Raw genomic sequence first — 51,947 nt, forward strand, 5'->3', positions numbered from 1 at the left:
GGGCCAGGGAGGGCCCATTGCGGCGGCCCCCCAAATCAATGTCGGAGTACGGGCATGCCGAGCCTAAGCGAGGCACCGAGTGGTGGGGAAAGAGCCTTTTGCTTACTTTTGGGCTGTTCAAAAGTGAGCCGCCGTCAGGCGGAACCATAGGACGCCGTTACCGAAGAAATGGATATGTACTCCGCCTAATCCAACACCCCAGAGGCCGCTACAACGTTGTGTAGATACCTATGCCGCGATGAGGCCGGCCCAGTCCCACAGGTGTGGAGGCCATACGCAAAATTTGCCGGCAGCCAGATTCACTGTGGGAGATAGCCCGCTCACGAAAACGGCCCAAAGCCTCGCGCAGTGTTTGATTCAACCAATCCCCAGGCCAAAAAAAGCCCCGCGACCGAATGAGACGCGGGGCTAAAAATTGGTTGGTTGCGGCCAACCAAAGGAGCACGTTTAAGCTTAGTTGCTGGCGACGGTTTGTGGTTGCCAACCGCCACCAAGGGCTTTGTAAATCGCCACGATGCCACGGTACAGGTCGACTTCGGCCTGGGCCTGGGTGTCTTCGGCAGCCAGGCGTTCGCGTTGGGCGTCCAGCAGCACCAGGAAATCGACGGTGCCTTCGCGGTAGCGAATCTCTGCAAGGTCAGCGGCGGCCCGGCTCGATTCGCTCTGGCGAATCAGCGAAATCAGCCGCTGCTGGCGTTTGCCATAGTCAGAGAAGGCGTTTTCCGACTCTTCCAGGGCCAGCAACACTTGCTGCTCGTAGCTGGCCAGGGCGCCGTCGGCATTGGCATCGGCGGCACGCAAACGCGCGCGCACGCTGCCCAGGTCAAAGGCCGCCCAGGTGATGCTGGGGCCCAGCGCCCAGGCATTGGCGGCCGATGAGCCGATCTGCGAGCCGCGTCCGGCGGTAAAGCCCAGGAAGCCACTGAGGCTGACCCGCGGGAACAGGTCGGCCTTGGCCACGCCGATGCGCGCGGTGGCGGCCGCCAGCTTGCGTTCGGCGCTCTGGATGTCCGGCCGGCGTTGCAACAGTTCGCCCGGATCGCCTATCGGCAAGGCCTTGGCAATGGCCGGCAGGCTGGCCGGGCTGAGGTCGACGCTGAGTTTGTCCGGGCGCTCGCCGAGCAAGGTCGCGATGCGGTTGCGCTGACGGATCTGCACTTCCTGCAATTGCGGCACGCTGGCTTCCACGGACGCGAGGCGGGCATCGGCGCGCACCACGTCCAATTGATCACCGACACCGGCATCACGCAGGGTCACGGTGATCTTGCTCGACTCCTGCTGGTTCGCCAGGTTGGCCAGGGCAATTTTCTCGCGCAGTTGCGCACCCCGTAGCTGGCCGTAGGCATCCACCAACTCGGCAATCAGGGTGACTTGCAGTTGGTACAGGTCGGCCGCGGCTACCTGGGTGTCGGCGTCGGCCGCTTCCAGATTGCGCTGGATACGTCCGAACAGGTCGATTTCCCAGGCCATGTCCAGGCCCAGGTCATAACGCTCGCTGCTGACCCGGTCGGTGGTCTGGCCGGGGATCTGCCCCTTGGCCAGGTCACTGCTGACGCGGCTGGTCACGACTGGCATGGCGTCATTGCTGACGTCATCGCGAAACGCCCGGGCGGCCCGCAGGCGGTCGAACGCCACCCGCAGATCGCGGTTGCCCTGCAGCGAGGTGTTGACCAACTGGTTGAGGATCGGGTCCTCGAACTGCTGCCACCAGATGCCTTCGAAGCGGGCCCGGTCGAAGTTCTTCTGACCCTTTGCGCCATCGGTGGCGGCCGTGATGTTGGCCGCCTCCGTCGCCGGGGTCTTATAGTCCGGGCCGACGGCGCAGGCACTCAGGGCCAGCACCAGCAAGCTCGGCAGGAAGACTTTCAGGCTCATGGTTGTGCCTCCAGTGGCAGGGCCTTGGCCGCTTTGCGAGCTTCGCCGCGCTCGACATAGCGGCGGATCAATACGTAGAACACCGGCGTCAGCAACAGGCCGAAGAAGGTCACCCCGAGCATCCCGGAGAACACCGCGACGCCCATGGCGTGACGCATTTCGGCACCGGCACCGCTGGAGAAGACCAGGGGCACCACGCCCATGATGAAGGCGAAGGAGGTCATGAGGATCGGCCGCAGACGCAGGCGGCAGGCTTCGAGCACCGCGCTGAGTGCGTCCATGCCTTCCTCTTGCTTGTCCTTGGCGAACTCGACGATCAGGATCGCGTTCTTACATGCCAGGCCCACCAGTACGATCAAACCGATCTGGGTGAAGATGTTGTTGTCGCCACCGGACAGGATCACCCCGGTAATGGCCGACAGCAGGGTCATCGGCACGATCAGGATCACCGCCAGGGGCAGGCTCCAGCTCTCGTATTGCGCCGCCAGCACCAGGAACGCCAGCAGCACACACAGCGGGAACACGAACAACGCAGTGTTGCCAGAAAGAATCTGCTGGTAGGTCAGGTCGGTCCACTCGTAGGTCATGCCGTTGGGCAGTTCTTCCTTGAGCAGTTTTTCGATCGCTTGTTCGGCCTGGCCGGAGCTGTAGCCGGGGGCTGCGGCACCGTTGATTTCAGCGGTAATGAAGCCGTTGTAGTGCATCACACGGTCCGGCCCCGAGGTGTCGCTGACCTTGATGAAGGTCGCCAGCGGGATCATCTCGCCTTTGTTGTTGCGCACTTTCAGCTGGCCGATCTGGTCCGGTTCGAGGCGGAACTGTTGCTCGGCCTGGACGTTGACTTGATAGGTGCGACCGAAGCGGTTGAAGTCGTTGGCATACAGCGAACCCAGGTAGATCTGCAGGGTGTCGAAGATGTCACTGACGGCCACGCCATGGGTCTTGGCTTTTTCCCGGTCGATGGCGGCATCGACCTGGGGCACGTTCACTGTGTAGCTGGTGAACAGGCCAGCCAGTTCCGGCACGTTATGGCTCTTGTTGATGATGTTCATGGTTTCTTTGTACAGCTCGTCGTAACCCAGGTTGCCGCGGTCCTCGATCTGCAGGCGGAACCCGCCAATGGTACCCAGGCCCTGTACCGGCGGCGGTGGGAAGATCGCCATGTAGGCTTCCTGGATGTCGGCGTATTGGCCATTCAACGCGCCGGCAATCGCCCCGGCCGACTGGCTCGGGTCCTTGCGTTCATCGAAGGGCTTGAGGGTGACGAACACGATCCCGGCGTTGGGGCTGTTGGTGAAACCGTTGATCGACAGGCCCGGGAAGGCCACCGCGGCTTCCACGCCCGGCTGCTTGAGCGCCATGTCGGACATGCGCTTGATCACTTCTTCGGTGCGGTCCAGGCTCGCCGCATCCGGCAACTGGGCGAAGGCCACCAGGTACTGCTTGTCCTGGGCCGGGACAAAACCGGTAGGGGTATTGGAGAAACCGAAGAAGGTCAGCACCATCAGCCCGGCGTACAGCACCAGGGCAATCCCGCTGCTGCGGATAACCCGGGTCACGGTGCCGACATAACCATGACTGGCGCGGTCGAAGAAGCGGTTGAACGGACGGAACAACCAGCCGCCAAACAACCTGTCCAGGACCCGTGAGAAGCGGTCCTTCGGTGCGTCATGACTCTTGAGCAGCACGGCAGCCAGGGCCGGCGACAGGGTCAGCGAGTTGAACGCCGAGATCACGGTCGAGATGGCAATGGTCAGGGCGAACTGTTTATAGAACTGCCCAGTCAAGCCGGAAATGAACGCGGCCGGGATAAACACCGCACACAGGACCAGCGCCGTGGCAATGATCGGTCCGGTCACTTCGCGCATGGCGCGCTTGGTGGCTTCCACCGGTGTCAGCCCCAGGCCAATGTTACGTTCGACGTTTTCCACCACCACGATGGCGTCGTCGACCACGATACCGATGGCCAGCACCAGGCCGAACAGCGACAGCGCGTTGAGGGAGAAGCCGAACAGGTGCATCACGGCAAATGTGCCGATCAGCGAGACCGGTACTGCCACCAGCGGAATGATCGAGGCGCGCCAGGTCTGCAGGAACAGGATCACCACCAGCACTACCAGGATCAGTGCTTCGAACAGGGTGTGCACCACCGCTTCGATGGAGCCACGGACGAAGATCGTCGGGTCATAGACGATGCTGAAGTCCATGCCTTCAGGGAAGTTCTTCTTCAGCTCCGCCATTTTCTCGCGAACCTGGTTGGAGATTTCGATGGCGTTGGAGCCCGGACGCTGGAAGATCGGGATCGCCACCGCCGGGTCGTTGTTCAGCAGCGAGCGCAGGGCGTATTGGCTGGACCCCAGCTCGATTCGGGCGATGTCCTTCAGACGGGTGATTTCACCGTCGTCGCCGGCGCGAATGATGATGTTCTCGAACTCTTCCTCGCTGACCAGGCGGCCCTGGGTATTGACCGAGAGCTGGAACGCGGTGGCATTCGGTGCGGGCGGCGCACCCAGGGCACCGGCGGCCACCTGGCGGTTCTGTTCGCGAATCGCGGTGACCACGTCGGTCGCGGTCAGGTTGCGCGAAGCGGTCTTGTTCGGATCGAGCCAGACCCGCAGCGAGTAGTCGCCCATGCCGAACAGCTGCACGTCACCGACACCGCCCAGGCGCGCCAGCTCATCCTTGATGTTGAGCAGGGCGTAGTTGGACAGGTAGAGCATGTCGTAGCGTTTGTCCGGCGAGGTCAGGTGCACGACCATGGTCAGCTCGGGCGAGGCCTTGTCCACCGTGATGCCGATCCGGGTCACTTCTTCCGGCAGCTTGGGCTCGGTACGGGTGACGCGGTTCTGCACCTGCACCTGGGCGTTGTCCAGGTCGGTGCCCAGGGCAAAGGTGATGGTCAGGGTGATCTTGCCGTCGGCGGTGGACTGCGAGGACATGTACAGCATGTTCTCGACGCCAGTGATGGCTTGTTCCAGCGGGGCTGCGACGGTTTCACCGATGACCTTGGGGTTGGCGCCGGGGAAGTTGGCGCGCACCACCACGGTCGGCGGTACCACTTCCGGGTATTCGCTGATCGGCAACTGGAACAGCGAGATGCTGCCGGCGATCAGGATCAGCAGCGACAGCACGGCGGCGAAGATCGGCCGTGAAATGAAGAACTGGGAAAAATTCATTGGAGTCTGTATCCCTTAACCGCGTGGAGTCGCAGCGGCGAGCTTCACAGCCGTACCCGGCGCACCCTTGGCAGGCGCGACTTGGGGCAGGTTGCTGGCTTCAAGCGCCTGGCGTTGTTGGGCGAGGGCGGCGAGGGTTGCCTGGCTGGCCATCTGCACCACTTCAGGGGTGACCGGCGAGCCTGGGCGCACCCGTTGCAAACCCTTGACGATGATCGTGTCGTCCTTGTTCAGGCCACTGCGCACGATGCGCAGGCCTTCGATCTTCGGCCCCAGTTCGACGGCGCGGTACACCGACTTGTCGCCGTCCATCACCAGTACGAACTTCTTGCCCAGGTCGGTTCCCACCGCTTCGTCGGTGATCAGCACCGCCGAGTAGGTGCCACTGCCCACCAGCTTCAGGCGTGCGTAGAGGCCGGGGGTGTATTCGCCCTTGCTGTTGTCGAACACCGCACGACCACGAATGGTGCCGGTCTTGGGGTTGACCTGGTTGTCCATGAAGTTCATCTGGCCCTGGTGCGGGTTGCCGTCTTCGTTGGACAGCCCCAGGTACACCGGAGTGGTCTGGCCACGCTGACCCTGGCGAGCCAGCTGGCTGTACTTGAGGAACACTCGCTCGTCGGCGTCGAAGTAGGCGTAGACCTTGTCGGTGGAAACCACGCTGGTCAGCGGCGTGACATCGGCGGTCACCAGGTTGCCGGCGGTGATTTCGGCACGGCTGACGCGGCCACTGATGGGCGCGGTAACACGGGTGAAGCTCAGATTCAGTCGGGCCAGGTCCAGTTGTGCCTGGATCGCGCCCACTGCGGCGCGGGCTTCCTGGGCGGCACTGGTGCGCGAGTCGGCGAGCTCCGCCGAAATCGCGTTGCTGGTGCGCAGGCGCTCGCCGCGCTGGGCTTCGTTTTCGCTGCGGGTGGCATTGGCACGGCCTTGGGCAACCAGGGCTTCGAGGCGGCGGACCTCAGCCTGGAACGGACGCGGATCGATCTGGAACAGCAGGTCGCCTTTTTTCACCAGGGCGCCTTCGGTGAAAGCCACTTCATCGATCTGGCCAGATACGCGCGGGCGGATTTCCACGGTTTCCGGCGCTTCCAGGCGCCCGGTGAATTCGTCCCACTCGTTGACCGGTTGTTCCAGCACCTTGGCCACGCTGACTTTGGCGGCGGGCATGGTGGCGGCCGAGTCCGGGGTCTTGCCGCAGGCGCTCATCACCAGCACGGCGAGGGCGGCCAGGGGCAAGCGCAAATGTTTAAGAGACTGTTCCATGGATAGATCCGCCAATGTATTGAGATGGGCGGATGATGCTCGGCGAGTCTCTATCTCACGAATCGAATGAAGCAAAGGTAACTATCATTCGGAATGATATAAGCCCTGGGGCAGCCCTCTAGCCTAAGGCTTTTGTTAGGTTGCTATCAATATCATTGATGGCGCCGCAGCCCTCAAATCCCGCCCCTGGCCAGTCCCCAGAAAGCAGTAAACGCTCTAATCCGGGCATCTTAGACCAATGAATAAGCGCTCATGAGTGTTATTCCGAACACCATGTGTGATATTTTGCCCGCCGTTCAAGGTTTTACTGCATGCAGTGCTTTGATGACGAACGCTGCGTGGATTCTGCAATAACTATAAATAGCGAGAATTGTTCATGAGCAAGACCCCTTACGCCGTGGCCGACGAGCCACACGAGGCGAGCCATGCCGAGTCTTCCGGGCTGGAAGTCAAACGCCTGACCTTCGTCGAGGCGGTGGCAATGATTGTCGGCACCAACATCGGCGCCGGCGTGCTGTCGATGGCCTACGCCAGCCGCAAGGCCGGCTACATGCCGCTGCTGTTCTGGCTGGCGGTCGCCGGCATCTTCACCACCATCTCCATGCTGTATGTCTCGGAAACCGCCTTGCGCACCCGCCGTCACCACCAATTGAGTGGCCTGGCCCAGCGCTACGTCGGCTCCTTCGGGGCCTGGGCGATTTTCCTCTCGGTAGCGGTCAACAGCATCGGCGCGCTCGTGGCCTACATGAGCGGCAGCGGCAAGGTGCTCAGCGAGTTTTTCGGCATCAGCCCGGCACTCGGCAGCCTGCTGTTCTTCCTGCCTGCAGCGCTGGTGCTGTACCTGGGCCTGAAGGCCATCGGCAAGGGTGAGAAGTTCATCAGCATCGGCATGCTCAGCATGACCCTGGTGCTGGTCATTGCCACGCTGGTCCACGACAACACCCGGTTTGCCAACCTGCTGGAAGGCGATTGGGTCTACATGATCCCGGTGTTCAACATTGCCGTGTTCTGTTTCTCGGCCCAGTACGTGGTCCCGGAAATGGCGCGTGGTTTCAGCCACGCACCCAAGCGCCTGCCGCTGGCGGTGATAACCGGGATGCTGATTACCTTTATTTTGCTGGCGATGGTGCCGATGTCGGTGATCGCCCTGACCGGTCTGGAAAACCAGAGTGAAGTCGCGACCCTGGCCTGGGGCCAGGCGCTGGGGCAGTGGGCGTTCTACACCGCCAACACCTTTGCCCTGTGCGCGATGATGACGTCCTACTGGGGCCTGGGTGGCAGCTTCCTGACCAACATCTTCGACAAGTTCCAGAGCCTGGGTTCGGAGAGCAACCCCAAGACCCGCCTGATGGTCTTGGCCATTGTCTGCGTGCCGCCGTTTATCCTGGCCTACAGCGGCATGGTCGGCTTCGTCAGCGCCTTGTACTTTGCCGGGGTCTTCAGCGGGGTGATCCTGTCGATCATGCCGATCCTGATGCTACGCTCGGCACGCAAGAACGGCGACATCGTCCCGGCCTGGCAATGCGGCTGGATTGCCCATCCGCTGATCCAGGTCACGGTAGTGGTGCTGTACCTGATCAGCATGGCCTACGCCATCTGCGCGGCACTGGGTTGGTTGCCTGCCAGCTGGTAGGGTTTTGCGGCTACGCCAGTTGAGATAAAAAACGCCCCGATAGGTCGGGCAATGCTGTTCAGTTAAGTGAGTGCAGTACCTTGTAGGAGCGAGCTTGCTCGCGAAAAACGTCAACGATAACGCGTGTATTCAGTATAAACGCGGCGTCTTTGAGTTTTTCGCGAGCAGGCTCGCTCCTACAATGGTCGGCGTCGCTTAACTGAACAGCATTACCCGACCTGTCGGGGCGTTGTTGTTTTTGCGCGAGACACATCAGTAGCCGCTGTCGAGCAGCGCGAGGCTGCGTCGGCGGCAGCAGGATGGCAATACCGCTAGAGGGCTTTTTCCCGGCAATGCAGCAGGGCTTCGCGGATCATTGCGCTGACCAGGGGCGCGGACACGCCGAGGTCCCTGGCGATGTCCTTCTGCTTCATGCCATGGATGCGGCACATCTCGAATACATAGCGGGTGCGCTCGGGAAGGTCGGCCAGTGCGCCGCATACCCGCTCCAGCAGTTGCTGGTCGGAAACCAGGGCTTCCGGGGTTTCGGCGTGGTGCGCAGGCGCCTCGTTGCTATCGCTGTCCTGGCATATCAGGCGTTCCTCGAACTGGCGTCGACGGTAATGGTCGATCGACAGGTTGCGCACGACGCGGGTGAGGTAGGACGCCTGGGACCGGATCTGCTCGTTGTCACCCGCATCGTCGACCTTCATGAAGGCTTCATGAACGATGTCTTCGGCGTGACTGCGGCACCCGGTGATCCGGGCTGCGAGACCGATCAGGCGTGAACGCTGGTCATAAAACACCTCAAGCAAGGGGGAACCATTTCTGGCTGCATCGATTTTTTGCATGAGGCACCTGATGAATTCTTGGTAGTACGCCAGCGAGGGTGAAAAATCTAATACTATTAAGAACTATTTGCAACAACTCCCTAAATCAATCTCCACCTGGTCATGATCCAAGGCCGCAAAAGCACCGTCTGAAGTTATTTCTCTGTCATTCGTCGATCTAGGAAACCGCGAGACAGGGCGTCATGCCCCTCGCATTGACTCCACAGATCGAGGAATTGCAAATGGCTTTCGACCGCGAAGATGCAACGTTCAAAGTACTGGTCAACGCAGAGGAGCAGTATTCGCTGTGGCCCGACTACAAGGCAGTGCCTGCGGGCTGGCGTGAGGCGGGGAAAAGCGGTCTGAAGCAAGACTGCCTGGACTACATCGAGTCGGTCTGGACCGACATGCGCCCCCTCAGCCTGCGTCAGCACATGGACGGGCAGGCCGGCCGGTGAGCGTTTTGCTGACCCTGTTCTGCCTGCCCTATGCGGGCGCCAGTGCCCTGAGCTATGCACGCTGGCGTCGTAGCGCACCGGCCTGGCTGGACATTCGTCCGCTCGAGCTGCCGGGGCGGGGCAGCCGTGCCGGCGAGCCGCTGGCAAGCGACCTGGTCGACCTGGCCGCGCAACTGGCCCGCGAACTGCGCGGTGAAACCTATCGGCATTACGCGCTGTTCGGCCACAGCATGGGCTCGCTGCTGGCGTTCGAACTGGCCTGTGCCCTGCGTGCGCAGGGCTTGCCGGCGCCTCGTGCATTGCTGGTGTCTGGCGGCTCGGCCCCCGCGCACCGCGACTACCTGCGCTTTCGCCAACCCCTGGGCGATGAGCAACTGATGGCCGAGTTGGCCTCCCTGCAAGGCACGCCTATCGAGGCCCTGCAAGACCCCGAACTGATGCGTCTGGCGCTGCCTGTGCTGCGTGCCGACTTCCTGCTGTGCGGCCGCTATCGCTATCAGCCGACGGCACCCCTGCAGTGTCCGGTGCATGTGCTGGCCGGCACTGAGGATCGTGCCAGCCAGGCGCAACTGCTGGCCTGGCGCGAGCATGCCGGCGCAGGTTTCAGTCTCGAACTGTTCGCCGGTGGTCACTTCTTCATCCAGGAGCAGGAGCGGGCGGTGCTCGACCACCTGATTGCCTGCCTGGCGGCCACGTTGCCTGGCGCTGCCGCTGTGCGCCCTGATTCTCACTTTCTTTGCAAAGGTGCGACATGACAGTCCTCCATACGTCTCTGGTTGACGCGCTGAGCGCGCACGCGGTGCGGCGCGGTGACAAGCCGGCGGTGCATTTTCTCCTCGACGGCGAAGCGCAGCGCCTGACGCTGACCTATGCCGAGCTCGACCGCCGGGCCCGTGAGCTGGCGGCAGTGCTGTCACGCCATGCCGGCGTCGGTGAGCGGGCGTTGTTGCTGATGCAGAGCGGTCCGAGCTATGTGGTGTCGTTCTACGCCTGCCTGTACGCAGGCATCATCGCCGTGCCGGCATTGCCGCCCGAGTCGTTGCGCCAGTACGAACTGAGCCGGGTGCGCTCGATCCTCGACGATGCCCAGCCAAGCCTGGTACTGACCGAGGAGCATTTGCGCGAGTCGCTGGTACAGGCCTTCGCCCAGGCGTTGCCGACCACCCTGTCGGTCGACGCGCTGGATGCATCGACACTGCAGGGCAGCGCCAACTGGCCGGTGCGGCAACCGGCCAACGAGGACATTGCCTTCCTGCAATACACCTCCGGCTCCACCGCGACCCCCAAGGGCGTGGAAGTCAGCCACGGCAACCTGGTCGCCAATGAACAGATGATGCTCGGTTGCTTCGACCTGCGTGAAGACGACACCTTCGTCAGCTGGCTGCCGCTGTACCACGACATGGGGCTGATCGGCTGTCTGTTGCTCTCGGTCTATCGGGGCGCGAGCCTGGTCCTGATGTCGCCGCGGCACTTCGTCGAGCGGCCTGCGCGTTGGCTCGAAGCGATCAGTCACTATCGCGCGAGCCACAGCGGTGCCCCGGACTTTGCCTTCCGCCTGGCCGCCGAGCGGGTCAATCAAAGCGTGCTGGCCAAGCTCGACCTGAGCTGCCTGCGCGTGCTGTTTTCCGGTTCCGAGCCGGTGCGCCAGGACAGCCTGCAAGCCTTCGCCCAGCACTTCGCGCCTTGCGGGTTCAAGCCGGCGGCGTTCTTGCCGTGCTATGGGCTGGCCGAGGCCACCCTGTTCGTCGCCGGTACCACCGCTGCGGAGCACTTCGTCAGTGCCAGTTTCGACAGCCATGCGCTGGGCGAACACCGCGCCGAGCCGGGGCAGGGCAGCTTGCTGGTCAGCAGCGGCATCCTGCACGAAGGGCTGCAGGTGATGCTGGTGGATCCGCACACCGGCGACATCCAGCCGGACAGCCATATCGGCGAGATCTGGACCAGTGGCGACAGCGTCGCTCGTGGCTACTGGCGCAACCCGCAGGCGAGCGCGCGGACATTTGTCAGCCGCGAAGGGCGCACGTGGCTGCGGACCGGCGACCTGGGTTTCCTGCGCGGCAACCGCTTGTTCATCACAGGGCGCCTCAAGGACATGATCATTGTCCGTGGCCAGAATATTTACCCGCAGGACCTTGAGCGCGCCGTCGAATACAACGTCGAAGGCGCGCGCAAGGGCCGGGTCACGGCATTCGTGGTCGAGCAGGCTGACGGCGAGGGTATCGGGATCGCGGTCGAGATCGGTCGCACCACCCAACGCAAGATCAGCGCTGCACAACTGTGTGCGCAGATCGACCGAGTCGTGGCGGATGTTTGTCAGCAGACGCCGGTATGGATTGCCTTGCTCAACCCCGGCGAACTGCCCAAGACCTCAAGCGGCAAACTGCAACGCTCCGCCTGCCGGCAGATGCTCGAACGCGCGGAGCTTGACTGCTTCCACCTGCGGCGCAACGACCAGCCGCTGGTGCGCGAGGGCCAGGCCTTGGTTGACGATCAGCAGCGACTGGTCGCGGCGGTCTGGGCCGAGGTGCTGGGACAAGATGAGATTTTTTGCGACGACAACTTCTTCGCCCTGGGCGGCAACTCCATTGCTGCCGCGCAGATTGTCGGACGCCTGCGTGAGCGCCTGGGGGTGAACCTGGCGCTGGCGAACGTGTTCGACCACCCCGAGCTGGCTGGCTTTGCAGCATCTCTGGCCGAGGCCGTTGCCGGCCACACCCAGCCTGTCCTGAGCCCCAGCGTGACTGACGAACTGCTGCCGTCCTTTGCCCAGGAGCGCTTGTGGTTCGCCTGGCAGTTGGACCCCCGCAGCTCGGTGTACAACGTGCCGCTGGCGCTGCACCTGCGTGGCCCGCTGGACGTCGATGCGCTACGTGCTGCGTTCGGCGCGCTGCAGCAGCGCCATGGGGTGTTGCGCACCACCTTTGCTGCGCAGGGCGAGGGTGTGCGCCTGCTGCTGCAGGAGACCCTGGCGCTGGAATTTGCCATTGAGGATCTGTCCGAGCTGTCGCCCGAGCAGCGTCTGGCCCAAGCTCGCCAGCGCGCCGCCGCGCACGCCCGGCAACCGTTCGACCTGAGTACCGGGCCCCTGCAGCGGGTGTGCGTGCTGCGTCTGGATCAGCGCGAGCACGTGCTGTTGCTGACCACCCATCACATCGCGGTGGATGGCTGGTCAATGCGCAACCTGGTGGATGAACTGGAAGTGCTCTACACCGCCCGGTTGGCAGGCATCGACGCGCAACTGCCAGCGTTGACCGTGGGCTATGGCGACTTTGCCCGCTGGCAGCGCCAGCTGTTGGCCGGTCCCGAGCATGCCCGGCAGTTGGCTTACTGGCATCAAGCGCTGGCCGGCGAGCATAGCTGGCTGGAGCTGCACGGGCAGCGGCCCCGCAACAAGCAGGCGATGGCCGTCGGCGAACACTTCACCTTCAGTGCCGTGCAGACCAGCGCCTTGCGTGACTTTGCCAGGGCACGCGCAGTCACGCCGTTCATGCTGCTGCTGGGAGCGTTCGCGGTCAGCCTGCGCGAGCAGAGCGGTCAGTCGCGTATCCGCCTGGGTAGCGACATCGCCAACCGCAGTCATCCGGCCACAGAGCCGTTGGTAGGGTTTTTCATCAATCAGTTGGTGCTGCAGGTTGATCTGGACCTGGCCGCCAGCACCGATGCCCTGCTGGAGCAGTGCCGGGGCGTAGTGCTGGGCGCCGCAGGGCACCAGGATTTGCCCTTCGAGCAACTGGTGGAAGCGCTGCGCCCGCCGCGTCGGGCCGGTCGCTCGCCGTTCTTCAGCATCAAGCTCAATTACCAGGAAGGCGAGCCACCGCTGCCGCGTCTGCGCGATGTGCGCGTGCAAGGGTTCGACGCCGGCCAACAGGCTGCCGAGCTGGACCTGATCCTCGGTTTCTACAGCAGTGCCAGCCGCCTCGAAGCGCGTTTCGAAATGCCCGAAGGGCTGTTCCAGCCTGGTGAAATTTCCCAGCTGTTCGCGCAGATCCAAGCCGTACTGCACTGCTGGCTGGGCAAGGCTGCGTTGACCCAGGCCGACCTACTGGAAGCGGCCGCCCAGGTGCGGCGCGAAGCACGGGCGGTGGATAGCCAGCAGCGCCAGACCCTGCTCGCCAGCCAGCGCCCGATGCGCCGGCGCGCAGCGCAGCCGTCCACTCAACCGCACAGTGTCCAGGAGCAATGATGAGCGAGGTTAAAGTCACCGCACTGCCGACCATGGGTCGGGCACGCAGAAGCATCACCGCCAGCCAGGAGGAGCGGGTGGTGTTCACGCCCCTGCTCGAAGGGCACACGCTGCCACTGCTGTGTCGGCCACGGTTCGCCGGCACCGACCTGGTGGAATGGCTGGGGCAGCACCGCGAGCTGATCGAGGCGCGACTGCTGGAACACGGCGCGATCCTCCTGCGCGGATTTGATGTGGATGGCATCGATGGCTTCGATCGCTGCGTCCAGGCGATCTCCGGCGGGGCGCTCGAGTACCTGTTCCGGGCCTCGCCACGGACCCAGGTGACCCGCCAGTTCAACATCTACAGCTCCACCGATTATCCGAGCAATGAACGGATTTTCCCCCACAACGAGCATTCCTATTCGCCGGTGTTTCCGCTGCACCTGTACTTCTATTGCGACCTGCCGTCGCTGACCGGTGGCGAAACCCCCTTGGGCGATACCCGCGCATTGTTACAACGCATCGACCCGGCCGTGCGCGAGGAATTCCGCCAGCGCCGGATCATGTACGTGCGCAACTACGGCGACGGTATGGGCCTGCCCTGGCAGACCGTGTTCCAGAGCGAGGACCGGGCGGAAGTCGAGGCGTATTGCGCGCGCATCGGTATCGAACCGCAGTGGAAGAGCGGCAACCGCCTGCGCACCCGCCAGGTGGGGCCGGCCATCGTCCGTCACCCGCGCAGCGGCGAAGAGCTGTGGTTCAACCATGGCACGTTCTTCAACGCCCTGACCCTGCCTGAAACCCTGCGCGCGGCATTGATCACCGAGTTCGCCCCCGACGATCTGCCGCAGAACACCTTCTTTGGCGACGGCGCGGTGATCCCCGACGCAACCATCCGCCACCTGCAACAGGCTTACCGCGACGTGATGGTCGAATTCCCCTGGCACCAAGGCGACGTGGTCCTGCTGGACAACATGCTGTCGCTGCACGCCCGTAATGCATTCACTGGCCCGCGCAAGATTCTCACCGCGATGGCAATTGCGCAGAAAAGCGCCGACCTGGCACTCGATTGAGGTTCCCCTACATGCAACTGCCTGCTCACCCAGAAGCTTTCCCTCTTTGCGCACAGCAAGGCGCCGTGCTCAGCCGCCAGGACCGTCTCGGTCGGCCGTTGAACGCCTTGGTCCGTGTGTCTATCGCTGGCGTTTGCCAGCCGTCACGGCTGCAGGCCGTGCTCGATGAGCTGCAACAGCGCCATGAAGTCCTGCGTACTCGCTACCTGCGGATCGACGGCTTGCGCCGCCCGGTGCAGGCGGTGGCGCAGGAGGTTCGGTCGCCGTTGTATCCGGCGCTGGCGGGGGAAGCCGGCGAGGTGGTGCGCCGAGCGCTGGAGCAGGTGGCGTTCGCCGCCGCCGTGGTGCAAGAGGCCAGTGATGCCAATGGCTTCGTGGTGGTGCTTGGCGCGTCCCTGGCCAGCGTCGATGCCCAGGCCTTGCAGCAATTGGCCGAGGAGCTGCGACAAGGCTACAGCAGCCACTTGCCGGCCGCCGATGACGAGGCCCTGCAGTACATTGACTACGCCACCTGGCAAGGTGAACTGGTGGCTGCCGACCTCGGTGCGCAAGGCGCGAGCTATTGGCGCGGGGTGCAACAGACAGCGTTGCCACGCGGGCCGTTGCCGTTCGAACGAGACGTGCAGGCCAGCCGGGTCGAGCAGTTGCGGATGCCGGCCGACCCGTTGCTGCAGGCCTTGGACCAGCGCGCCGCAGCGCTGGGGATGCCGGCCGACGACCTGCTGCTGTGCCTCTGGGGTGGTTTCCTGTGTCGCTTGACCGAGCAACCACAGGTAAACCTGACGGTGACCCTGGAGGGGCGCAACGAGCAGGTGCAAGGAATCCTCGGCCGCTTCGAGCGTCGCCTGCCAATCAACCTGGTGTATGCCGCCGATGCCAGCCTGGCGCGTACGCTGGAGGATCTGCGTGGGCGCCTGGACGAGGCCCGCTCGTGGCTGGAATGCCTGGATGAAGGTGCCGTGGCCGGGCTCGACAGCGACGGCGGCTTTGGCTTCAGCGCTGAGTGTCGGCAGGTGGCGGGTGTCGAGGTCGAGCTCGATGCCTATGAATTGCCATTGCTGAGCCTGGGCCGGGAAGGCCGGATGCTGCGCCTGGAACATGCCGCCGAGCGCTTCGAACCCGCAGTGGCGGCGCTGTGGCTGGAGCAGTTCGGAGTCTTTGCCGGTTATGCGCTGACCGATCTCGAGCAGCGCCTGGCCCAGGTCAGCCTGCTGGGCGCCGCGGAGCGGGCGCGCATCGCCGCCTTCGAACTGGGCCCGGACATGCCCCTGGCATCGCCGGGGCTGTTGCACCGTCTGTTCGAGGCGCAAGTTGTCCGCAAGCACAACCAACTGGCGGTGCGCCAAGGCGAGCAGACACTCGATTACGCCACGCTGGAGCAGCGTGCCAACCAACTCGCCCATGCCTTGCAGGCCGTGGGCGTGGGGCGTGAGCGGATCGTCGGGGTCTACGCACGGCGTTCACTGTCTGCCCTGGTGGCGATGCTGGGGATCCTCAAGGCCGGTGGCACCTATCTGCCGCTGGACCCGGACTACCCGGCCGAGCGCCTGGGTTTCATGCTCGCCGATGCCGGCGCGTCGTGCCTGCTGACCCTGGACCCCCTCGACAGCGAACTGCGCCTGCCAGCCGGGCTGGCGGTGCTGTCCCTGGCATCGGACTCGGTCATCTGGCAGGGGCCGGACGCACCTGTGCCAGTGACGGTGAGCGGCGATGACCTGGCTTATGTCATCTATACCTCTGGCTCCACCGGCACGCCCAAGGGCGTTGCCGTCAGCCATGCCAACGCACTGGCCTCGACCCTGGCACGGTTCGTCCACTACCAGGCTGCGGTGGAGTCGTTCCTCTTGCTCTCGTCGTTGTCGTTCGACAGCTCTGTCGCCGGGCTTTTCTGGACCCTGGGCCAGGGTGGCTGCCTGCACCTGCCGACACCTGGGCAAGCCAAGGACCCGCGCGCCATAGCGCAACTGCTGGGTGAACAGCGGATTTCCCACTACCTGGCATTGCCCGGCCTGCACGGCGAAGTGCTGGAACACTTGGGCGAGCAGCGCCTGCGCGTGGTGGTGGTCGCCGGCGAGGCGTGCACGCCGGCCTTGGTCGCGCGGCATTCCCAGCGACTGCCCGACACCTTGTTGAGCAACGAGTACGGGCCGACCGAAGGCAGCGTCTGGTGCAGCGCCTGGAACGCCGACCTGGGGCCGGTGACCATCGGCCGCCCGGCACCGGGAATGCGCATGCTGCTGCTGGACGCCCAGCTGGAGCCGGTGCCGATCGGCCAGATTGGCCAGCTGTATGTCGCAGGGCCGGGGGTCACCCGTGGCTACCTGGATCGCCCGGCACTGACCGCTGAACGCTACCCGACGCTCGCCGATGGCAGTCGCGGCTACTGCACCGGCGACCTGGCGCGCTGGCGCACCGACGGCCAGTTGGAGTTCCTCGGGCGAATCGACGCCCAGGTGAAGATTCGCGGGTTCCGCATCGAGCCCGGCGAAGTGGAAGCCGTGTTGGCGGGTTGTGCAGGGGTCAGCGAGGCGGCGGTGGTGGTTCGTGAAACGGCCAGTGGCGCGCAATTGCTGGCGTTTGTGGTGGCCCGCGTACAGGGCGCCGAGGAACCGCTTGCCGAGCGCCTGTTGGCCCAACTGGCACAGCGGCTGCCGGCGCACCTGATTCCAAGCGCTGTGCACCAACTGGAACGCCTGCCGTTGATGCCCAACGGCAAGGTAGACCGCCGCTCGCTGTCGGCCGAAGCGGTCGTCGAGCAGGCCTACCAGGCACCGCAGACTGAACTGCAACGCATCCTCGCCGGTGTCTGGCAGGACGCGCTGGGGGTTGAGCGGGTCGGCCTGCAAGACAACTTCTTCGCCCTCGGCGGTCACTCGCTGCTGGCCACCCGCTTGCGCGCGCGCCTGGCGGAACAACTGGGCATCGAACTGCCGTTACGGCTGTTCTTCGAGGGCGAAACCCTCGAGCGTTTCAGCGCCAAGGTCGCCCAATTGCAACAAGCCCCCGGCAATGACCTGGATGCGCTGGAAAATCTGTTTGCCGAAGTGGAGGCACCATGACTGTCGCCGATCGTTTGCTCGCCCTGGCCCGGCGCTTCGCCGAACTCGACCCGGCCGCGCGTCGCCAGCTGGGTGAGAAGCTCAAGTCCCAGGGCATGAGCATTGAAAGCCTGCCGATTCCACCGCGCCCGGACAATGCTTCAGCACTGGCGGCGTCCTATGCGCAGCGTCGCTTGTGGACTCTTTGGCAACTGGACCGGGAGTCTGCCGCCTATAACCAGGCAGGCGTGCTGCACCTGCAAGGTGAGCTGGACGAGGTGGCATTGCTGGCGGCGCTCCACAGCCTGGTCGCCCGCCATGAAATCCTGCGTACCCGCTTTGCCGAGGTCGACGGCGAGCTGTCGCAAGTGATCCAGGCCCCCGTAGCGCAGGCCTGGCCAGTCCTCGATCTGCGCGCCATGGCCGATCCTGATGCGGCCCTGGCCACGGCTTTGCAAGACGCTGCCGGGCAAGCGTTTGACCTCTATCAAGGGCCGTTGCTGCAGTTCACCCTGGTACGTTTGGGCGAGCAGCGTCACGCCTTGTTGCTGGCGTTGCACCACATCATTTCCGATGGCTGGTCGATGCAGATCCTGCTCGGCGAACTCGCGCAGGGCTATGCCGCCTACCTGCAGGGGCAGGCCCCGCAGTTGGCGGATTTGCCAGTGCAATATGCCGACTACGCGCTATGGCAGCGCAATTGGCTGGAAGCCGGCGAGGGCGAGCGCCAACTGGCCTATTGGCGCCAGACCCTGGGCGAGCGTCCGCCGATCCTCGAACTGCCGGCCGATCATGCGCGACCGGCGCAAATGAGTTTTCGCGGCGCGAGCCTGGGCTTTGAACTGGAACCGGCACTGAGCGCGCGCCTCAAGGCGCTGGCCGCTGCCAGTGGTTGCAGCGTGTTCATGCTGTTGCTGGCCGCCTTCAAGGTCCTGCTGCACCGTTATACGGCGCAACAGGAACTGCTGGTGGGGGTACCGGTGGCCAACCGTCAGCGCCAGGAAGTCCAGGGGCTGATCGGCTTTTTCGTCAATACCCAGGTGTTGCGCAGCGAACTGCAGCCGCGCCTGGCGTTCCGCTCCGTGCTCGACGCGGTCCGGCAGACGGTCATCGCCGCCCAGGACTGCCAGGACCTGCCGTTCGAGGAACTGGTGGACGCCCTCGGTGTAGAGCGCAGCCTGAGCCGCAACCCGCTGTTCCAGGTGATGTTCAATCACGAGCAGCGCAGCACTGCCGAACTCTCCGGCATGCCCGGCGTGCAGGCCCGGCTGCAGGTGGCTACGCCGCAGATGGCCAAGTTCGACCTCAGCCTCGATACCGAGGAAGACGCCAATGGCGTGCTCAGTGGTGCCTTCACCTATGCCACCGACCTGTTCGATGCCGCGCGGATCGAGCGCATGCGCGGGCATTTCCTGCGTCTGTTGCACGACTGCGCCGAACGTCCCGACGCGGCAATCGGCGACCTGACGTTGCTTGACGCCGATGAACGCCAGCAGGTTCTCGATGGCTGGAACGCCACTGCAGTCGACTACGCGCAGCCGCAATGCCTGCAGGTGTTGCTGCAGGCGCAGGCGCTCGCTACACCCGAGGCTACGGCGCTGATCGTCGGCGATCGGCAAGTTAGCTACGGCGAACTCAACGCTGCCGCCAACCGCCTGGCGCATTACCTGCGCTCGCGCGGCGTCGGCCCGGAGCATCTGGTCGGGGTGTTCGCCGAGCGTTCGCTGGAGATGGTGGTCGGCCTGCTCGCCGTGCTCAAGGCCGGCGCTGCCTACCTGCCGCTGGAACCGGACCAGCCTGACCAGCGCCTCGCCTACATGCTTGAGGACAGCGGCGCCAAACTGCTGCTGACCCAGGAGCATCTGCTGGCGCGCCTGCCAGCCAGCGATTGCCAGGTGCTGTGCCTGGACCGCGACGCTGCGCTGTTTGCCGAGTACCCGGTGGATGACCCGGAACTGCTCAATCACCCCGACCAGCTCGCCTATAGCATCTACACCTCCGGCACCACCGGCCGGCCAAAAGGGGCGGGCAACAGTCACGCCGCGCTGTGCAATCGCCTGCAATGGATGCAGGCCACTTTTGCCCTCGATCAGCACGACCGGGTTCTGCAAAAGACGCCGTTTGGTTTCGACGTATCGGTGTGGGAGTTCTTCTGGCCGCTGATGACCGGCGCGACCCTGGTCATGGCCGCTCCCGGCGCCCATCGCGATCCGGCCGAGCTCAAGGCGATCATCGCCGGGCAGGGCATCAGCGTCCTGCACTTCGTGCCGTCCATGCTGCAAGCCTACCTGGCCTCTGAGTCCCTGGCCGACTGTCCGCGCTTGCGCCTGGTGATGTGCAGCGGCGAAGCCTTGCCCGTGGATCTGCAGCAGCGCTTCCTGGCGCAGAGCAGCGCCGGCCTGCACAACCTTTATGGCCCCACCGAGGCGGCCATCGACGTCAGCCATTGGGCTTGCCATGACACCCCGGGCCTGCAAAGCGTGCCTATTGGCCGGCCGATCGCTAACCTGCGCCTGTACGTGCTCGATGGGCAATTGTTGCCGGTCGCCCAAGGCGTGCCGGGCGAGCTGTACATCGGCGGTGTTGGCCTGGCTCGGGGTTACCTGGGACGTCCCGGGCTGACTGCCGAGCGCTTTATCGCCGATCCGTTCGGCCAGGGCAGCCGGCTGTACCGTACCGGTGACCTGGCGCGCTGGCGTGACGATGGGGCGATCGAATACCTGGGACGTATCGACCATCAGGTAAAAATCCGTGGCTTGCGCATCGAGTTGGGGGAGATCCAGGCGCGGCTGCTGGAACACCCAGCGGTCAGCGAAGCGGTGGTGGTAGTGGCGCAAGCGACAGCCGGCAGCAAGCAATTGCTCGGCTATGTGGTCGCGGCTGCCGACGACGGCCTGGCAGACGCCCTGCGTCTGCGCTTGGGTGAAGCACTGCCGGAGTACATGGTGCCGGCGCAGATCATCGTGTTGGCGCAGATGCCCTTGAGCGCCAACGGCAAGCTCGACCGCAAGGCCTTGCCGGAGCCGGTGCGCAAGGTCCGCACCCTGGACGCGCCACAAGGGCCGGTGGAGCAGGCGCTGGCGACGATCTGGAGCCAGTTGCTGGGTGTCGATGAGATCGATGCCCAGGATAATTTTTTCGAACTCGGTGGCGACTCCATCATCGCCATCCAGGTCGCCAGCCGCGCCCGGTTGGCCGGTTGGCAGGTCGGTCCGCGGGATCTGTTCCGCCACCAGACCCTGCGCCAACTGGCACAGGTGGCCACGGCCCTGGGCCAGCAACGCGAAGGGGCTGCACGCCCGGAGCCGGGCGTTATCGCCCTGACGCCAGTGCAGCAAAGGTTCTTCGCCACGCCCATGGTCCAGCGTCAGCACTGGAACCAGTCGTTGTTGCTGACCGTGGCAACGCCGCTGGCGGTGGCGCAACTGGAACAGGCGCTCACTACCCTGGTTGCTCATCACGATGCCTTGAACCTGCGTTGGCATCAGGAGCCCGCGGGCACCTGGCATGGCGCCTACGCGGCGCCCACCGGGGTCGAGGTCTGGAGCCGCGAGGCGGCGGATGCCGACGCCCTGGCGCTGCTCGTCAACCAGGCGCAAGGTAGCCTGGACCTGGCGCACGGCCCACTGTTGCGGGCCGTGTTGATCGACATGCAAGGCGCTGGCCAACGCCTGTTCCTGGCGATTCATCACCTGGTCGTGGACGGCGTTTCCTGGCGCATCCTGCTCGAAGACCTGCAGCAATTGCTGGCCGATAGCACTGCGGCGTTGCCGCGGCGCAGCCATGCCTTCGGTGAGTGGACGGGTTTTCTGGCGCAGCGCGCGCAGCACAGCGAGGTGCTGGCGCAAATGCCCTGGTGGCTGGCGCAACTGGGCGAAGCTGCGGCCAGTTTCCCGGGGGCACGCCACGCTGGCCCGGCCGCGGTCAGTGAGGCCGTGACGCTGGCCTTGGAGTTGGACCAGACCCAGACCCGCCAACTGCTGCGCGATGCCCCGGCGGCCTATCGCACCCAGGTCAACGACCTGCTGCTGTGTGCCCTGGCCCGGGCCTGGTGGCGCTGGAGCGAACAGGGCGAACTGTTGGTGGAGCTGGAAAGCCATGGCCGCGAGGAACATCTGGCTAACCTGGACCTGAGTCGGACCGTAGGCTGGTTCACTTCTACCTATCCTGTGCGGCTCCAGGCCGGCGCTGACCTGGGCCAATCGCTCAAGGCCACCAAGGAACAACTGCGTCGGGTGCCGGACGGCGGCCTGGGCTTCGGCCTGCTGCAACAGTTGGCTCCCGCACAGGTGCGGGCGCAGTTGGCGGCGCGGCCGGTGCCGCGCATCACCTTCAACTATCTGGGCCAGTTCGATACCAGCTTTGACGCGGGCCTGCTGCGCCGTGCGACGGAGCCTTGCGCAGACAACCTGGCCCCGGCGGCGCCGCTGTCCAATTGGCTGGCGATCGACGGCGGGGTGAACGACGGTCGCCTGCAGTTGGCCTGGACCTTCAGCCCACAGCAACTCGACGCCCAGCGGTTGGCCGAACTGGTGGCACTGTATGAGGCCGAACTGTTGGCGCTGGTCGCCCATTGCCTGACGCCAGGCGTCGGCGGTGCGACGCCGTCGGACTTCCCCTTGGCGACCCTTGACCAAGCGCAACTGGATGCCCTGGCGCTGCCGCTGAGCCAGGTTGAAGACCTCTACCCGCTGTCGCCGATGCAGCACGGCATGCTGTTCCACAGCCTGTATCAACCGGGCGATGGTAGCTACATCAACCAGGTGCGCATGGATGCCGAAGGCCTCGATCCCGAGCGTCTGCGTGCCGCCTGGCAAGCGTCCCTGGACAGCCATGGCGTGCTGCGCAGTGGTTTTGTCAGCCCGGCGGGCGGGGTACCGTTGCAGGTCATCATGGGTGCTGTCGCGCTGGACTGGAGCGAAGCCGAGGCGGGCGATATCGAAGCCCTCGCCGAGGCCGAGCGCCGTCCCTTCGACCTGCTGCGTCCACCCTTGATGCGGCTGCTGCTGGTGCAGACCGGCACCGACCGGCATCACTTGATCTGGACCTGCCATCACTTGCTGCTCGACGGCTGGAGCCAGGCCCAGTTGTTCGCCGAGGTGATGCAGCGCTATGCCGGGCAAGCGCTGCCGACCCCAGTGGGGCGCTATCGTGACTATATCGCCTGGTTGGCCGGCAACCCTGCGGCCGCCAGCGAGCGCTTCTGGCGCGAGCAGTTGGCGCCGCTGCAGTCGCCCACCTCGCTGGCGGCGGCTATTGCCCTGGAAAATCCCGGGCAAGGCACCGCCGAGCATCGCTCGCAGCTGTCCAGCGCGACCAGCGAGCGGCTGCGCCAATTCGCCCGCCAGCGCAAGGTCACCCTCAGCAGTCTGCTGCAGGCTGCCTGGCTGTTGCTGCTGCAGCGCTACACCGGCCAGGCGTGCGTGGCCTTCGGCGCCACCGTCGCCGGGCGTCCGGCCGAGTTGCCGGGGATCGAGCAGCAACTGGGGCTGTTCATCAATACCTTGCCGGTGGTTGCCAGCCCGCACCCACAGCTCACCGTCGGCCAATGGCTGGACCACGTCCAGGCTTTGGGCCTGGCGGTGCGCGAGCATGAACACTCGGCGCTGTATGACATTCAACGCTGGGCCGGGCAGGGCGGGCAGAGCCTGTTCGAGCAGATCCTGGTGTTCGAGAACTACCCGCTCGACAGCGCGTTGTTGAGTGGCCAGGGCGACGGCCCACGGTTCTCCAATCTGCTCAGCCGCGAGCAGGGCAATTACCCACTGATGCTGCTGGTCAACCAGGGCGACTCGTTGGCGTTCTGCTACAGCTATGACCGTGCCCGCTTCGATAGCGCGGCGATCGAGCGCCTCGACGGCCACCTGCATCAGCTGTTGCTGGCGATCAGCGAGGACGCCAGCCTGCGTTTGGGGCAACTGCCGTTGTTGGGCGTCAGCGAACGGGCAGCGGTATTGAATGCCGGTGCTGCCCACGACCACGGGGTGGCCGATTTTGACCTGGTGCAACAATTCCAGCGCCAGGCCGCCCGTGTGCCGCAGGCGATTGCGCTGCGCCAGGCGCAACTGTGCCTGAGCTACGCCGAACTGAACCGCCAGGCCAACCGCTTGGCCCATCGCCTGCAAGCCGCGGGTGTGGGGCCGGATGTGTTGGTGGGCGTGTGCCTGGAACGCGGGCCGCAGCTCCTGGTGGCCTTGCTGGCCGTGCTCAAGGCCGGCGGCGCCTACGTGCCGCTGGACCCTGAGTTCCCGGCCGAACGCTTGCGGCACATGCTCGATGACAGCGGCGCTGCGTTGTTGCTCAGCGAGACCTCGTTGCAGCCCGCGCTGCAGGCGCTGGGTGCCGCCGCCGAGTGTTGGTGGCTGGATCAACTGGGCGAGCAAGGCCTCGACAGCAACCCAACGCCGTTGGCCGGCGGCGAGCACTTGGCCTACGTGATCTACACCTCAGGCTCTACCGGCAAACCCAAGGGCGTGGCCGTGCGCCGTGCCGGGCTGGGCAACTTCCTGGCGAGCATGGCCCAGGCGCCGGGCTTGGAGCAGAGCGGTCGATTGCTGGCCCTGACCTCGCTGTCGTTCGACATCGCGGTCCTGGAGCTGTATTTGCCGCTGGTCAGTGGCGCCAGCGTGGTGCTGGTGGACCGCGACACCGCCCGTGATCCGGAGCGCCTGTGGGCGCAGATCGAACAACAGCAAGTGACCGCGATCCAGGCCACGCCTTCGACCTGGCGCATGCTCGCCGAGCATCCGAGCCTGCCGGCCCTGGCCGGCCGTCAGGTGCTGTGCGGTGGCGAAGCCTTGCCGGCCGATCTGGCGCGCAGCCTGAGCGCGGTCGCCGGTGGTTTGTGGAACCTGTATGGCCCGACCGAGACCACGGTGTGGTCGGCACGTTACCGGCTGGACGCCGAACACCCGCAAGTGTTGCTCGGCGAAGCCCTGGCCAACACCGCGCTGCACGTCCTCGATGATGACCTTGAGCCGTTGCCGCCAGGCGTGGCCGGTGAGCTGTACATCGGCGGCGAAGGCCTGGCACGGGGTTACCACGCCCGGCCGGCACTCACGGCCGAGCGTTTTGTCGCCGACCCATTTGGCGACGGCGCGCGGCTGTACCGCACTGGCGACCTGGTGCGCCGCCGCGCCGATGGTGCGCTGGAATACCTGGGCCGGATCGACCAGCAGGTGAAGATCCGTGGGTTCCGCATCGAGCTGGGCGAAATCGAAGCCTGCCTGCTGGCGGAGCCCGGGGTGCGCGAAGCGGCGGTAGTCGCGCGGCACAACCAGTTGATTGGTTATGTGGTGGCCGAACCCGACGACGCGCTGTTGGGTCGCTTGCGTGAACGCCTGCAAGCACAGCTGCCGGACTACATGGTGCCGGCGCGGTTGATGCGTCTGGAGCGCATGCCGCAGACACCGAACCGCAAGCTCGATCGCAAGGCCTTGCCGGAGCCGGAGCTGGAAACCCGCGTGCATGTACCGCCGCAAGGCGCGGTAGAAACCCTGCTGGCCGCGATCTGGCAAAGCGTGCTGAACGTGCCGCAGGTCAGTGCCGAGGACAACTTCTTCGAACTGGGCGGCGACTCGATCGTCTCGGTGCAAGTGGTGGCGCGGGCCCGTGAAGCCGGCCTGACGCTGACCCCGCGTGACCTGTTCGAGCAACAGACGGTACGCCGCCTGGCCTTGGTCGCCGGGCATCTGCTACCGCAGGCGGCACCACCGCTCGCCGGTGGCACTGGTCTGGGGTTGCTGGATGACGCCGCCTGGGCGCGGTTGCCGGTCAGCCGCGCGGCACTGGCAGATGCCTACCCCCTGTCGCCGATGCAGCAAGGCTTGCTGTTCCATGGCCTGAGCGACACCACCGCCGGCGTCTACGTCAACCAACTGGCATTCGACGTCGATGACCTCGATCCCCAGCGCTTGCGCCAGGCCTGGCAACAACTGATCGCGCGCCATCCGATCCTGCGCACCGCCTTTGCCTGGGATGGCCTGGATCAGCCCCTGCAACTGGTTTACCAGCAGGTCCCAGAGGCCTGGGAAGAGCACGACTGGCGCGGCCGCGATGTTAGCCCAGAGGCCCTGGCGGAGTTCGCCGAGCAGCAGCGTGGCGTGGCATTCAGCTTTGACGTGCCCGTGTTGCAGCGGGTCCAGGTATTGCGCCTGGACGCCAACCGGTCCCGCCTGGTGTGGACGTACCACCATCTGCTGCTCGATGGCTGGAGCAGTGCGCGAATGATCGAGCAATGGCTGGGTCTGTATGTCGGTGAAGACACTGGCGCCCAGGCCGGCCGTTATGGCGACTACATCGACTGGCTGCAGCGCCAGGATCCGCTGCGTGGCGAAGCATTCTGGAAGGCCCGCACCGCGACACTCGATGCGCCGACCTTGCTCGCCGGGACCGGGACCGCGTCGGCAACGGCCTCGCAACACCTGCTGGAGTTCAATCTGGAGGTCCAGGCGACCGACCGCCTGAAGGATTTTGCCCGCCGCCAGCGGGTCACCCTCAATACCCTGGTGCAAGCTGCCTGGCTGCTGCTCCTGCAACGCCACAGTGGCCAGCGCGTGGTGTGCTGCGGCGTCACGCTGTCGGGGCGTCCGGCCGATCTGGCCGGCAGTGCCGAGATGCTTGGGCTGTTTATCAATACCTTGCCGCTGATCGCCGAGCCGCTGGTCCAGCAGCCGTTGGCTGACTGGCTCTTGCAGTTGCAGGGCGAGACCTTGCAGTTGCAAGAGCAGGCGCAGGTGCCGTTGTACGAGGTGCAGCGCTGGGCGGGCAGTGCCGGCCAGTCACTGTTCGACAGCTTGCTGGTGTTCGAGAACTACCCGGTGGACGCAGCCCTGCGCAGCCGTGCGATCCAGCGGCTGGGCATCGCTGGGGTGCACCAGCGCGAGTCCAGCCACTATCCGCTGACCCTCACGGTCAACCCGGGTGAGCAACTGCAAGTGGCCTTCGCGGCCCGTAGCGAGGCATTCAGCGAGGAATTCCTGGCACAACTGGCGGGGCACCTGGGTGAGTTGCTGCGCGCGCTGCCGGGGGATCCACAGCGCTGCCTCGGCGAGCTGGCGATGCTTACGGCACAAGCCCGTGAGCGGGCCATCGACCGTGCTCGGCAAACCCCGGCGCTGGCGGAGGGGCTGAGCCTGCCGACGCTGTTCGCCGAGCAAGCGCGGCGCACGCCGTCTTTGCCGGCGGTCAGCGACGCCGCGGAAACGCTCGACTATGCCAGCCTCGATCAGGCCTCCACGCGCCTGGCCCAGCACCTGCTGGCCCATGGTGTGGGGCCGGTGACGTTGGTCGGGGTGTGCCTGGAGCGTCGAGCCCAGTTGCTGGTGACCTTGCTCGCCGTGCTCAAGGCCGGCGCTGCCTACGTGCCGCTGGACCCGGAATTCCCGGCTGAGCGCCTGCGCCACATGCTCGATGACAGTCAGGCGCGCTGGGTGTTGACCGACAGTGCGTTGCTCGACCAACTGCCGCCAGCCACCCCCGGCCAGCAGCGCTGGTGCCTCGACCAACTGGACTTGCCGGCTGCGGAGCCGACCTCGCCAGGCCTGCCGAGCATCGACCCGCAGCAACTGGCCTACATCATCTATACCTCGGGCTCCACCGGGCTGCCCAAGGGTGTCGCCGTGCACCACGGGGCACTGGCCAACTTCCTGTCGAGCATGGCCCAGGCTCCTGGCCTGGCAATGGGCGAGAAGGTCCTGGCGCTGACTTCGCTGTCCTTTGATATCGCGGCGCTGGAGCTTTACCTGCCACTGGTGTCGGGCGCTAGCGTGGTGATGGCCGATCGGCTGCTGGCCCGCGACGCCGGCCGCTTGCTGCAGTACATCGCCGACCAGGGCGTCGGCTGCGTGCAAGCCACGCCGTCGACTTGGCGGATGCTCAGTGAGCATCCGCAGTTCAGCGCCCTCAATGGGGTGCGCGCGTTGTGCGGCGGCGAGGCCTTGGGCAGCGATCTGGCGGCACGCCTGCAGACTGTGGTCGGTGAGTTGTGGAACCTCTATGGCCCGACCGAGACCACCATCTGGTCGGCGCGCAAGCGCCTGGACCGTGATGCACCCCAGGTGCTGCTCGGTGAAGCCATCGCCGGCACCGCCTTGCATGTTCTCGACGAAAGCCTGGAGCCAGCGGCCGAAGGCGTGGCCGGTGAGCTGTACATCGGTGGCGTCGGCCTGGCCCGCGGGTATCACCGCCGTCCGGGCCTGACGGCCGAGCGTTTCATCGCCGCGCCCTTCGGCGCTGCTGGCGAGCGTTTGTACCGCACGGGCGACCTGGTGCGCTGGCGCGGCGCGGCGCTGGAGTACCTGGGGCGGATCGACCAGCAGGTGAAGATCCGCGGCTACCGCATCGAACTCGGTGAGATCGAAGCCTGCCTGCGCCGCTTCCAGGGCGTGCGCGAAGCCGCTGTGGTGGCGCGTCCCGGACCTGCCGGGAGCGTGCTGGTGGGCTACGTCGAAGCGGATGCGGCGCCTGGGCTGGCGGCACTGCTCAAGCAGCAACTGCAAGCGGCACTGCCGGATTACATGGTGCCGGCGCAGATCGTGGTGCTGGCGCGGATGCCGCATACCCCCAATGGCAAGCTCGATCGCAAAGCGTTGCCGGCGCCTGACTGGCAGGCACGCCAGCATGTCGAGCCGCGCACGGCGCAGGAGCGTCAGTTGGCGGCGATCTGGTGTGAGCTGCTGGGCCTGGAGCGCGTGGGCATCGACGACGATTTCTTCGAACTCGGCGGGCATTCGTTGCTCTTGACCCGCCTGGTGTCGCGGATCCGCGAGACCTTTGGCCTCGATCTGCCGATTCATACGCTGTTCGACTACCCCAGCGTCGGCGCCCTTGCCGCACAGCTGGAACATGCACCTGCCGTCGCTGACGACGGGTTGCAGCTGGATTTCATGAATGATTTGCTGGAAGAACTGGAGCAGGCCGAATGAGTAGTGTCCTAGACCCCAAGGTAGCGGCGCAGGACCGTGAGTTGCAGGCCATCAGTGCGCGCCTGGCACAACTGCCGCAGGACAAGCAGCAACTGTTTCTCGCCAAACTGGCCGCCGCGGGCGTCAACCTGCGGCGTCTGCCGGTACCGGGCCTGGCGCGTGACGGCGCCCTGGCTCTGTCTGCCGCGCAGAGCCGGCAATGGTTCATCTGGAAACTCGATCCCCAGGCGCCGACCTACAACCTGCACCGCGCCGTGCGCCTGACCGGCAAGGTCAACCAGGAGGCCATCGGCAATGCGTTGCGCGCTATCCTCGCGCGACACGAAAACCTGCGCAGCCGTTTCCATGAGGTGGACGGCCAGCCGCACCTGTTGATCGAACCCAAGGTCGAACTGCAAGTGGTTTACCAGGACCTCGCCGAGCTTGCAGCGCCAGCGCGTCAGGCGCGGGTCGACGAGCTGCACATGGCGTGCGCCATTACCCCTTATGACCTGGCCAACGGACCGTTGCTGCGCGTGACCTTGCTGCGCCTGGCGGCCGATGAGCATCTGCTGTTGCTGGGGGTGCACCACATCGTCGCCGATGGCTGGTCGATGAACCTGCTGGTGGACGAGTTCACCCGTGGCTACAACGCCCATAACCGGGGCGTGGCCGCTGAGTTGCCGGTGCTGACGGCACAGTACGCCGACTGCGCCGCATGGCAACGCAAGTTGCTGGCAGCGGGCGAGGGCGAGCGCCAGCTGGAATATTGGCTGCAACGCCTGGCCGGTGAGGCGCCGTCCCTGGAGCTGCCGTTCGACCACCAGCGTCCGGCGCGGCCCAGCGGCCAGGGCGCAGTGCTGTGCTTCGAGATCGAGCCGGCACTGGCCGGGCGCCTGCGCAAGGTGGCCCAGGCCCGTGGGGCGACGCTGTTCATGTTGCTGCTGGCAGCGTTCAAGGTGCAGTTGTATCGCTACAGCGGGCAGGGCGACCTGCGCGTCGGCGTGCCAATTGCGGGCCGGGGCAACAGTGAAAGCGAGCGTCTGATCGGCTTCTTCGTCAACACCCTGGTGATGCGCACCGCGCTGGATGGGCGTGAGTCCTTTGAAACCCTGTTGGCGCGTGTGCGCCAGGGCGCGCTGGCCGATCAGGCCAATCAGGACCTGCCATTCGAGCAATTGGTCGAGGCGCTGGCGCCGCAGCGCAGCCTCAGTCACAACCCGCTGTTCCAGGTGATCTATAACCACCAGTGGTACGACAGTGCGGCCCTGCAGACCCTGGACGGGGTGGTCATGCAATCGTTGCCGCCGGTCATGCGCGCGGTGGATTGCGATCTGGCGCTGGACACTGCCGAGGATTCCACCGGCCGCCTGTTGTGTGAACTGAGTTACGCCAGCGATCTGTTCAGCGCGCCGCGTATCGAGCGCTGGCGCCGGCACTTCGAGGCGCTGCTGGAGCAGATTGCCGACCACCCGCAAGCGCGCCTGTGCGATTTCGATTTGCACGAGCCGGCGGCCTGGCAGCAGTTGTTAGCCTGGAACGCGCTGCCTGCCAGCACCCAGGACGAGCAACGGGTAGACCTGCGGATCGCCGAATGGGCGGTGCGTACCCCAGACGCCCCCGCCGTGCGTTGCGGCGAGCAGGTCCTGAGCTTTGCCGAGCTTGAGCGCGAGGCCAATCAACTGGCCTGCTACCTGCACGCCCGTGGTGTCGGGCCCGAGTGCCGGGTCGGTGTCGGCCTGCCACGTTCGCCACGGTTGCTGGTGGCGCTGCTGGCGGTGCTCAAGACCGGGGCGGCCTATGTGCCGCTCGACCTGGACTACCCGCAGGAGCGCCTGGTGTACCAGATCCGCGACGCCGGCCTGGCCTGGTTGCTGGGCGACAGCCGCGACCCACGCCGGGCGCCGCTGCCCGAAGGGGTCGAGCGCCTGGACCTGGACCTGTTGGACCTGACGCGCGAGCCTGACCTGGCGCCGCCGGTCACTACCCATGGGCACAACCTGGCGTATCTGATCTACACCTCCGGTTCCACCGGTTTGCCCAAGGGGGTAGCGGTGGCCCATGGTCCGCTGGCCATGCATTGCCGGACCATCGGCGCGCGCTACGAAATGACCCCGGCCGACCGTGAATTGCACTTCATGTCGTTCGCCTTCGACGGTGCCCACGAGCGCTGGCTGACGGCCCTGACCCACGGTGCCAGCCTGGTGCTGCGCGACGATAGCCTGTGGACGCCGGAGCAGACCTACCAGGCCATGGGCCGTTACGGGGTGACCGTCGCGGCCTTCCCGCCAGCCTACCTGCAGCAGATTGCCGAACACGCCGAGGGCCGCGATGACGTGCCTGCGGTACGGGTCTACTGCTTTGGCGGGGACGCGGTCCCCCACGCCAGTTTCGAGCAAGTGCGCCAGGCCTTGCGCCCGGCGTGGATCATCAACGGCTACGGGCCGACCGAGACCGTGGTCACGCCTCTGATCTGGAAGGCCGGCCCGGCCGATCACTGCCAGGCCGGTTACGCGCCGATCGGCGACCGCGTCGGCGCACGCAGTGCCTGGGTCCTGGACGCTGACCTGAACCCAGTGTCGACAGGCGTGTGTGGCGAGCTTTACCTGGGTGGCGAAGGCCTGGCCCGGGGCTATTTCCAGCGTCCGGGTCTGACTGCCGAACGCTTCGTCGCCGACCCGTTCGGCGCGCCGGGCGCACGCCTGTATCGCACCGGCGACCTGGTGCGCCAGCGTGCCGACGGGATCCTCGATTACCTGGGCCGGGTCGACCATCAGATCAAGGTCCGTGGCTTTCGCATTGAGCCGGGGGAGATTGAAGCGCGCCTGCGTGCCGACGCCCGGGTGCGCGAGGCGCTGGTGGTGGCGCGCGAAACCCTCACCGGCAAGCAACTGGTGGCTTATGTAGCGGCTGACGATGAGCAGTTGGGCGCTGAACTGCGAGCGTCGCTGCGTGAACAACTGCCGGACTACATGGTGCCGGCGCGGATCATGGTGATGCCGCAGTTGCCGCGCAACGCCAACGGCAAGCTGGACCGCAATCAACTGCCCGAGCCGGTGTGGCAGGCAGACAGCGAAGGCTACCAGGCCCCGGAGGGCGAACACGAGCAACTGCTGGCGCAGATCTGGAGCGAAGTGCTCGGCCTGCCGCAAGTCGGCGCGCTCGATCATTTCTTCGAGCTAGGCGGCCATTCGCTGCTGGCGGTGCAAGTGGTGGCGCGCCTGAAGAAACGCCTGGGCCTGGAAGTGCCGGTGCGCCAGCTATTCGATACGCCGCGCTTGCGCGACCTGGCGGTGACCTTGGCCCAGCCCGCCAACGCCAGCGCCGCGCCGTCGTTGCACGCGTTGACGCATACCGACGGCGCACCGCTGTCGTTCAATCAGCAGCGCCTGTGGTTCCTGTGGAAACTGGCCCCCGAGAGTGCGGCCTACAACATTGCGGGTGGCCTGCGTTTACGCGGCACGCTGCGGGTGACCGCGCTGCAGGTGGCATTCGAGCAACTGCAGGCGCGCCATTCGGCGCTGCGCACGGTGTTCGAGGACGATGGCGAGCGGGTGTGCCAGCGGGTCATTGATGACCTGCCATTGGCGTTCAGCGAAGTCAGCCTGCAACACCTGGCGGCCGATGAGCGCGAAAGCCAGTTGGCCCAGCGCATGGCCGAGGAGGCGAGCTACGCCTTCGACCTGGCCGCTGGCCCGTTGATGCGGGTGTGCCTGGTGCGCCTGGCGGCAGAGGAACACGTGTTGCTGCTGACCCTGCACCACATCATTGCCGACGGTGCCTCGGTGAAACTGCTGCTGGAAGAATTTGCCAGCTGTTACCGCGCCCAGTGCGCCGGCGCGGTCCCACAGTTGCCAGGGTTGACCATCCAGTACGCCGACTTCGCCGTGTGGCAGCGGCAATGGCTGGACAGCGGCGAGTGCGCGCGACAGTTGGCGCACTGGTCGCGGCACCTGGGCCGCGAGCATCCGCTGCTTGAACTGCCCCTGGACCACCCACGTCCGGCGCAGCAGAGCTTTCGCGGCGACAGCTGCGAATTCGCCGTGCCGGCGGCACTGGCGCAGCAACTGCAGCGCCTGGCGCTGGAGCAGGGCAGTTCGCTGTTCATGCTGTTGCTGGCAGCTTTCGGTGTGTTGCTGATGCGCTACAGCGGTCAGCGCGACCTGCGGATCGGCGTGCCGATTGGCGGCCGTCAGCAAGAGGAAACCGAGGGCCTGGTGGGCTTCTTCGTCAACACCCAGGTATTGCGCCTGCAGATCGACGGCCAAGCCTCGTTCAGCCGGCTGCTGAGCCAGACCCGCGACGACGTGCTGGACGCCCAGGCCCACCAGGACCTGCCGTTCGAACAACTGGTCGAGGCCTTGCAGCCGCAACGCAGCCTCAGCCACAACCCGTTGTTCCAAGTGCTGTTCAACCACGATCGGGTCGACAGCCTGGCCAGCCTGGCGCTGCCGGGGCTTACGGTCGAGGCGCTGGTCGGCGCCCGACGCAGCACCCAGTTCGACCTGGTGCTGGACACCCGCGAGTGCGCCGACGGTCAATTGCTCGGTAGCTTCGGCTATGCCAGCGACTTGTTCGAGCGTGCCACGGTGACGCGCCTTGGCGGGCACTTCCTGCGCTTGCTGCAGGCGATCGCCCAGGCGCCAGAAGAGGCGGTGGAGCGCCTGCCGTTGCTCGCCTTCGAGGAGCGCGAGCAACTGCTGCAAGGCTGGAACGCCACCGAGCGCGACTACCGCCAGGTGCCGATGCTGCCGCAACTGATTAGTCACCAGGCCGAAAAAACTCCCCACGCCTGTGCGCTGGTCTACGGCGAGCGCCAGTTCACTTATGCCGAGCTTGAGACACGGGCCAACCGCCTGGCCCACTGGCTGCGCAGCCAAGGGGTGGGTTGTGATGTGCGGGTCGGGGTGTTCGCCGAGCGCTCGGCAGAACTGGCCATCGCTTTGCTGGCGATCGTCAAGGCGGGCGGCGCCTATCTGCCGCTCGATCCGGACTACCCGGCCGATCGCCTGGCCTTCATGCTCGAGGACAGCCACGTGCCGTTGTTGCTCACCCAGCAGGCGCTGCTCGAGCGCTTGCCGGCGTGCAACGCGCCGGTGTGGTGCCTGGACCGCGACTGGGCCCAGACCGACGACCAGCCCGAGCACGCGCCCGTCATCGAGTACCCGCCGCAAAGCCTGGCCTACTGCATCTACACCTCCGGCTCCACGGGCCGGCCGAAAGGCGTGGGCAACCATCACGCGGGCCTGCTCAATCGCCTGCAATGGATGCAGGACGAATATCGCCTGGATGGCGATGATCGGGTCCTGCAAAAAACCCCTTTCAGTTTCGACGTGTCGGTGTGGGAGTTCTTCTGGCCGTGGCTGGCCGGTGCCACACTGGTGCTCGCCGAGCCTGGCGCGCACCGTGATCCGGCGCGCCTGCGCGAGGTGATCGTCGAACAGCGCATCAGCACGCTGCACTTCGTGCCGTTGATGCTCCAGGCGTTCGTTGCCGCCGGCGAGCTGGCGGCCTGTAGCGGGTTGCGCCAGGTGATGTGCAGTGGCGAGGCGCTGCCCCATGAGTTGCAGCAGCAATTCCAGGCGCAGCATCACGCGGCGCTGCACAACCTTTATGGGCCGACCGAAGCGGCCATCGATGTCAGCTACTGGCATTGCGTCGACGAGCCGGGCCGGCACAGCGTGCCCATCGGCCGGCCGATCGCCAACACCCGCTTGATGATTCTCGACAGCCAGTTGCAGCCGGTGCCGGTGGGTGTCGCGGGCGAGCTGTACATCGCCGGCGCCAACCTGGCGCGGGGTTACCTGGGCCGGGCGGGGCTGACGGCTGAGCGGTTTGTCGCCGATCCGTTTGGCTCTGGGGGCGAGCGCATGTACCGCACCGGCGACCTGGCGCGTTGGCGACCGGACGGGGTGATCGACTATGTCGGCCGGATCGACCATCAGGTCAAGCTGCGCGGCCTGCGGATCGAGCTGGGCGAGATCGAGGCGCGGCTGCTCGAGCATGGCGTGGTGCGCGAGGCGGTCGTGGTGGCCTGGCCGGGTGACGCGGGGGCGCAGTTGGTCGGTTATGTCACGCCTGACAGCCCGCAAGCCGACCCCCAAGGGTTGCTGGACGCCTTGCGCGAGCATCTGCGTGAGCACCTGCCGGACTACATGGTGCCGGCCCAGTTGCTGTACCTGGAGGTCATGCCGCTGAGCCCCAATGGCAAGCTTGACCGCAAGGCGCTGCCCGCGCCGCAATGGCAAGCACGCAGCTACCAGGCTCCGCAAGGTGAGCGCGAAACGCTGCTGGCGGCGATCTGGCAAGCGGTGCTGGGGGTGCAGCAGGTTGGCCGCGACGACGATTTCTTCGAGATCGGCGGTCATTCGCTGCTGGCGGTGCGGATCATTTCGAAAATCCGTGAAGTGTTCGCCATCGAGTTGCCCCTGCGTTCGCTGTTCGATACGCGGAACGTCGCAGGGCTGGCCTTGGCCCTTGAACGGAGCCGCAGCACCTCGGCCGATGGCCCGCGGCGTCGGCAACGCCCGGCCCGTGCGCCGTTGTCGTTTGCCCAGCAACGCATGTGGTTCCTCTGGCAACTGGACCCCGCCAGCGACGCTTACAACATGCCGGTGGCCCTGGAACTGGTGGGTGCGCTGGACCGGTTGGCCCTGGAACGCGCCTTCAGTGGCTTGCTCGAGCGCCACGAAGCGCTGCGCACCTGCTTCCCGAGCGACGGCGGCGAGGTCTACCAGCAGGTGCTGCCGGCAAGCGGCTTCAGCCTGTCGTTCAGCGACCTGCGTGCCGCCGCCGATCCCCAGGCTGAGGCGGCAGCCTTGCGCGCGCAGCAGGCCCACGCCGGGTTCGACCTGGTCCAAGGCCCCTTGCTGCGCGGCCAGTTGCTGCGTTTGGGCGAGCAGCAGCACCACGTGCTGTTGACCTTGCACCATATGGTGGGTGATGGCTGGTCGATGGAGATCCTGGTCCGCGAACTGGGCCAGCTGTATGCCGCCGAGTGTGCGGGGGCTGACGCGGCGTTGGCAGTCTTGCCGATCCAGTACATCGACTATGCCCTGTGGCAGCGCGACTGGCTGGCCGGCGGGGAGGGCAAGCGTCAGCTCGACTATTGGCAGGCGCAGTTGCAGGACGCGCCGCGCATCCTCGAGTTGCCGGCCGATCACCCGCGTCCGGCGCAGCAGAGCAACCGTGGCGCGAGTGTCAGCGTCAGTCTGCCGGACACGCTGGCGGCTAATCTGCTGCGCCAGGCGCAGGCCCATCACGTGACGCCATTCATGCTGTTGCTGGCGGCCTTCAATGTGCTGCTGCAACGCTTGAGCCGCCAGGATGACCTGTGTGTCGGGGTGCCGGTGGCCAACCGCTTGCGCGGCGAGTGCGAAGGCCTGATCGGCCTGTTCGTCAACACCCAGGTGCTGCGCACCCGCATCGATAGCGCCCAGCCGTTCAGCGCCCTGGTGCTGCAGGTACGCGACAGCGTGCTGGCGGCCCAGGCGCACCAGGACTTGCCATTCGAGCAACTGGTGGAAGCGCTGCAACCGCAACGCAGCCTCAGCCACAACCCGCTGTTCCAGGTGCTGTTCAGCCTGCAGCGGCACGACGTGGCGCTGCGCGATCAGTTGCCCGGGCTGCAGTTGTCGAGCCTGCCGGGCGAACGACGCACTGCGCAGGTTGATCTGGGGCTGTTTGTCGATCAGCGTGGCGAACAGCAGTTCGATTGCACCTTCAATTACGCCAGCGATCTGTTCGAGCGCGCCAGCATCGAGCGTCTGGCCGGGCACTTCCTGCAACTGCTTGAAGCCCTGCTGGCCGAGCCTGCCCGGGCGCTGGGGCGGGCGCCACTGCTGGCTGCCAGCGAACGCTCGGCGGTACTCGCCGCCGGTGCTGCCCACGACCACGGGGTAACCGATTTTGACCTGGTGCAACAATTCCAGCGCCAGGCCGCCCGTGTGCCGCAGGCGATTGCGCTGCGCCAGGCGCAACTATGCCTGAGCTACGCCGAACTGAACCGCCAGGCCAACCGCTTGGCTCACCGCCTGCAAACCGCGGGCGTGGGGCCGGATGTGTTGGTGGGCGTGTGCCTGGAACGCGGGCCACAGCTCCTGGTGGCCTTGCTGGCCGTGCTCAAGGCCGGCGGCGCCTACGTGCCGCTGGACCCTGAGTTCCCGGCCGAACGGCTGCGGCACATGCTCGATGACAGCGGCGCTGCGCTGTTGCTCAGCGAGACCGCGTTGCAGCCCGCGCTGCAGGCGCTGGGCACGGTCGCCGAGTGCTGGTGGCTGGACCAACTGGACGAGCCAGGCCGCGACAGCAACCCAACGCCGTTGGCCGGCGGCGAGCATTTGGCCTATGTGATCTACACCTCCGGTTCCACCGGCAAACCCAAGGGCGTGGCCGTGCGCCGTGCCGGGCTGGGCAACTTCCTGGCGAGCATGGCCCAGGCGCCGGGGCTGGAGCAGAACGGTCGATTGCTGGCCCTGACCTCGCTGTCGTTCGACATCGCGGTCCTGGAGCTGTATTTGCCGCTGGTCAGTGGCGCCAGCGTGGTGTTGGTGGACCGCGACACCGCCCGTGATCCGCAGCGCCTGTGGGCGCAGATCGAACAGCAGCAAGTGACCGCGATCCAGGCCACGCCTTCGACCTGGCGCATGCTCGCCGAGCATCCGAGCCTGCCGGCCCTGGCCGGCCGCCAGGTGCTGTGCGGTGGCGAAGCCTTGCCGGCCGATCTGGCGCGCAGCCTGAGCGCGGTCGCCGGTGGTTTGTGGAACCTGTATGGCCCGACCGAGACCACGGTGTGGTCGGCGCGTTACCGGCTGGACGCCGAACACCCGCAGGTGTTGCTCGGCGAAGCCCTGGCCAACACCGCGCTGCACGTCCTCGATGATGAGCTTGAGCCGTTGCCGCTGGGAGTGGCCGGCGAGCTGTACATCGGCGGCGAAGGCCTGGCACGGGGTTACCACGCCCGGCCGGCACTCACGGCCGAGCGTTTTGTCGCCGACCCATTTGGCGACGGCGCGCGGCTGTACCGCACCGGCGACCTGGTGCGCCGCCGTGCCGATGGTGCGCTGGAATACCTGGGACGGATCGACCAGCAGGTGAAGATCCGTGGGTTCCGTATCGAGCTGGGCGAAATCGAAGCCTGCCTGCTGGCAGAGCCGGGGGTGCGCGAAGCAGCGGTAGTCGCGCGGCACAACCAGTTGATTGGTTACGTGGTGGCCGAGCCCGACGACGCCCTGTTGGGCCGCTTGCGCGAACGCCTGCAAGCACAACTGCCGGACTATATGGTGCCGGCGCGGTTGATGCGCCTGGAGCGCATGCCGCAGACGCCGAACCGCAAGCTCGATCGCAAGGCCTTGCCGGAGCCGGAGCTGGAAACCCGCGCGCATGTGCCGCCGCAAGGCGCGGTAGAAACCCTGCTGGCCGCGATCTGGCAAAGCGTGCTGAACGTGCCTCAGGTCAGTGCCGAGGACAACTTCTTCGAACTGGGCGGCGACTCGATCGTCTCGGTGCAAGTGGTGGCGCGGGCCCGTGAAGCCGGCCTGGCGCTGACCCCGCGTGACCTGTTCCTGCACCAGAGCGTGCGGGCGCTCGCCGCCCAGGCGCGGCCATTGGAGGAGGTCGCGTCGCGCGCTGTGGTACGCATCGATCTCAGTGCTCTCAGCGCGCAAGCCCTGGACGCGCTGCCGGTGGGGCTGGAGGCGATTGAAGACATCGTGCCGCTGTCGCCGATGCAGCAGGGCATGCTGTTCCATGCCCTGGACACCGGCAGCGAGCTGTATGTGAACCAGCTCGACGTGGTGATCGACGGCCTGGATGCACCGCGCTTCATTGCCGCCTGGGACGAGGTCAGCGGGCGTCATGACAGCCTGCGTGGCAGTTTTGTCTGGCAGGGTTTTACCGATGCCATGCAAGTGATCCATCACGCCGTGACGTTGCCGGTGGAGCAATTGGACTGGCGTGCACTCACGCCCACCGAGGAACAGGCCCAGGCCGTTGCCCGTGAGCAGCGCGAACGGCCGTTCGACCTGAGCCAGGCGCCACTGCAACGGCTGTTGCTGGTGCAACTGGGGCCACGGCGCTATCGCCTGGTCTGGACCTATCACCACCTGCTGCTCGATGGTTGGAGCCTGTCGCTGCTGATCGGCCAGGTCCTGCGTCGCTATCTCGGCCAGCCACTGCCGGAACCGGGCCGCTACCGCGACTACATCGACTGGTTGCAAACCCGCGACCCGCTGGTCAGCGAGCGCTTCTGGCGCGAGCGCCTGCAGCCGCTGGAAGAACCGACCTTCCTCGCCCAGGCACTGACCGGCAAACGCAGCGAACGTGGTCACCAGGCGATCTACAGTCACCTGGACAGCGTGCGCACCGAGCGCCTGAAGGATTTTGCCCGCAGCCAGCGGGTCACCCTCAATACCCTGGTGCAAGCAGCCTGGCTCCTGCTTCTGCAGCGTTACACCGGCCAGCGTTGCGTGGCATTCGGTGCCACAGTCTCGGGCCGGCCTGCGCAATTGTCCGGTTCCCAAGACACCCTGGGGCTGTTCATCAATACCCTGCCGATCGTCCAGGCGCCGCTGCCCGAGCAGCGCTTGGGGGACTGGTTACAGGAGCTGCAGGCCTACAACCTGGCGGCGCGCGAACACGAGCACACACCCTTGAGCCAGGTTCAGCGCTGGGCCGGGCGCGGTGGCCAGGCGCTGTTCGACAGCATCGTGGTGTTCGAGAATCAGCCGGTCGACCGTCTGCTCAGTGAATGGGACGATGGCGAGCTGCAGTTCGAGACGGTGCGCGGCCATGGCGTGACCAACTTCGCCATGGACCTGATGGTCACCCTCGGCGACGCACTCGAGATCGAGTACATGTTCCTGCGCGAGCACTTCGACCTGAGCCAGGTGGAGGGCATTCGCGGTCACCTCGAGCAACTGCTCGAGGGCTTCTGCGCCAGTGCCGACACAGCGCTCGGTGAGCTGGGCATGCTCGGCGAAGTCGAGTTGCGCGCCCGGGCCCAGGGCAACCACCTGGCGCAGCGGCGCAGCTTGCCGTCGGTCACCCAGGGCATCACGGAATGGGCGCGGCGCAGCCCGCACTGGGATGCGGTGCTCTGCGGTGAACAACGCCTGACGTTCGCTGAACTGGAATCGCGCTCCAATCGCCTGGCGCAGTTCCTGCGGGCCCAGGGGGCAGGGCCGGAAACCGTGGTCGGCGTGGCCTTGCCACGCTCGGTGGACTGGCCGGTGGCGCTGCTCGCAGTGCTCAAGTGCGGCGCCGCCTACCTGCCGCTGGACACCGCTCATCCGGCCGAGCGCCTGGCCTTCATCATGGGCGATTCGGGCATGCGCCTGTTGGTCACCCATTCCAGCCTCGCGGGGCAACTGGCGGTACAGCAGGGTGTGATTCCCTTCGCGCTGGACCGCCTGGCGCTGGAAGGGCTGGACGATCAAGCGCCGGTAGTGGACCTGCATACCGACAGCCTGGCCTACCTGATCTACACCTCCGGTTCCACCGGACAGCCGAAGGCGGTGGCGGTGGCCCACGGGCCGCTGGCCATGCACTGCGAAGCGATCGGTGAGCGCTATGGCATGAGCCCGGCGGACCGTGAGCTGCACTTCATGTCGTTTGCTTTCGACGGTGCCCATGAGCGCTGGCTGGTACCGCTGCTGTTCGGCGCCAGCCTGCTGGTGCGTGACGATGAGCTGTGGACCCCGGAACAGACCTTGGCGGCCATGACCGCACACGGCGTCACGGTGGCCGCGTTCCCGCCGGTTTACCTACAAGCGCTGGCCAGCCAGGCCGAGGCCGCAGGCAAGGCGCCACCCGTGCGGGTGTATTGCTTTGGTGGTGATGCGGTGCCTGAGGCCGCGTTCGAACGTGCCCGCGCGGCACTACGCCCGCAAGCGATCATCAATGGCTACGGACCGACCGAAACCGTCATCACGCCGCTGTTGTGGAAGGCCGAAGGGTCGACCACCTGTGGTGCGGCCTATGCGCCGATTGGCCAGCGGGTCGGCGCGCGCACCTTGCATGTACTGGATGCCGACCTCAACCCGGTTCCCGAAGGGGTGGCCGGCGAGTTGTACATCGGCGGCGAAGGCCTGGCGCGTGGTTACCACCAGCGCTCGGGGCTGACGGCCGATCGTTTTGTGGCCGATCCGTTCAGCGTCGGCGGGCGCCTGTATCGCTCTGGCGACCTGGTGCGCCGCCGTGCTGACGGCACCTTCGATTACCTGGGACGGCTCGACCATCAGGTCAAGGTTCGCGGTTTCCGTATCGAGCTGGGTGAGATCGAAGCGCGCTTGCGTGAGCAGCCGGATGTGCACAGCGCGGTGGTGGTCGCCCGCGACAGCCAGACCGGCAAGCAACTGGTCGCCTACGTGGCGGCGGTGGCTGCCGAGGGCCTGGGCGAATCATTGCGCCAACGCCTGCGCGAGCGGCTGCCGGACTACATGGTGCCGGCTCACGTGGTGGTGCTCGAGGCGTTGCCACTCAACCCTAACGGCAAGGTCGATCGCCTGGCCTTGCCGGCGCCGCAGATCAGCCTGGATAGCCGCTTCGTCGCCCCGCAGAGCGCTGAACAACGGGCCCTGGCGCAGATTTGGCAAGAGGTGTTGGGTGTGGAGCGGGTGGGGCTCGCCGATAACTTCTTCGAGCTCGGTGGCGACTCGATCCTTAGCCTGCAGGTGGTGTCGCGAGCCCGTAACCATCCGCAGTTGCAGCGGGAGATCCGCCTGCGCGACCTGATGCGCAAGCCGACCATCGCCGAACTGCTGGCGGTAGTCGACGCGCCGACGGCGGGCGCGATCACCGCGGAACTTGCCTTGCCCGAGGGTGAACTGTTCAACCTGCTGCCGATCCAGCAGTGGTTGTTCGACGTGCCGATGGATCAGCGCCAGCACTTTAACCAGGCGCTGCTGTTGGACGTGCTGCAACCGCTGCAGACCGACGCCCTTAAGCAGGCGGTGCAACAGCTGCTGGTGCGTCACGAGGCCCTGCGGTTGCGCTTCGTCCAGGGGCCGGGTGGCTGGTCGCAACGTTACGCCAGCCTTGAGGAGGTCGAGCAGGTCCCAGTGCTCTGGCAACAAGACCTCGCCGACAGCCAAGCCATGGAATCGGCCATCCAACTGGCCCAGCGCAGCCTCGACTTGACCAACGGCCCGCTGCTGCGGGTGCTGCATGCACGGCTGGCAGAGGGCGGCGAGCGCCTGCTGCTGGTGGTTCATCACTTGGCAGTGGACGGGGTGTCCTGGCCAGTCCTGCTCGAGGACCTGCTGGCGACGTACCAGGCCGCATGCGCCGGGTGCGCGCCTGAGTTGGCGTTGCCTGGCAGTCGCTACCGTGACTGGGCGCAGCGCCTGCAGGCGCGGGCGCGCAGCCCTGAAGGCGAGGCTGAGCTGGATTACTGGAAGCACCAGTTGGGCGCGGATACGCCGCCGAGTCTGCCGGTCGATAACCCGCGTGGGCGCAATCTGGTGGGCACTTCGGCCGAGGTCCGGTTCACGCTTGATCAGCCGCGTAGCCAATTGCTGCTCAAGGCTGTGCCGGCGGCCCTGCAAGCGCAGATCAATGACCTGTTGCTGAGCGCGCTGTCGCGTGCCGTGTGCCGCTGGAGTCAGCACGATTCGGCGTTGATCCAGCTCGAAGGCCACGGTCGCGAGGACCTGTTCGATGAACTCGACCTCAGCCGCACCGTGGGCTGGTTCACCAGTATGTTCCCGGTGCACCTGCACCCGGGCAACGGCGAGGTGGCCGAGTCGGTCCGGGCGGTGCGCGAGCAATTGGCGCAACTGCCGGAGCGCGGCCTGGGCTTTGGTGTCCTGCGTTACCTGGGGCGTACCGAAGTGCGCGAGGCCCTGGCGCAACTGCCGCAGCCGCGCATCACCTTCAACTACCTCGGGCAACTCGACCAGGCGATCAGCCCACAGTCGTTGTTCGGTGCCGCTCCAGAAAGCCTGGGCGACTTCCACAGCCCGTCGGCGCCGTTGGCCAATTGGCTGGAAATCATTGGCCAGGTGCATGACGGCTGCTTGGGAATGCGCTGCATATATAGCGCCAAGCGCTACCGCCCGCAAACCGTGCAACGGCTGCTGGACGCATTCCAGGCCGAGCTGCACAGCCTGATCGATCAATGCGCGGGGCTCGAATGAGCCGCGCGACCCCCTTTCAAGGATTTTCAACCATGTCATTGCATCCTGAACTGAGCGCTTTCCTCGATCTGGTGGAGGAGGGGCGGCTGGCCGGCCGTCCACCGCTGCACGCCTTGTCGCCGGAATTGGCCCGCGACACCTTCGAGCAGGCTTCCGCTGGGCTGGTCTGGGCTTGGCCCCAGACCCAGCAAGTGGCACGCCGCGAGTTGACGGTTCGTACCCGCGACGGCGCCAGCCTGGCGCTGCGCCTCTATCTGCCCGAGGTCGCTGGCGCGCAGCCGTGGCCGGTGCTGTTGTACTTGCACGGTGGCGGTTATGTGGTGGGCAGCCTGGATTCCCATGACGGTATCTGCGCAGAACTTGCCTGGCGCACGCCTTGTGCGGTGCTCGCGGTGGATTACCGGCGGGCCCCGGAGCACCGTTTCCCCACCGCGCTGTTCGATGCCGAGGATGCCTTGCTTTGGCTGGTGGCCGAGGGCGCCGAGCATGGCCTGGACGCGACCCGGCTGGCGGTTGGCGGCGACAGCGCCGGCGCGACCCTGGCCACCGTGCTGGCAATCCAGGCGGCGCAGGCCCCGCAGCAATGGCCACCGATCCGCCTGCAACTGCTGTGCTATCCCACTACCGATGCTTCGCGCAGCACGGTGTCCAGCGAGCTGTTCGACGAAGGTTACTTGCTGGAGAGCGCGACGCTGGAGTGGTTCTACAGCCACTACCAGCGCACCCCGGCCGATCGCCTGGACTGGCGCTTTTCGCCACTCCTGTGTGAGCACTTGCAGGGCGCGGCCCCGGCGTTCGTCGGGCTGGCCCAGTACGACCCGTTGCACGATGAAGGCCAGGCCTACGCCGAACGCTTGCAACAGGCGGGGGTGACGGTGACCTGCCGCTCCTACGCCGCGACCCACGATCTGCTGCGGATGGGCGCGGTCATGCCGGGTGTGGATCAGGTCTACGCAGAGTTGGCGAGCCATCTGGCCCAGGCATTGGCGAACTGAGGACAAGACTGCCGGGCGCCAAGCGCCCGGCAGGGGAGGTCAGCCCGCGAGCAGCGGGCCGAAGTCGTCGCGCTCAAGCACCATCAGTGCCGCGCGTTTGTGTGGGAAGTCGAACTCCTTGTGCTTGCGAAAGCCCACCGAGGTCATGTAGCCGATCATCTTGTCGTTGTCGGCCCGAGGCTCGGCCACCACGCGCTGGGTGCGCGATTCGTCGAGCAGCAGCCAACTGACCAGCGAGCGCAGCCAGCAATCGACCTTGGCCGGGCCGCGATGATGCTCCTCGCCCACCAGCATATGGATGCCGCGGTCGAATTCAGCTGCCGGGTAGAACGGCGCGATGCGGTCATGCGCGGCCCAGTAGACCTCGTAATAGGCAAAGGGCTGGTCATTCAGGCAGCCGATGACGCTGAAGATGTGCGGGGTGTCGCTGATCTTCTGCAGGTATTCACGGTGCTCGTCGAGCGTGCCTTGCTCCTGCCAGAAGTGCGCGACGCGCGGGTTGTTCTGCCAGCGGTTGAACAGCGCCAGGTCCTGCTCGATGTCCAATGTGCGCAAGGACATCCACAGCCCCAGTTGCTCGTCGTAGCGACGGTAGAGCTCGCCTTGGGGCTTGCTGGCGATAGCGGCGGTCAGCGCTCCGGTGGTCATGTTCATCCAGGTAGCTCCATTCAGGCGGATGCCGACAGGGCAGTGTCGAGCAATTGCAGGTGCTCGTGCTCGCAGGACTCGGCCATCTCCAGCAACGCCTCGGAGATTTCCCAGGCGCGGGCCGGCAGGACCGACAGCAGGGTATCGCTGAGGCCATGGTTGGCCTCCGAGAAACCCTGGACGAACACGCCGGCCTTGAGGTTCGGCGTGGCGCGCACGCGGTAGCTGCGCTCGACGTCGAAGTCGCCCAGGTAGTCGGCCAGCGGTGCCAGCAGGGTCTTGTGCGAGGTGCGTTCGTAACCGGTAGCGAGGATCACGGCATCGTAGTGCTGGACTTCTTCCTGGCCCGTGGCGACATCGCGCAGGTGCAGGCGCACCCCGTGTTCGCCGGACGTGGCGCTCTGCACCTGTGTCCGGCAGCGGAAGGCATGGCGCTCACGCTTGGAGACTTTCTGGCGATAGAGAATGGCGTAGATCTGTTCGATCAGGTTCAGGTCCACCACCGAATAGTTGGTGTTGTGGAATTCGCTGATCAGCCGCTCGCGCTCGGGCTCGGGCTGGTCGAAGAACAGGTGGGTGTTTTCCGGGGCGAAGATCTGGTTGACGAAGGGGCTGTCGTCGGCCGGCTTGAGCACTTCGCTGCGCAGGATCAGGTCGACCTTGACGTTCGGGTAGCTGTCGTTGAGGTCGATGAACGCCTCGGCCGCGCTCTGCCCGCCGCCGACCACGGCAATGCGCATTGGCTCACCACGGGCGCAGCGTTGCTGGGTGATGCGGCTCAGATACCGCGAGTGGTGGAACACCCGGTCGTCGTCGCGCAGGTCCCGGAACACCGCCGGAATGCGTGGCGTGCCACCGGTGCCGACCACTACCGAGCGGGTGCGTCGGCGATGTTCGCGGCCCTGGCTGTCGACCGAGACCACGTCCAGCAGTTCGACGCTGCCATCCATGCCAATCACCGGCTCGACCCGGTCGACGCGGTTGCCGTAGGCACACTGCTCGCGGAAATGCCCGGCGACCCAACGCAGGTAGTCGCTGTATTCCATGCGGCAAGGATAGAACGTGCCCAGGTTGATGAAGTCGATCAGGCGGCCGTGCTGTTGCAGGTAATTGACGAAGCTGTGGCGGCTGGTGGGGTTGCGCAGGGTCACCAGGTCCTTGAGGAAGGAGATCTGCAATTCGCTCTGGCTGACCAGGGTATCGCCGTGCCAGTGATAGTCAGTCTGCCGGTCGAGGAACAGGCTGTTGGCTCGGCGACCCGCCGTTTCGGCCTGTTCCTCGAGGGCGATGGCCAAGGCCAGGTTGGAAGGGCCGAAGCCGACGCCGATGACGTCGAAGGGCTTGTTGCTGGACTGTCGCTGGGACATTCGCGAATCCTCCTTTGAAGTGGTGCCCTGAGCGAGCGGCCATGTGCAGGCCGTGTCAGAGGCGTTCATGAGAGTTGACGAATGAACCGACAGCTTCTTCAGAAGTGGTCGAAGGAGCGCGTAGGCAAATGAACGATTTAGAGTGAAACCAACCAAAAACCAAGTGGATGGAGTAAGCTTGGCGAAATTCTTCCGCTGTCTACCACCATGCCCAACCCCTCTGTTCCCCAGCAATCCCCGAGCGAAATGGCCGCCGACTGGTGCGTGCGTTTGCATTTCGAGGATTGCACCGACGCGGACCGTGCCGAGTTCCTGCGTTGGTACGATGCCGACCCGGAACACGCTGCGGAGTACCTGAAGATGTGCCGGGTGTGGCAGGTCAGCGAGCAGTTGCCACCGCGGGCGCAAGCGCCGCTTGAGGCTCGTTCGCGGCGCCGCCGCGCGCCGTTGCTGGCCCGCGCCGCGGTGCTGGCGTTGGCCGTGGGAGCTGCATGGGCGGGCGGTTGGTCGGGTGGCATGTTGCCGGGCAGTGTGCGCTACTTCATGGCCGAGCAAGCGCGACGCCAGGTTCAGCTCCCCGATAACAGTCAGGTGGAACTCAATCAGCGCACCGGCATGCTGTACCTGGGCTTTCGTGATCGGCGCCAGGTGTTGCTGCGTGACGGCGAGGCCTATTTCGATGTGCAACGCGACGTCGACAAGCCGTTCTTGATCAGTACCGACAACGCCAGCGTGCGGGTCACCGGAACGCACTTCAATATCTGGACCGCACCGGCGCAGACCACCGTCAGCGTGAGCGAAGGCACGGTACTGGTGTCGCGTGGCGAGGACGGCGACGGCCGCAACCAGGGCACCGAACTGACTGCCGGTTTGCAGGCCGTGGTGAGCCAGGGGCGCATGCTCCAGCTCAAGCGCATCGACCCCGCGCGCTCGATGGCCTGGCGCAACGGCAAGCTGATGTTGGACGACATCAGCCTGCGCGACGCCATCGTACAGATCAACCGTTACCTCAAGGTGCCCCTGCAACTGGAAGGCAACGAAGTCGGCGAGCTGCGTTTCGGCGGCATCTACGACACCAGCGACCTGGGCCAGTTGATCAGCGCGCTGCCACGGGTGCTTCCGGTAAAACTGCGTCGTGGCGATGACGTGATCCTGATTTCGTCCCGCTGACCTGCGTCTCGGCAGTTATTTACAGCTAATTTGCTGAACAAACCCCACTCTCATTCGTCGATCAGGCATGCCCCTTAACACGCCCTCATTCCGGCCGTCTGCGGACGGGACGATGACGGGCGTCAAGCCTGGAAGCCGAGACAATGAGTGCACCTGCACGAAGTACCTTGCATGAATTGACGCAGGTTTTGCGTCCCTTCTGGCCGTTGCTGCTGGTTTCGACCGTGCTGGGCATTCTCGGCGGCTTGAGCATCACTGGCCTGCTGGCGACCATCAACCACGCCCTGCACGCCGAAGGCGGCGCCAGTCGCGGGGTGTTGCTGGGTTTCGCCGGGCTGTGCCTGATGGCGCTACTCGGCTCGGTGATCTCGGACATCGGCACCAACTACGTTGGCCAGCATGTGATCGCGCGGCTGCGCAAGACCTTGGGCCTGAAGATCCTCAGCGCGCCGATCGATCAACTGGAACGCTACCGCAGCCACCGGCTGATTCCGGTGCTGACCCACGATGTCGACACCATCAGTGACTTTGCTTTCGCCTTCGCGCCGCTCGCGGTGTCGTTCAGCGTCACCCTTGGCTGCCTGGTGTACCTGGTGCAGTTGTCGCCAGGAATGTTCCTCACCACCACCCTGGCGATTCTGCTGGGCTCGGTTGCCCAGTATTACGCCCGGGCTCGTGGCATCAAGGGCTTCTTCGAGGCCCGTGACCTGGAAGACGATCTGCAAAAGCACTACCGCTCCATCGCCGAGGGCGCCAAGGAACTGCGCATCAACCGTCCGCGCCGCCAGCGCCTGCTCAAGGACAGCATCGAAGGCACTGCTGACAGTATCTGCCGCAAGCAAGTCAACGCGATCAACCAGTTTGTGGTGGCCAAGGGGGTCGGCTCCACGCTGTTCTTCATCGTGATTGGCGTGGCCCTGGGGTTCCAGGCCATGTGGCCGAGTACCAGCACCGCGACCCTGAGCGGCTTCATCCTGGTGCTGCTGTACATGAAAGGGCCGCTGGAGCATCTGCTCGGTACGCTGCCCAATATCAGCCGTGCGCAAGTGGCGTTCCGCCGGGTGGCCGAACTTTCCGAGCAGTTCGCCTCACCCGAGCCGCACTTGCAGGAGGCAAACGACAAACCGCTGCCTGAGCAAATCCACAGCATCGAACTGCGTGACGTGCATTACCGTTATCCGAGCGAAGAGGGCGCCAGCGGTTTTGCCATCGGCCCGGTCAACCTGTCGATCCGCAAGGGCGAGATTGTGTTCATCGTCGGCGAGAACGGTGGTGGCAAGACCACCCTGATCAAGCTGTTGCTGGGCTTGTACGTGCCCCAGAGCGGCAGCCTGCTGCTCGACGGTAAGCCGGTCGAAGCCGCCCAGCTCGACGATTACCGCCAACTGTTCACCACCGTGCTGTCGGACTTCTTCCTGTTCGAGGACCTCGTCCAGCAGGGCGCCGATGTGCCGCCAGAGGCGATGGTGTACCTGGAACGCCTGGAGATCGCCCACAAGGTACGCATCGAAGACGGGCGTTTTTCCACCCTCGATCTGTCGACCGGCCAACGCAAGCGCCTGGCGCTGCTGCAAGCGTGGACCGAGCATCGCCCGGTGCTGGTGTTCGACGAGTGGGCAGCGGACCAGGACCCGACCTTCCGCCGCATCTTCTACACCGAGTTGCTGCCAGACCTGCAGCGCCTGGGCAAGACCATCGTGGTGATCTCCCACGACGACCGCTATTTCGATGCCGCCGACAGCCTGTTGCGCATCGACAACGGCCGTCTGGTGCAGCACCACGCCAGCGCTGTCGAGGCCGGCTGAGGTGAACCTGACCCTGGCCCAGCGCTTGCCGCCGGACCTGCAGCCGCTCGCAGCGCGGATGCGTGTGGTGCCCGGCAGTGAGGCGCCCGCGCTGAGCCGCTGGTTGCAACCGGACATGCTGGCGCCGGTGTTGGCGCGTTATGCCCGGCATTGGCCACAGGCGGATCCGCGAGCAGTTGCATCGCAATGGCACCAGCAGCTCTGCGCGCTGATCCTGCCACCGCTGCTGCTGGCGCGCCTGCTGTATGCCGAGCCTGTAAGCCTGGACCCGCAGCAGTTGCGTATCTGCGTGAGTGAACAGGGCGAGCCTGACGAACTGCATGTCCCGGCGTCAGGGCCGGCGCTACTCAACTTGGGCAATGGCGCACGCCAGCTGGACGCGTTCGATGAGCAACTGCTGCAGCCTTTCGTCAACCGTTTTGCCGCCCATACCGGGCTGTCGCCGCGCCTGCTGTGGGGCAACGTGGCGCTGTGTATCGACTGGGTCATGGAGGTGGCCCAGGGCTGTGTGCCAACCCGCGCGCTAGGGGAAGCGCGGGCGCATTTTTGCAGCAGCCACCAGGGGCAGGGTAGCCAGGCCTTGCGCAGTGCCTTGCGCAGTGCCTTGCGTCGCGACGCCGCTGGAGCGGTCAAGCGCCGGGTCTGCTGTCTGCGTGAGCGCCTGGGGTTCGAGCGGTGTGCGGCCTGCCCCCTGGCCACACGCCAAGCCCCATCCAATATGCCAACAAAACTATAAATCCATAGGGAACATCATGAGCGTTCATCCACTGAATCAACCGGCACAGCGCCTGCGTCGCTGCATCGCCGCCGCTACTCTCGGGCTTGCCATGGCGGTGGCGGTCCCGGCGCTGGCCGAGCCTGTGCAGATCAACATCCCGGCCAAGTCGCTGTCCTCGGCCTTGTACGAGCTGGGCAACCAGGCAAAACTGCAGATTATCTACAATCAGGACACCGTCTCCGGCCTGCGCAGCCGCAGTGTGTCCGGGCAGATGGAGCCCGAAGAAGCGCTGCGCCAGTTGATCCAGGGGACCGGCATCGCCTATCGGATCGAAGGCAATCATGTGACCTTGCAAGGCAGCTCCGACGATGCGGCGCTGACCCTGCCGGTCAGCAGCGTGGTCGGCCAGGCGTACAGCTCGGTGAGCGCCGATGACGGCTATGTGGCCAAGCGCGCTTCGGCGGGGACCAAGACTGACACGCCGATCATCGAGACGCCGTACTCGGTGTCGGTGGTGACCCGTGAGCAGATCGAAGCCCAGCAACCCAAGACGGTCTCCCAGGCCCTGCGCTACACGCCGGGGATCAACGCCGAACTGGCCGGCCCGCAGTTCGTCACCGACCAGTTGACCATCCGTGGCTTCCAGCAAGGCACCGGGCGCATGCTGCGCGATGGCACCCGCACCTTCCTGCCCGACTTCCTTGGCTGGGACGCCCCCGAACCCTATGGCCTGGAGCGGATCGAAGTCCTGCGCGGTGCCAGCTCGGTGCTCTACGGTGCTTCCGACCCCGGTGGCCAGATCAATCTGGTGAGCAAACGCCCGACCACCGAACCGTTGCGACAAGTGCAGTTGCAGATGGGCAACCACGACTACCAACAGACCGCCTTCGACCTCGGCGATGCGCTGGATGAGGAGGGGGTGTGGAGCTATCGCCTGACCGGCCTGTTCCGCGAAGCCGATGCCCAGGCCGACCACATCACCAACCGTCGCGAGTACCTGGCACCGGCCATCAGCTTTCGCCCCAACGACGATACCGAGTTGACCGTGCTGGGCGAGTACCAGAAGCAGACGGGCAACTTCGCCAACCCATTGCCCGCCCAGGGCACGGTGTTTCGCGACCCGCGTGGCCGCCTGGATCGCGATACCTACGTTGGCGACAGCGCCTACGACTACATGACCAACGAGAAGACGTCGCTGGGCTACGTGTTCGAACACGACCTGAGCGAGATCTGGACCCTGCGCCAAAACGTGCGTTACAGCGACTACCGCCAGTCGAGCTCCGAGATTGCCTTGTACGGCCCGGCGGGCGACGTCTACTCGCGCTACAACGACCAGCGCAAGGGCGACGGCCGGCTGTTCACCATGGACAACCAGGTCCAGGCCAACTTTGCCACGGGGCCGGTGGAGCACACCTTGCTCACCGGGGTCGACTACAACAACGGCAAGTTCAACCAGGACCAGTCGCTGGACTTCATCCTGCAGCCGTTCGACGTGTTTAATCCGGTCTATGGTAAACCGCTGACCCTGGTCCCGTTCAGTGCCTCCAGCTATGAGCAGAAACTGTCGCAGACCGGCGTGTACCTGCAGGATCAGTTGAAGATCGACAAGTGGGTGTTCCTGCTCGGTGGTCGCTACGACTGGGCCAGCAACCAGAAGGACGACCGCGCTCCGCAGACCCAGAAGGATGAGAAGTTCAGTGGTCGTGCGGGCCTGGTCTACCTGTTCGACAATGGCTTTGCACCGTACGCCAGCTACAGCGAATCGTTCCTGCCGGTGATGGGCGTCACCCTCGACAACTCGCAACTCGACCCGGAAATCGGCAAGCAGTACGAAGTCGGCCTGAAGTATGAGCCGCCAGGCAGCAACAGCCTGTACACCGTCGCGGTGTTCGACCTGACCAAGCAGAATGCCACCGAGTACGTCAGCGGCTTCGCACGCCAGGAAGGCGAAGTTCGCTCCCAGGGTGTCGAGTTGGAAGCCAAGACCGAGATTACCCAAGGCTTCAATCTGATCGGCAGCTACACCTGGAACGACGTCGAGGTCACCAAGTCCGACGTCGGCAACAAGGGCAATACACCGTTCCGGGTGCCGGAGCACATGGCGTCGATCTGGGGCGACTATATCGTCCAGGGCGGCACGCTCGAAGGGCTGCGCCTGGGCGGCGGTGCCCGCTACGTGGGCAGCACCTTCGGCGACTCGGCGAACAGCTTCAAGGTCGACAGTTACACCGTGGTCGACGCCTTGGTCGCCTACCAACTGGGCAAGGTCGATGCCTCGCTCGACGGTATGGAAGTCTCGCTCAACGCCTCGAACCTGTTCGATAAAGAATACGTGGCAGGCTGCTACAGCAACGTTGGCTGCCAGTACGGCCAGCAGCGGACCGTGTATGGCACGGTGAGCTACAACTGGTAAGTCTCTTGGGACTGGGCCGTGCTTGATTGCACGGCCGTAACTTGTTACTTGAGCCCAAGGCAAAAACGCTAACGTCTCAAAGCACCCCTTGGACATTCGCCGTGGCGGCCTCTGGGCCTCTGGGGTGTTGGATTAGACCGAGTACATATCCATTTTTGCGGTAACGACCTCCTATGGTTCCGCCTGACGGCGGCTCACTTTTGGACAGCGCAAAAGTAAGCAAAACGCTCTTACCCCACCACTCGGTGCCTCGCTTAGGCTCGGCATGCCCGTACTCCGACATTGATTTGGGGGGCCGC

Annotated in this window: 17 protein-coding genes and 3 pseudogenes; 14 read left to right on the forward strand and 6 right to left on the reverse strand. The window is 65.4% G+C overall.

From position 1 onward, the window contains the following. Positions 1-453: 453 nt before the first annotated feature. From ACIOVD_RS24955 to mexE, 3 genes are read right to left on the reverse strand one after another with little or no spacing between them, the layout of a single operon-like run. On the reverse strand, positions 454-1,875 hold the full coding sequence (locus ACIOVD_RS24955; protein ID WP_095168296.1) for an efflux transporter outer membrane subunit: 1,422 nt from the start codon (positions 1,873-1,875) through the stop codon (positions 454-456). Next, positions 1,872-5,051, reverse strand: a complete 3,180-nt coding sequence (locus tag ACIOVD_RS24960; RefSeq protein WP_401130807.1) for an efflux RND transporter permease subunit — start codon at positions 5,049-5,051, stop codon at positions 1,872-1,874. Before ACIOVD_RS24960 ends, ACIOVD_RS24955 begins: the two co-directional genes overlap by 4 nt. A gap of 15 nt (positions 5,052-5,066) precedes the next feature. Then, entirely contained in the window at positions 5,067-6,317 is a 1,251-nt protein-coding gene (gene mexE / locus ACIOVD_RS24965) for a multidrug efflux RND transporter periplasmic adaptor subunit MexE (protein ID WP_095168293.1), read from the reverse strand. A gap of 376 nt (positions 6,318-6,693) precedes the next feature. Between mexE and ACIOVD_RS24970 the strand changes: the two genes are divergently transcribed. Next, positions 6,694-7,950, forward strand: a complete 1,257-nt coding sequence (locus tag ACIOVD_RS24970) for an amino acid permease (protein ID WP_095168291.1) — start codon at positions 6,694-6,696, stop codon at positions 7,948-7,950. A gap of 311 nt (positions 7,951-8,261) precedes the next feature. On the opposite strand, the gene ACIOVD_RS24975 is transcribed toward ACIOVD_RS24970, so the two are convergent. Next, positions 8,262-8,780, reverse strand: a complete 519-nt coding sequence (locus tag ACIOVD_RS24975) for an RNA polymerase factor sigma-70 (RefSeq protein ID WP_095168290.1) — start codon at positions 8,778-8,780, stop codon at positions 8,262-8,264. A gap of 215 nt (positions 8,781-8,995) precedes the next feature. Between ACIOVD_RS24975 and ACIOVD_RS24980 the strand changes: the two genes are divergently transcribed. The 9 genes and pseudogenes from ACIOVD_RS24980 (at position 8,996) to ACIOVD_RS25020 (ending at position 43,527) form a co-directional block, all read left to right on the forward strand. After that, on the forward strand, positions 8,996-9,217 hold the full coding sequence (locus tag ACIOVD_RS24980) for an MbtH family protein (RefSeq protein ID WP_269467581.1): 222 nt from the start codon (positions 8,996-8,998) through the stop codon (positions 9,215-9,217). Next, positions 9,214-9,972: a thioesterase II family protein gene (locus ACIOVD_RS24985; RefSeq protein WP_256585457.1), complete on the forward strand. Its 759-nt coding sequence runs from the start codon at positions 9,214-9,216 to the stop codon at positions 9,970-9,972. Before ACIOVD_RS24980 ends, ACIOVD_RS24985 begins: the two co-directional genes overlap by 4 nt. Beyond that, entirely contained in the window at positions 9,969-13,400 is a 3,432-nt protein-coding gene (locus ACIOVD_RS24990) for a condensation domain-containing protein (RefSeq protein WP_401130810.1), read from the forward strand. The genes ACIOVD_RS24985 and ACIOVD_RS24990 overlap by 4 nt, the downstream gene beginning before the upstream one ends. Next, positions 13,400-14,455, forward strand: coding sequence for a TauD/TfdA family dioxygenase (locus ACIOVD_RS24995; protein ID WP_095168286.1), 1,056 nt, complete (start codon positions 13,400-13,402; stop codon positions 14,453-14,455). The genes ACIOVD_RS24990 and ACIOVD_RS24995 overlap by 1 nt, the downstream gene beginning before the upstream one ends. Positions 14,456-14,466: 11 nt before the next feature. Then, positions 14,467-17,514, forward strand: a complete 3,048-nt coding sequence (locus ACIOVD_RS25000; RefSeq protein WP_401130812.1) for an amino acid adenylation domain-containing protein — start codon at positions 14,467-14,469, stop codon at positions 17,512-17,514. A 95-nt stretch (positions 17,515-17,609) separates the two neighbouring features. Further along, a pseudogene (locus ACIOVD_RS25005) lies at positions 17,610-28,073 on the forward strand (amino acid adenylation domain-containing protein); the annotation flags it as partial. A gap of 102 nt (positions 28,074-28,175) precedes the next feature. Further along, positions 28,176-28,418: pseudogene (locus tag ACIOVD_RS25010) on the forward strand (phosphopantetheine-binding protein); the annotation flags it as partial. Continuing rightward, positions 28,415-42,532 carry a non-ribosomal peptide synthase/polyketide synthase gene (locus tag ACIOVD_RS25015; RefSeq protein ID WP_401130814.1) on the forward strand — a complete coding sequence of 4,706 codons (14,118 nt, stop codon included), beginning with the start codon at positions 28,415-28,417 and terminating at the stop codon, positions 42,530-42,532. The pseudogene ACIOVD_RS25010 and the gene ACIOVD_RS25015, both read left to right, overlap by 4 nt. A 32-nt stretch (positions 42,533-42,564) precedes the next feature. Continuing rightward, on the forward strand, positions 42,565-43,527 hold the full coding sequence (locus ACIOVD_RS25020) for an alpha/beta hydrolase (RefSeq protein ID WP_401130816.1): 963 nt from the start codon (positions 42,565-42,567) through the stop codon (positions 43,525-43,527). A gap of 39 nt (positions 43,528-43,566) precedes the next feature. Here ACIOVD_RS25020 and ACIOVD_RS25025 read toward each other — a convergent pair. Then, positions 43,567-44,145, reverse strand: a pseudogene (locus ACIOVD_RS25025) (GNAT family N-acetyltransferase); the annotation flags it as partial. Between the two features lie 50 nt (positions 44,146-44,195). After that, positions 44,196-45,542 (reverse strand): lysine N(6)-hydroxylase/L-ornithine N(5)-oxygenase family protein, encoded by a 1,347-nt coding sequence (locus ACIOVD_RS25030; RefSeq protein WP_095168276.1) that lies wholly within the window; start codon positions 45,540-45,542, stop codon positions 44,196-44,198. Between the two features lie 207 nt (positions 45,543-45,749). Between ACIOVD_RS25030 and ACIOVD_RS25035 the strand changes: the two genes are divergently transcribed. The 4 genes from ACIOVD_RS25035 to ACIOVD_RS25050 all read left to right on the forward strand — a co-directional run bounded on the left by ACIOVD_RS25035 (position 45,750) and on the right by ACIOVD_RS25050 (position 51,648). Then, positions 45,750-46,712, forward strand: a complete 963-nt coding sequence (locus tag ACIOVD_RS25035) for a FecR family protein (RefSeq protein ID WP_401130818.1) — start codon at positions 45,750-45,752, stop codon at positions 46,710-46,712. 143 nt (positions 46,713-46,855) lie between these two features. After that, positions 46,856-48,517 (forward strand): cyclic peptide export ABC transporter, encoded by a 1,662-nt coding sequence (locus ACIOVD_RS25040; RefSeq protein WP_401130820.1) that lies wholly within the window; start codon positions 46,856-46,858, stop codon positions 48,515-48,517. Position 48,518: 1 nt separating this feature from the next. After that, on the forward strand, positions 48,519-49,253 hold the full coding sequence (fhuF, locus tag ACIOVD_RS25045) for a siderophore-iron reductase FhuF (RefSeq protein ID WP_177440631.1): 735 nt from the start codon (positions 48,519-48,521) through the stop codon (positions 49,251-49,253). A 16-nt stretch (positions 49,254-49,269) separates the two neighbouring features. Continuing rightward, positions 49,270-51,648, forward strand: coding sequence for a TonB-dependent siderophore receptor (locus ACIOVD_RS25050; RefSeq protein ID WP_401130823.1), 2,379 nt, complete (start codon positions 49,270-49,272; stop codon positions 51,646-51,648). Positions 51,649-51,947: the final 299 nt, after the last annotated feature.

The organism is Pseudomonas sp. NPDC087626 (assembly GCF_044743405.1).
GTDB lineage: Bacteria > Pseudomonadota > Gammaproteobacteria > Pseudomonadales > Pseudomonadaceae > Aquipseudomonas.

Bases quoted from the DNA above. Each gene is read 5' to 3' on its own strand.
- ACIOVD_RS24955 (WP_095168296.1), bottom strand. From the start codon at position 1,875: ATGAGCCTGAAAGTCTTCCTGCCGAGCTTGCTGGTGCTGGCCCTGAGT.
- ACIOVD_RS24960 (WP_401130807.1), bottom strand. From the start codon at position 5,051: ATGAATTTTTCCCAGTTCTTCATTTCACGGCCGATCTTCGCCGCCGTG.
- ACIOVD_RS25000 (WP_401130812.1), top strand. From the start codon at position 14,467: ATGCAACTGCCTGCTCACCCAGAAGCTTTCCCTCTTTGCGCACAGCAA.
- ACIOVD_RS24995 (WP_095168286.1), top strand. From the start codon at position 13,400: ATGAGCGAGGTTAAAGTCACCGCACTGCCGACCATGGGTCGGGCACGC.
- ACIOVD_RS24990 (WP_401130810.1), top strand. From the start codon at position 9,969: ATGACAGTCCTCCATACGTCTCTGGTTGACGCGCTGAGCGCGCACGCG.
- ACIOVD_RS25035 (WP_401130818.1), top strand. From the start codon at position 45,750: ATGCCCAACCCCTCTGTTCCCCAGCAATCCCCGAGCGAAATGGCCGCC.
- ACIOVD_RS25015 (WP_401130814.1), top strand. From the start codon at position 28,415: ATGAGTAGTGTCCTAGACCCCAAGGTAGCGGCGCAGGACCGTGAGTTG.
- mexE (WP_095168293.1), bottom strand. From the start codon at position 6,317: ATGGAACAGTCTCTTAAACATTTGCGCTTGCCCCTGGCCGCCCTCGCC.
- ACIOVD_RS24975 (WP_095168290.1), bottom strand. From the start codon at position 8,780: ATGCAAAAAATCGATGCAGCCAGAAATGGTTCCCCCTTGCTTGAGGTG.
- ACIOVD_RS24970 (WP_095168291.1), top strand. From the start codon at position 6,694: ATGAGCAAGACCCCTTACGCCGTGGCCGACGAGCCACACGAGGCGAGC.
- ACIOVD_RS25020 (WP_401130816.1), top strand. From the start codon at position 42,565: ATGTCATTGCATCCTGAACTGAGCGCTTTCCTCGATCTGGTGGAGGAG.
- ACIOVD_RS25050 (WP_401130823.1), top strand. From the start codon at position 49,270: ATGAGCGTTCATCCACTGAATCAACCGGCACAGCGCCTGCGTCGCTGC.
- ACIOVD_RS25030 (WP_095168276.1), bottom strand. From the start codon at position 45,542: ATGTCCCAGCGACAGTCCAGCAACAAGCCCTTCGACGTCATCGGCGTC.
- ACIOVD_RS25040 (WP_401130820.1), top strand. From the start codon at position 46,856: ATGAGTGCACCTGCACGAAGTACCTTGCATGAATTGACGCAGGTTTTG.